Consider the following 57,671-nt stretch of genomic DNA (forward strand, 5'->3'; position numbering starts at 1 on the left):
GTGAAACGACTCCACGCCGATGATAGTGCGGATTGCCCGTGTGAAAGTAGGTAATCGTCAGGCTCCTCATGCTGTAACACGGACCCCGGCTTCTCACTCTGAGTGCCGGGGTCCGGCCGTTTACGGCCCGATTCCTCTCTAATGCCAGCATGGATTCGCTGGCCGCACGGGAGCGTCGGGCAGAACTGTCAAAAACCGGGCCACTCTATTCGCTGATCTACAGCAAGGCACGGCAACACTCACCCACTACGCCTCACTTCCCCTGCGCGAGAAACTTCTGCGCCAGCCGAACCCAATAAGTCGACCCGACCGGCAGTAATTCATCGTTGAAGTCATAGCTTGCGTTATGCAGCATGCAAGGGCCCGCGCCGTGTCCAGCTTCCCGATGCCCGCCTTCTCCGTTGCCCAGAAAGGCGTAGCAACCCGGTTTCGCCAGCAACATGAAGGAAAAATCCTCAGCGCCCATTGTCGGCTCGACGGCATCGTCGACATTTTTCGTACCGACAATCTCCTTCATCACCGTCGCCGCAAAACGCGCTTCCTCGCCACTGTTGACCGTCGGCGGGTAGTTTCGATGGAAGCGGACCTGGACTGAGCAATCGTATGCTTCAGCGGTACTCTCCGCGATCTTGCGCATGCGCGTTTCGATCAGATCGAGCGTCTCCGTTGTGAAAGTCCGCACCGTTCCCGCGATCCACGCATCGTTCGGGACAACGTTGACCGCATCGCCGGCATGAATCTGGGTAATCGACAGCACCGCCGTATCTAGCGGCTTCTTGTTGCGCGTGATGATACTTTGCAGTCCATTCGCGATCTGCACCGCCGTAAAAACCGGATCGCGCCCATTGTGCGGCAGCGCGGCATGCGCGCCCACGCCCTTGATTTCGATGCGGAATTCGTTGCTCGACGCCATGATCGGACCTTCCGTCACCCCGAAGTGACCCGCCGGTATGCCCGGCCAGTTGTGGATGCCGAACACCGCATCCACTGGGAATTTCACGAACAGGCCATCGTCGATCATTGCTCGCGCACCAGCGCCGCCTTCTTCGGCCGGTTGGAAAATGAACACGATCGTGCCGTCGAAATCACCGTGCCTCGCCAGATATTGCGCTGCACCGAGCAGCATCGCGGTATGTCCATCATGACCGCACGCGTGCATCTTGCCGTCGTTTTTCGAGCGGTGCTCGAAGCTGTTGAGTTCCTGAATCGGTAGCGCATCCATGTCGGCACGCAAGCCAATCGCGCGCGTGCCGTTGCCACGTTTCAATACGCCGACCACACCTGTTTTACCCAATCCACGATGAGTTTCGATGCCCCATGACTCGAGCGTCCGGGCGACGAGATCGGCCGTCATTGCCTCCTCATAGCGCAGTTCCGGGTGGGCGTGGATGGTTCGTCGGAGAGTCTGGATTTCGCCGCGAGCGGCCTGGATTTCGGGGATCAGTTTCATGATGGCGTGATGGTGTGCTGGGCTTGCGTGGGATCGCTCGGGGCCGCTTGGCCCGGGCACGGAGATAATCGATTCTACGCCGAAGGTATTTTTGGCGGCACCACCCAGGTCGGCGGCCTGATGGCGTAATAAAATTCCACATTGCTCGTGCTCACCGTCTGCCTGGAAACATTTCGATGAATGCCCCGACCGAATTCGCACGTGCCGTGTGTCCGCACGATTGCCCCGACACCTGTGCGATGCGTGTGACCGTCGAGAATGGGCGGGCGATCAAGGTCGCGGGCGACCCGGAGCATCCGCCGACACAAGGCGTGTTGTGTACCAAGGTTAGCCGCTATGCCGAGCGTGTGTACCATCCGAACCGGCTAACCACGCCGATGAAACGCATCGGTCGCAAGGGCGAAGGGCGCTTTGAGCCGATCAGTTGGGACGCCGTGCTGGAACTGGCCGCGACTCGTCTGGCGGAGATCGCGCGCCGCGCACCGGAAGCGATTCTGCCGTACAGCTACGCCGGCACGATGGGGCTCGTGCAGAGCGAGAGCATTTCGCAGCGGCTTTTTCACAAGCTCGGCGCGTCCCAGCTTGACCGCACGATTTGCGCCGCGGCCGGCGCCGCGGGGCTGAAATACACGTACGGTGCGAGCATCGGCATGCACATCGAGTTTTTTGCCGAGAGCGAAGTCGTTCTGATCTGGGGCGCCAATCCGATCGCGTCGAATCTGCATTTCTGGACGCGCGCGCAGGAAGCCAAGCGTCGCGGCGCGCGGCTGATCGCAATTGATCCGTATCGCTCGCTCACCGCCGAGAAATGCCACCAGCACATTGCATTGAAGCTCGGCACCGATGCCGCTTTGGCGCTCGGCATGATGCATGTGCTCATCGAAGAAGACCGGCTCGACCATGCGTACATCGCCGCGCATACGCTGGGTTTCGCCGGGTTGAAGGAGCGCGCGCTTGGCTATCCGCCGTCGCGAGTTAGCGAGATTTGCGGTATCGAAGAGCGGACAATCGTAGAACTTGCGCGGCTTTACGGCAGCACGCAGAAGGCCGCGATTCGCCTGAATTACGGTCTGCAACGCGTGCGCGGCGGTGGCAATGCGGTACGCGCCATCGCGTGTCTGCCGGCGTTGACGGGGGCTTGGCGCGAACGTTCGGGTGGCGCGCTGCTGTCATCGAGTGGCTGGGCGCCGGTCGATTCGCATGCTCTGCAGCGTCCGGACCTGATGCCCGGCTGGCCGGCCAAGCCGAGCCGCGTCGTCAATATGAATGCGATTGGCGACGCGTTGCGGCATCCCGGCGACGCCGCGTTCGGTCCGAAAATCGAGGCGCTTGTCGTCTACAACTCGAATCCCGTGGCGGTCGCGCCGGACTCCGAGCGCGTTGCAGCCGGTTTTGCGCGCGAGGATCTGTTCACTATCGTGCTCGAACATTTCCAGACCGATACCGCCGACTACGCCGACCTGCTCCTGGCCGCCACCACGCAGCTCGAACACCTCGACGTGCACAAGTCGTACGGCCACACGCACGTGATGGCTAACCTGCCTGCGATCGCCCCAATCGGCGAAGCCCGCCCGAACACCGAAATCTTTCGCGGCATCGCGCGCCGCATGGGACTCGACGACACCGCGCTATTCGAGAGCGATGAAGCGATCGCGCAGGCCGCGTTCCGCTGGCAGGACAAAACGCTCGAAGGCATCGACTGGGCGACGCTGAAACAGAACGGCTGGGCCAAACTCAACCTGCCCGATGCACCTTTTGCCGACGGCGGTTTCCACACGCCATCCGGCAAGTGCGAGTTCTATAGTGAACGTCTCGCGCAGCAGGGGCTCGATCCGCTGCCCGACTATCTGCCGCCCCACGAATCCGCCGACGGCGCGCCCGAACTCGCCTCCCGTTATCCGCTCGCGATGATTTCGCCGCCCTCGCGCAACTTCCTGAACAGCACCTTCGTGAATATCGAGAGTTTGCGTGCGACGGAAGGTGAGCCGCATCTCGACATCCATCCAGCCGACGCTCACGCGCGAAACATCGCCGACGGCGAGCAGGTGCGTATTTTCAACGACCGAGGTTCGATGCAGGCGCGCGCCCGCGTGACCGACAGGGCGCGCGAAGGGCTCGTGGTCGGATTGTCGATCTGGTGGAAAAAGCTCGCGCCGGACGGTCGCAACGCCAATCAGCTGACGAGCCAGGCACTCACCGATCTCGGCGGTTCCGCCACGTTTTATGACTGTCTCGTCGAAGTCGAGCGAGCCTGAAATGCCCTCGGAAGGCCGGCTGCACGGCCACTCGGCATCCGAGACCCCACAGGTTCGAGTCAGCAGTCTAACCTCATCGCTTTCGTCGATAGCAATAATGTGTCCATGCTACGATGCGATTTTTAGCACGACCATTCGAAAATAATTCAGGAGACGCTGCATGGAGAAAATCTGGCTGAAATCTTATCCGCCCGGCGTTCCCGCAGAAATCAACCCTTCCCTTTATTCGTCGGTAGCCGAACTGCTCGAGGATGCGTTTCGCGAACACCGGGCCAAGCCGGCGTTCGTCTGCATGGGCAAGGAAATCAGATACGGCGAGCTCGACGAACTCTCGCGCAAGCTTGCCGCGTGGCTTCAGTCGAAGGGACTCGCGCGCGGCGCGCGAGTCGCGATCATGATGCCGAACGTGCTGCAATATCCGGCGGCGATCGCCGGCATCTTGCGCGCGGGCTACGTCGTCGTGAACGTGAACCCGCTCTACACGCCGCGCGAACTCGAGCATCAGTTGAAGGACAGCGGCGCTGAAGCGATTATCCTGCTCGAGAATTTCGCGGCAACGCTGCAGGCGATCGTGCGCAATACGGCGGTCAAGCATATCGTCGTTGCGACGATGGGCGACCTGATGGGCATCAAGGGCCCGCTCGTGAACTTCGTCGTGCGCAAGGTCAGGAAGATGGTGCCGGCGTGGAGCCTGCCGGGCCACATCAAGTTCAACGCCGCGATCGCGCAGGGCGCGGGTCTCGGTTTCAAACCCGTCCAGCAGGGACCGGACGACGTGGCGTTCCTGCAATACACGGGCGGCACGACCGGCGTGGCCAAGGGCGCGACGCTGCTGAACCGGAATCTGATCGCGAACGTGCTGCAATCGGAAGTGTGGCTCAATCCGGTGCGCGCGAATCGTACCGATATCGATCAGTTCATCACGGTCGTCGCGCTGCCGCTTTATCACGTGTTTGCGCTGACCGTGTGCGGCTTGCTGACGATCCGCACCGGCGGTCTCGGCGTGCTGATTCCGAATCCGCGCGATATTCCCGGCACGATCAAATCGCTGGAAGGCTATGCGATCACGACGATCCCTGCCGTCAACACGCTCTACAACGCGTTATTGAACAGCCCCGACTTCCACAAGCTCGACTTCTCGAAGTTGCTCACCGCGAACGCCGGCGGCATGGCCGTGCAGGAGGCGGTCGCGAAGCGCTGGTTCGAGGCAACGCGCACGCCGATCGTCGAAGGGTACGGGTTGTCGGAAACGTCGCCGTGTGCGACCTGCAACCCGGTCACGGTGACCGAATACAGCGGCACGATCGGTTTGCCGCTGCCGTCCACCGAAATCTCGATCCGCGATGACGACGGCAACGAAGTGCCGCTCGGCCAGGCCGGCGAAATCTGCATCCGCGGACCGCAGGTGATGGCGGGCTACTGGAACCGTCCGGACGAAACCGCGAAGGTCATGACCCCGGACGGCTTCTTCAAATCGGGCGATGTCGGCATGATGAACGCGGATGGCTTCGTGAAGATCGTCGACCGCAAGAAGGACATGATTCTCGTGTCGGGCTTCAACGTGTATCCGAACGAGATCGAGGACGTCGTGGCGAAGCTGCCGGGCGTGTTCGAAGTCGCTGCGGTCGGCGTGCCGGACCCGCATTCGGGCGAGGCGGTGAAGCTGTTCGTCGTGAAGAAGGACCCGGCGCTGACCGACGAGGACATCTTCGCGTACTGCAAGACGCAACTGACCGGCTATAAACGGCCAAAGGTCGTCGAATTCCGCACGGAACTGCCGAAGAGCAACGTCGGCAAGATTCTGCGCCGCGAGCTGCGCGACGGAAGGGCGTGAGCGCATCGGAGCGTGCCAGGTCGGCACGCTAACCGGCGAGTCAGATAGCAAACAGGAAAACCCGGAAGAAAAACCCGGCGGACGAAAGCCAGCCGGGTTTTTCTTTGTCGAGATTGCCGCCCGAGAGAACCGCGCACGGCAAACACCCGGCACCGCGAATCCACCGGTTCCCCGGCTAGCCACAAATGGCGAGCACAAAAAAAGGCGCCCGAAGGCGCCTTTGAGACAAACTGCGTTTTTACGACTTATTAGAACTTGTGACGGATACCGACGCGAGCCGTGAACTGGTTGGCGCTCGTCGAGCCGGTCAGGCCGTTGATGCCAGCCGTTGCAGCGACCACGCCATTGCCGGCTGCGTTCAGCACATCGCCCAGAGCATGCTGGTACACGCCGATCACGTACACGTCCGTACGCTTGGACAGGAAGTAGTCCACGCCCACAGCGCCTTGGTGGTACTGAGCCGTCGACGCACCTGCGATGCTCGCGCCACGCGTGTAGTCGTATGCAGCGCCGACCAGCAATGCCGGGGTCAGCTGATACTTGAAGTTGACTTCGCCGTTGTTGAACGTAGCCGACTGACCGCGGACGCTCGGTTGCGCGAACGTCGTGCCGAGGTTGGCGAAACGGATGTTCGAATACGTCAGGCCGATGGTAGCCGCGCCGAACGTGTATGCACCACCCGCACCGATCACCTGGTACGTGTTAGCCGACGTGTAAGCGCCGTAGACCGGCGAGGTCACTGCCGCGTTCGGTGCCGTGATCGTGCCGCCGTTGTTGAAGATACCGCCCGAAGCTGCCGGCGTACGTGCGTTCAAATAGCCGACGCCCAATTGCAGCGGACCGTTGTTGTAGCCAGCGCCCAACGACCAGATCTGGTTGCCGGAGAAGTTGCCTGCCTGGCCGCCGAGGCTATACGTGCCGCCGAACGTCAGGCCGCCGTAGTTCGCGCTCGTGAACTTGACCGTGTTGTTGGTGCGATACGCGTTGTTGAAGTTGTCGATATCGCCCGGGTGAGCAGCGATGTAGCCGCCCCACTGATCGCCCGCTTCGAACGGACCGACGTAGTCGACGACGGAGTCGTACTGACGACCCAGCGTGACCGTGCCGAAGTTGCTCGACAGGCCGACGTATGCCTGACGGCCGAACATCAGGCCGCCTTGGCCGAGCTTGCCGTTGGTCACGTCAAAGCCGTTTTCCAACACGAACAGGGCCTTCAGACCGCCGCCCAGGTCTTCCGTGCCGCGCAGGCCGAAACGCGAGCCTTGCAGAACGCCGCTGGACATGTCGTACTTGTGGTAGCCACCCGAGTTGGTGTTCATGTTGATACCAACGTCGACGATACCGTACAGGGTCACGCTGCTCTGCGCATGTGCGACGCCTGCGAATGCGCCCAGTGCTGCGAGAGCGAGAAGCGACTTTTTCATCGAATGATCTCCAAGGATTACGAATCTTTTGTACAAGGCGAAATATTTATCTAGGGCTCAAAGGCCTTGCTTGTCCAACTTCGCGAGAAGTTGCCACGTAATGTAACAAAAGGCATACATGCCACAAAGAAAAAGCGGAGGGCCTGGACGGCTCCTGTTTCGTTTACGCAACATGGTCTAGAATCGGAAATGGGTCGCCCATTTCATGCGGATTCGAGCTTTCCGCGCAGCCGGTTTTGCGTCGCAAAGCCTTGTCGCGCGGACCTTCCGCTGCGATGAGGCGCAGCTTGAATCGGGGAGCGTTTTATGTGGCTGGACGAGTTGATTGGCGAGTTTGATCGGGGTTTACGCTCACTGACGGGCGTGTCGCGGATGGGTCGTCCGCTACCGGTTCCACACGAGTCGGTGGCGACGGCCGAGGCACCCGAACTCTCGCCAGCGGAGCGCACGCACGCGGCCGGTTTGATGCGCGTGAACCATGTCGGCGAGGTCTGCGCACAGGCGCTTTATCAGGCGCAGAAACTCACCACGCGTTCGCCCGTATTGCGCGCCATGTTCGAGCACGCCGCCGCCGAGGAAGAAGACCATCTTGCGTGGACCGCGAAGCGTCTCGAGGCGCTCGACTCGCGTCCGAGTCTGCTGAATCCTCTTTGGTACGCGGGCGCGCTGGCGGTCGGTCTCGCGGCCGGGCGCATGGGCGATCGCGTAAGCCTTGGCTTCATGGCCGAAACCGAGCGTCAGGTGGAGTTGCATCTCGATAGCCATCTCGAGAAACTGCCGGCAGCCGATCACGAATCGCGCGCGATCGTCGAGCAGATGCGTATCGACGAAGCGCAGCACGGCCGGGCCGCGATGGATGCGGGCGGCGTCGAACTGCCGTTTCCCGCGCGCGCGCTGATGCGCGCGATGTCGAAGGTCATGACGCGCACGGCCTATTACCTATAAAACTGTCAAGCCGAACCGCCGCTGAAACCCGTTTTCCGAAACCGGGGCGGCGTTGCGCCCGCCGCTTCCTGTAAGCCCTCCGCAAGGCCTGTTTATCCCTCCCGATCCGTCTTAACGATCTCTTTCAATCCGCGTTGTTTCCCCGCACTTTTCACGTATCACCTTCACAAGTTTCACTAGCTCATTCATTTATAACGGTTTTCCGTTTTATATCTGACGTGAGGGAGTCGCGCTAAGTCCTTGTTCTAGCAAACAAAATTCGCTCGAAAAGCGGGCCGCTCCCTTGACCCGTGTTTAGCGTTCCTCTAAAGTGGGAGACAGTGTGAGAAAGTGTATTTTTGTGTGATCTCAACACCACTTTCGGGTAGATTTTTACGAATCGGGAAGCCGGCGCAATAGCGCTGCAAGAGGGGAGAGCGAAGTGTTCCAAGGGGCGTCGGCGCTGACGCTCGATGCGAAGGGGCGGATGTCGATTCCCTCTCGTTATCGGGATGCGCTGCAAACACAGGCAGAGGGACGGGTGACGATCACCAAGCACCCGGACGGCTGCCTGTTGCTCTTTCCGCGCCCCGAATGGGAAATCTTCCGCGACAAGGTCGACAAGCTGCCCATGAACGCAGCCTGGTGGAAGCGCATTTTTCTCGGCAATGCAATGGATGTGGATATGGACGGCGCAGGCCGTGTGCTCGTGTCGCCGGAGTTGCGCACGGCCGGCTCGCTGGAGAAGGAAGTGACCCTGCTCGGCATGGGCCGTCACTTCGAGTTGTGGGACGCACAGATTTACGCCGCGAAGGAACAGGCGGCGATCGCCGAGGGCATGCCCGACGCGTTGAAAGATTTCACGTTCTGATCGCAGCTTATTTATATGGCATCTGCGATGAGAAACGAGTTGCAGCATCGCACGGTGCTGCTGAACGAAGCGGTCGACGCGCTGGTGACGCGCGCGGACGGCACGTATGTGGACGGCACGTTCGGCCGCGGCGGGCATAGCCGTCTCGTGCTGGAGCGCCTGGGCGACGCGGGGCGGCTGATCGCGTTCGACAAGGACCCGCTCGCCATTGCGACGGCGCAACAGATCGGCGATCCGCGCTTTGGCATCGTGCATGAGAGTTTTGCTTCACTGCGCTCCGCGATGGCGGAGCGTGGCGTAGGACGGGTGTCGGGGGTGTTGCTGGATCTGGGCATTTCGTCGCCGCAAATCGACGATCCGGAGCGGGGCTTCAGCTTTCGCGCCGACGGCCCGCTCGACATGCGGATGGACCCGACGCGCGGCGAGTCCGCGGCTGACTGGCTCGCGCGGGCCACGGTGCAGGAATTGACGGAGGTGATACGAGATTATGGGGAAGAACGGTTTGCTTTTCAGATTGCAAAGGCGCTTGTTGCTCGCCGGGCAGAGTCCGACCGTCTTGGGCCTCTCGTCAGCACGGGCGAGCTTGCCCAAATCGTGGCTAACGTCGTCAAAACCCGTGAGAAGGGTAAGGACCCGGCAACCCGCACCTTTCAGGCTATACGGATTCACGTCAATCAAGAGCTTGCGGAGTTGCAAGTCGTTCTAGAAGCAGCACTGTCGTTGCTGGAGCAAGGGGGGCGGCTGGTGGTCATCAGCTTTCATTCGCTCGAGGATCGGATCGTCAAGCGATTCATGCAGGCGCACGCGAGCACGCCGGCGGTCGACCGCCGCCTGCCGATCCGCGCGGTCGACCTGCCGAGCCCCCCGCTCAAGATCATCGGCCGCGTATTCCCGGGCGACGCCGAGCTCGCCGACAACCCGCGCGCCCGTTCTGCCGTGATGCGCGTGGCGGAGCGGATCGCGCCATGAACCGTCTCAACATTTTCCTGCTGATCATCGTGATGGGCTGTGCCTTGTCGGTCGTCAACGCGACCAATCAGCAGCGTCAGATTTTCATCCAGCTGCAGCGCGCCCAATCGCAGGAGCGCCAGCTGCAGCAGGACTATTCGCAGCTTCAATATCAGCAGAGCGCGCTGTCGAAAACCTCGCGCATCGAGCAGATCGCCACCGCCTCGCTGAAGATGCAGTCGGTCACGACGGGCCGCACCCAGTACCTGACGCTCGACCCGGGCGCCGCGAAGGCCGTCGACGCGCCGATCCCCACTTCGGCACCGGCCTCGGCACCGGCGGCAACCCGGCGCGGAGGCGTGCGATGAAAAAATCGTCGGCTCGCAAGAGCGTTGCGTTTTCCGCCAATCCGATCCTGTCGGTGCGCCTGCCGATGTGGCGCTCGAAGCTCGTCGTGTTCATGCTGTTCATGGCGTTCGTCGCGCTCGCCGGGCGCGCGTTCTGGATTCAGGGACCGGGCAACGCGTTCTATCTGAAGCAGGGCGAAATCCGCTATCAACGCCGCATCGAATTGCCGGCCACGCGCGGCAAGATTCTCGACCGCAACGGTCTCGTGCTTGCCACGAGTCTGCCCGTGCGCGCGATCTGGGCGATTCCCGACGCGGTGCCGGACGATCTCGGCGCCGACAAGCTCGACTCGCTCGGGCGTCTGCTCGGCATGACGACGAAGGAGCTGCGCACGAAACTGTCGGAAGACAAGAATTTCGTCTACGTGAAGCGCCAGGTGCCGCTCGACGTCGCCACGAAAGTCGCCGCGCTCGACATCCCCGGCATCTACTCGCGCGAGGAATACAAGCGCTTCTATCCGGAAGGCGAGATCACCGCCCACCTGATCGGCTTCACGAACGTCGAGGACGAGGGCCAGGAAGGCGTCGAACTCGGCGACCAGAAGCTGCTCGCCGGCATGTCGGGCAGCCGCCGCGTCATCAAGGACCGCATGGGTCACGTGATCGAGGACGTGGACGAGCAGGTCGTGCCGCACAACGGGCAGGACGTCGATCTGTCGATCGACAGCAAGATCCAGTACATCGCGTATACGAACCTGAAAGCGGCCGTCGAGAAATTCAAGGCGAAGGCCGGCGCGGCGATGGTGATCGACGTGCGCACGGGCGAAGTGCTTGCGCTCGTCAATTACCCGACCTACAACCCGAACGACCGCTCGCACCTGACCGGCGACCAGCTGCGCAACCGCATCCTGACCGACACGTTCGAGCCGGGCTCGATCATGAAGCCGTTCACGATTTCGCTCGCGCTCGATCTGCACCGCGTGACGCCGACTACACTGGTTGATACGGGCAACGGCCACTTCGTACTCGATGGCGCGCCGATTACCGACGACGCCGGCTTCGGCGTGCTGACGGTCGGCGGCGTGATCCAGAAGTCGAGCAACATCGGCGCGACCAAGATCGCGATGCAGCTGCGGCCCGAAGAGATGTGGAACATGTACACCAGCATCGGTCTCGGCCAGGCGCCGAAGGTCGGTTTCCCCGGCGCGGCGGCGGGCCGTCTGCGTCCGTGGAAGAGCTGGCGCCGCATCGAGCAGGCGACTATGTCGTACGGCTACGGCCTGTCGGTGTCGCTGTTCCAGCTCGGCCGCGCATACACCGCGATCGCGCACGACGGCCAGCTCATGCCGGTGACGATTTTCCACACGCCGGGTGACCAGCCGGCCACCGGTCCGCAGATCTTCTCGCCGACCACCTCGCGCGAAGTGCGCACGATGCTCGAATCCGTCGTGTCGGCGCAGGGTACGTCGCCGGATGCGGCGGTGCCCGGCTATCGCGTCGGCGGCAAGAGCGGTACCGCGTACAAGCACGGTCCGCACGGCTACGACCACTCCAAATACCGCGCGTCGTTCGTCGGCATGGCGCCGATGCCGAATCCGCGCATCGTCGTCGCCGTGTCGGTCGACGAACCGACCGCGGGCAGCCACTTCGGCGGCCAGGTGTCGGGGCCGGTGTTCTCGGGCATCGTCGGCGACACGCTGCGCGCGCTCAACGTGCCGCCCGACATGCCCGTCAAGCAGATGGTCGTGACCGACGACTCGGCTCCGCCCGCGCCCGGTGCGCCGGCGACGCAAGCCACGGTGAAGAAGCTGTCCACGAGTCCCGGCGTGAAAAAGATGACCATTTCCGCCAACGCGAAAAATCGTCCCGGAGTCGAGCGATGAGCGTGCTGCGCGAGCAACATCCAGCGCACCGGCAGATCGCCGACGCCCTCGCCTGGCTGCACGAGCACGTGCGGCCAGGCGCGCAATTGCATGCCGACACGCGCTCGCTCGCGGCCGGCGACGCGTTCTTCGCCTACGCGGTCGACGGCGCGGACAACCGCCCGTTCATCGGCGCCGCGCTCGACCGTGGCGCGACGGCTGTGCTTGTGCAACCCGAAGGTTTCGCCGGCGCGCTCGACGCGTCGGTCGCGCACGCGGTGCCGGCGCTGAACGAACTGGCCGGCTCGATCGCGAGCGCATGGTACGGCGAGCCGAGCGATGCGATGCTCGCGGTCGGCATTACGGGCACGAACGGCAAGACTTCGTGCAGCCAGTGGATCGCCACGGCGCTCAGTGCACTTGGCACGCGCTGCGCGATCGTCGGCACGCTCGGTACCGGTTTCCCCGGCCAGCTCGTGCACACCGGCTTCACGACGCCCGACGCGCCGCAACTGCAACGCAGTCTCGCGCAACTGCGCGACGCGGGCGCGCAGGCGATCGCGATGGAAGTGTCGTCGCATGCGCTGCATCAGGGGCGCGTGAACGGCACTGCATTCGACATCGCCGTATTCACGAATCTCACGCAGGATCATCTCGACTATCACGGTACGTTCGACGCCTACGAGGCGGCGAAGGCACGCCTGTTTGCCTGGCCCGAACTGCAGGCAGCCGTGATCAATCGCGACGATGCCGCCGGCCGCCGTTTGCTCGCGGCCACGCGCGGCCATGCGCGCACCATCGCGTACGGCATCGAAGCCGGGCAAGGCAGCGTCGACGCCAAGGATGCGCCGCAAGCCGACGCGTGGCTCGTCGCCTCGAACGTGCGTGCCACGACCACCGGCACGGCGTTTCATCTGACTACCTCGGACTGGGGCAGCGCCGAAGTCGACGTGCAAACGCTCGGCGCGTTCAACGTGAGCAATCTGCTTGCGGTGCTCGGCACGCTGCTCGCCGCGGACGTGCCGTTCGACGCGGCGCTTGCCGAACTCGCGAAGCTCGAATCGGTGAACGGCCGCATGCAGCGCCTTGGCGGCCGTCTGCAAAACGATGAGCCGCTCGTCGTGGTCGATTACGCGCATACGCCTGACGCACTCGAAAAGACGCTCGACGCACTGCGCCCGATCGCCGCCGCGCGCGGCGGCGAACTCGTCTGCATGTTCGGCTGCGGCGGCGACCGCGATGCAACCAAGCGTCCGCTGATGGGCGCGATCGCCGAAAAGCTCGCCGACAGCGTTGTCGTTACGAGCGACAACCCGCGCAGCGAAGATCCGCAGTCGATCATCGAGCAGATCGTCGCGGGCATGCGGGACGCGTCGCGGACGCGCCGCATCGAAGACCGCGCGAGCGCGATCCTGCAGGCGATCCGCGGCGCCGCGCGCGAAGACGTCGTCGTGCTGGCCGGCAAGGGACACGAAGCCACCCAGGAAATCATGGGCAAGAAACGCGCATTCTCCGATCAGGACCACGCCCGCCTCGCGCTTGCCGCGCGCGCGACGCACGCACGCGGAGGTGGCGAATGAGCATGTTCTCGCTGCACGAAGCCGCCGCGCTGATTCCGGGCGCCACCGTGTCGGGCGACGCCGGCGCGCGTTTCGAGCGCGTCTCGACCGACAGCCGCAGTGCCGGCCCCGGCGACCTGTTCGTCGCGATCAAGGGCGACCGTTTCGACGCGCACGACTTCCTGCCGCAAGTCGCCGAGCGCAACGTCGCGGCCGTGCTCGTCACGCGCACGCCGGAGAACTGGAGCGTGCCCGCGATCCGCGTCGCCGAGACGCGCGCCGCGCTCGGCGCGCTCGCGCGCGGCTGGCGCCGCCAGTTCGGCATGCCGCTCGTCGCGGTCACAGGCAGCAACGGCAAGACCACGGTCAAGGAAATGATCGCGTCGATTTTCGCGGCCGCGGTCGGCGCGGATGCGCGTCTTGCCACCGCCGGCAATTTCAACAACGACATCGGTCTGCCGCTCACGCTGTTCCGTCTGCACGCCGCGCATCAGCTCGCGGTGGTCGAGCTCGGCATGAATCATCCGGGCGAAACCGAACTGCTCGCGAAGATCGCCGAGCCGACGGTTGCCGTCGTCAACAACGCGCAGCGCGAGCATCAGGAATTCATGGCGACCGTCGAAGCGGTCGCGCTCGAACACGCGAGCGTGATTCACGCGCTGGCGCCCGACGGCACGGCCGTGTTCCCCGCCGACGATGCCTACGCGAGCATCTGGCGCGTGGCCGCGACCGGCAACCGCATGCTCGATTTCGCGCTGAACAGCGCGGAGCGCACGACCGAAGCCGCGGTGACGGGCCGCTTCGACGGCCAGCGCCTGAGCATCGACACGCCGCAAGGCCACCTCGACGTCACGCTGCAGGTGCTCGGCGATCACAACGCGCACAACGCGCTCGCGGCGACTTCGGCGGCGCTCGCCGCGGGCGTGTCGCTCGACGCGATCCGGCGCGGTCTCGAATCGTTCGGCGCGGTGAAGGGGCGTCTGCAAGTGAAGCAGGCCGCGCTCGGCACGCTCGCGGGCGCCACCGTGATCGACGACACCTACAACGCGAATCCCGATTCGATGCGCGCCGCGATCGACGTGCTCGCGTCGCGCGCCGCGCCGCGCGTGCTCGTGATGGGCGACATGGGCGAAGTCGGCGACAACGGCCCGGCGTTTCATCGCGAAATCGGCGCGTATGCGAAAGAGCGCGGTATCGACGCGCTGTATGCAATGGGCGACGCCTCGCGCGACGCCTGCATCGCATACGGCGCGGGCGCGCACCACCTCGCCGATGTCGGCGCGCTGGTCGCGCAATTGCAGCAGGCCGGCTTCGGCGCGGCCGCAACGCTTCTCGTGAAAGGCTCGCGCTTCATGCAGATGGAGCGCGTGGTGGACGCCGTGACGAGTCCACAACCCAACGCCGCGGGCACGACGCCCGCGGCACATTGAAATAGAAGGAACCCGGCATGCTACTGGCGCTGGCGCAATGGCTGCAGAATGACGCAAGCTTCTTGCGCGTGTTCAGTTATCTGACGTTTCGCGCGGTGATGGCGACCATCACCGCGCTGTCGATCGGGCTCGTCTGCGGCCCGGCGGTAATTCGCAAGCTGACCGCGATGAAGGTCGGCCAGGCCGTGCGCAAGGACGGTCCGCAAACGCACCTCGTCAAATCCGGCACGCCGACGATGGGCGGCGTGCTGATCCTGCTCGGCATCGCCGTGGCCACGCTGCTGTGGGCCGACCTGACCAACCGCTTCATCTGGATCGTGATGCTCGTCACGTTCGGCTTCGGCGTGATCGGCTGGGTCGACGATTACCGCAAGGTCGTCTACAAGGACCCGCGCGGCATGTCCTCGCGCGAGAAGTATTTCTGGCAGTCGGTGATCGGTCTGTTCGCGGCGGTCTATCTCGCGTTCAGCGTGTCCGAGGCGAGCAACGTGCGCGTGTTCGACCTGTTCATGGCGTGGGTGCGCAGCGGCCTGTCGATGGGCTTGCCCGCGCGCGCCGACCTGATGCTGCCGTTCTTCAAGTCGATCAGCTATCCGCTCGGCGTGTGGGGCTTCATCGTGCTGACGTATCTCGTGATCGTCGGCGCGAGCAATGCCGTGAATCTGACCGACGGCCTCGACGGCCTCGTCATCATGCCGGTCGTGCTGGTGGGCGCGTCGCTCGGCGTGTTCGCGTACGTGATGGGCAGCTCGGTCTATTCGAAGTACCTGCTGTTCCCGCACATTGCCGGCGCGGGCGAATTGCTGATCTTCTGCTCGGCGATGGGCGGCGCGGGCCTCGCGTTCCTGTGGTTCAACACGCACCCGGCGCAGATGTTCATGGGCGACGTCGGCGCGCTCGCGCTCGGCGGCGCGCTCGGCACGGTCGCGGTGATCGTGCGTCAGGAAATCGTGCTGTTCATCATGGGCGGCATCTTCGTCGCGGAAACGCTGTCGGTGATGTTGCAGGTCACGTGGTTCAAATACACCAAGCGCCGCTACGGCGAAGGGCGGCGCCTCTTCAGGATGGCGCCGCTGCATCACCATTTCGAATTGTCGGGCTGGAAGGAAACGCAGGTGGTCGTGCGTTTCTGGATCATCACGTTGATGTTGTGCCTGTTCGGTTTGTCCACTCTCAAATTGCGTTAAGCAGCGGTATTTAAGGAAGCAGGCGATGTTCGGCGAGAAGTTTCGGGATCGGCAAAAGCCGAGGGTGCTCGTGCTGGGACTGGGTGAATCCGGTCTCGCGATGGCGCGCTGGTGCGCCAGGCACGGTTGTCGGCTGCGGGTGGCCGATACGCGCGAGGTGCCGCCGAACCTGTCCGCGCTCGAAGCGGATGGCGTCGATGCCGATTTCGTCGGCGGTCCGTTTGCGCCAGTGCTGCTCGACGGCGTCGAACTGGTCGCGATCAGCCCGGGGCTGTCGCCGCTCGCCGCCGATCTGCTGCCGCTGATCGCGGCGGCGCGCGAGCAGGGCATTCCGGTGTGGGGCGAGCTCGAACTGTTCTCGCAGGCCTTGCGCACGCTCGGCGAATCGGGCTACGCGCCGAAGGTGATCGCGATTACCGGCACGAACGGCAAGACCACGACGACGAGCCTGACCGGCCTGCTGTGCGAACGCGCGGGCAGGAAGGTCGCGGTGGCCGGCAACATCAGCCCGTCGCTGCTCGACAAGCTCTCCGAAGCGATCGACCAGACCGCGCTGCCCGACGTGTGGGTGCTCGAACTGTCGAGCTTCCAGCTGGAAACCTCGCATACGTTTGCGCCCGATGCGGCGGCCGTGCTCAACATCACGCAGGATCACCTCGACTGGCACGGCGGGCTCGATGCGTACGCGGCGGCGAAGGGGCGCATCTTCGGTACACAGACCGTGCGCGTGCTGAATCGCGACGACGCGCGCGTGATGTCGCTCGCGTCCGCGAGCGATGAAGCCGAGGTGATCACGTTCGGCGTGACCGAACCGCAGAACGACGGCGATTATGGTCTGCTGCGCGATAACGGCATGGTGTGGCTCGTCGAGGCGCACGATCGCGACGCGAGCGACGAACCGACACCGAAGCGCCGCCGCAAGAACGAAGCGGCCGCCACGCCGGACATCGCGCTGAAGCGCCTGATGCCCGCCGACGCATTGCGCATCCGCGGCTTGCACAACGCCGCGAACGCGTTGGCCGCGTATGCGCTCGCGCGCGCGATCGGCCTGCCCGGCGCGCCGTTGCTGCATGGCTTGCGCGAATATCGCGGCGAGCCGCATCGGGTGGAACTGATCGCGTCGATCGACGGCATCGACTACGTGGACGACAGCAAGGGCACCAACGTCGGCGCGACGGTCGCCGCGCTCGACGGTCTCGCGCAGCGCATCGTGCTGATCGCCGGCGGCGACGGCAAGGGCCAGGCGTTCGAACCGCTCGCCGCGCCGGTCATGCGCTGGTGTCGCGCGGTGATGCTGATCGGCCGCGACGCGCCGCAGATTCGCGCGGCGCTTGAGCACAGCGGCGTCGCAATGACGGATCACGCGACGCTCGAAGAAGCGACGCGCGCTGCCGCCGCGCTCGCTCAGCCTGGCGACGCGGTGCTGCTCTCGCCCGCCTGCGCGAGCCTGGACATGTTCAGGAGTTACGCACATCGGGCCGAGGTATTCCGCGGCACGGTGGAAGACATCGCGGCCGAACGGGGGACGATGATATGAGCTGGTCGGAACGTTTCGGCTCGCGCGAAGCAGCCGGCAGTAGCGCCGGCCCGGCGCGCGCCGCTGGCCGCACGGGCGGCAGCGGTCTCGCGAGCGCGGTCAACGGCGTGCGTCCGCTGCGCTCGCGCATGCTCGACTACGACCACTCGCTGCTGTGGGTCGTGGTCGCATTGCTCGGGCTCGGCATCGTGATGGTGTATTCGGCGTCGATCGCAATGCCCGACTCGCCGAAGTACGCCTCGTATCACGACTATGCGTTCCTCGTGCGCCAGGTCATCTTCGTCGTGATGGGCGCCGTGGTCGGCGTCGTGTCGTTCCGCATTCCGATTTCGACGTGGGACAAGTACGCGCCGAAGCTCTTCCTGATCTCGCTCGCTGCGCTCGTGATCGTGCTGATTCCGCACATCGGCAAGGGCGTGAACGGCGCGCGCCGCTGGATTCCGCTCGGCATCACGAACATGCAGCCGTCGGAAATCATGAAGCTCGCGGTGACGATCTACGCAGCGAACTACACGGTGCGCAAGCAGGAGTACATGCACAGCTTCGCCAAGGGCTTTCTGCCGATGGCGGTCGCGGTCGGTCTTGTCGGCGCGCTGCTGCTGCTCGAACCGGACATGGGCGCGTTCATGGTGATCGCGGCGATCGCGATGGGCGTGCTGTTCCTCGGCGGTGTGAACGGCAAGCTGTTCGGCGGCCTCGTCGCGACCGCGGTGGGCACCTTCAGTCTGCTCGTGTGGGCGTCGCCGTGGCGTCGCGAGCGGATCTTCGCGTACCTCGATCCGTGGGACGACCGCTACGCGCAGGGCAAGGCCTATCAGCTGACGCACTCGCTGATCGCGTTCGGCCGCGGCGAGTGGTTCGGCGTGGGCCTCGGCGGCAGCGTCGAGAAGCTCAACTACCTGCCGGAAGCGCATACCGACTTCATTCTCGCGGTGATCGGCGAGGAACTCGGTTTCGTCGGCGTGCTGGTCGTGATCCTGATGTTCTACTGGATCGTGCGCCGCTCGTTCGAGATCGGCCGTCAGGCGCTCGCGCTCGACCGCACGTTCGCGGGTCTCGTCGCCAAGGGCATCGGCCTCTGGTTCGGCGCGCAGACCTTCATCAACATGGGCGTGAACCTCGGGCTTCTGCCGACCAAGGGGCTCACGTTGCCGCTCGTCAGTTACGGCGGTTCGGGCATTCTGCTGAACTGCGTCGCTATCGCTGTCCTGATGCGGGTGGATTACGAGAACCGGGTGCTGATGCGCGGGGGCAAAGTATGACGGCTCTGCCACAACGCACGCTGATGGTGATGGCCGGCGGCACCGGGGGACACGTGTTCCCGGGGCTCGCGGTCGCGCACCGGATGCAGGCGTGGGGCTGGAAAGTCGTGTGGCTCGGCAACCCGGCGGGCATGGAAGCGACGCTCGTGCCGAAGCACGGCATTCCGATGGAGTACGTGCGTTTCGGCGGCGTGCGAGGCAAGGGTCTGAAGACCAAGCTGATGCTGCCGGTGAACCTGCTGAGCGCCTGCACGCAGAGCTTCTCCGTGCTGCGTCGCGTGAAGCCCGATGTCGTGCTCGGCATGGGTGGCTACATCACGTTTCCGGCCGGTCTCATGACCGCGCTGAGTGGCCGGCCGCTCGTGCTGCACGAACAGAATTCGATTGCGGGTCTCGCGAACAAGGTGCTCGCGAAGCTCGCGAAACGCGTGCTCGTTGCGTTCCCGAATGCGCTGCCGCACGGCGAATGGACCGGCAATCCGATCCGTGAGGAACTTGCGCGCGCGAATGCACCCAAAGCTCGCTACGCGCAACGCAGCGGTCCGCTGAACGTGCTGGTGGTGGGCGGCAGTCTCGGCGCGGCGGCGTTGAACGAAGTGGTGCCGCGCGCGGTTGCGCTGCTGGGCACCAACGAACGTCCGCGCATCGTGCATCAGGCGGGGGCCAAGCATATCGACGCGCTGCGCGAGAACTACGCGGCAGCCGGCTTGCAGGCGGGTGCCGACGTCTCGCTCGTGCCGTTCATCGACGACATGACGAGCGCCTACGAAGCGGCCGATCTGGTGATCTGTCGCTCGGGCGCGATGACGGTGTCGGAGATTGCGGCGGTCGGCGTCGCGGCGTTCTTCGTGCCGTTCCCGTATGCGGTGGACGATCACCAGACCACCAACGCAGCGTTTCTCGCCGACAACGGCGCGGCGCTGGTCGTGCAACAACGCGATCTGTCGGCGCAAAAGCTCGCCGACTGGTTGCGCAGCCGGACACGCGAAAGTCTCGCGGAGATGGCGGAGCGTTCGCGCTCGCTCGCGAAACCGGATGCCACCGAACAGGTCGCGCAGATCTGCGCGACGGTGGCGGGTGCGGGTTCGACGGCGGGCATGAGCCCTGAAGGAAAGCAATGAAACACATCGTCAAACATATTCATTTCGTCGGCATCGGCGGTGTCGGCATGAGCGGCATCGCCGAGGTGCTCGTCAATCTCGGCTATCAGGTGAGCGGCTCGGACCTGTCGGGCAACGCGGTCACCGAACGTCTCGCCGCGCTCGGCGCGCGCATTTCGATCGGCCACGCGGCGGAAAACATCGAGGGGGCGAACGCGGTGGTCGTGTCGACCGCGGTGCGCAGCGACAACCCCGAAGTACTCGAAGCGCGTCATCGCCGCATTCCGATCGTGCCGCGCGCGGTGATGCTCGCGGAGCTGATGCGCCTGAAGCAAGGCATCGCGATTGCCGGCACGCACGGCAAGACCACGACCACCTCGCTCGTCGCGAGCGTGCTCGCGGCGGGCGGGCTCGATCCGACCTTCGTGATCGGCGGGCGGCTGATCAGCGCGGGCGCGAATGCGCGCTTGGGCACCGGCGACTTCATCGTTGCCGAGGCCGACGAATCGGACGCGTCGTTCCTGAACCTGTTCCCGGTGATCGAAGTCATTACGAACATCGACGCCGATCATATGGATACCTATGGTCACGACTTCGCGCGTCTGAAGCAGGCGTTCATCGAATTCACGCACCGTCTGCCGTTCTACGGCATCGCGGTGCTGTGCGTCGACGATCCGAATGTGAAGGAGATTCTGCCGTTCGTGTCGAAGCCGATCATCCGCTACGGCTTCGCGGCCGATGCGCAGGTGCGCGCGGTCAACGTCGAGGCGCGCGAAGGCCGCATGCATTTCACCGCGATGCGCGAAGACGCGGCGCCGCTCGACATCACGTTGAATCTGCCGGGCGAGCACAACGTGCAGAACGCGCTGGCCGCGATCGCGATTGCGACTGAACTTGAAGTGAAAGATGCCGATATCCAGCGAGCGCTTGCGGATTTCAACGGCGTCGGCCGGCGCTTCCAGCGCTACGGCGAAGTGCCGGTTATGAGCAACGGCGAGGCCGCCGGCGCCTACACGCTGGTGGACGACTACGGTCATCACCCGGTCGAAATGGCGGCCACGGTGGCAGCGGCGCGCGGCGCGTTTCCGGGCCGGCGTCTCGTGCTGGCATTCCAGCCGCACCGCTTCACGCGCACGCGCGACTGCTTCGAGGATTTCGTGAAGGTGCTGTCGACTGTCGACGCGCTCGTGCTGACCGAGGTCTACGCGGCCGGCGAAGCGCCGATCGTCGCCGCGGACGGCCGCGCGCTCGCGCGCGCGCTGCGCGTCGCGGGCAAGGTCGAGCCGGTGTTCGTCGATACGGTCGATGAAGTGCCGGACGCGCTCTCCACCGTGGTGCGCGACGGCGATGTGGTGATTACGATGGGCGCGGGTTCGATCGGCGGTGTGCCGGGTCGCCTCGCTCAGGAACAGAAGGTGTGAGATGAGCAGCATCAAATCCGATCAACTCGCTAAACAATTCGGCAAGGTGGCCGTGCTGCTCGGTGGAGATTCCGCCGAGCGCGAGGTGTCGCTCAATTCCGGGCGGCTGGTGTTGCAAGGCCTGCGCGACGCGGGCATCGACGCGCATCCGTTCGACCCGGCCGAGCGTCCGCTGTCCGCGTTGAAGGAAGAGGGTTTCGTGCGCGCGTTCAACGCGCTGCATGGCGGTTACGGCGAGAACGGCCAGATTCAGGGCGCGCTCGATTTCTACGGCATCAAGTACACCGGTAGCGGCGTGCTCGGCTCGGCGCTCGGTCTCGACAAGTTCCGCACCAAGCTCGTGTGGCAGCAGCTCGGTATTCCGACGCCGCCGTTCGAAGCGGTGCTGCGCGGCGACGACTACGCAGCGCGCTCCAAAGAGATCGTCGCGAAGCTCGGTCTGCCGCTGTTCGTGAAGCCGGCCAGCGAAGGGTCGAGCGTCGCCGTCATCAAGGTGAAGAGCGCGGACGCGCTGCCGGCCGCGCTGCTCGAAGCCGTCAAGCACGACCGTATCGTGGTGGTCGAGAAGAGCATCGAGGGCGGCGGCGAATACACCGCGTGCATCGCCGGCAATCTGGACCTGCCGGTGATCCGCATCGTGCCGGCCGGCGAGTTCTACGACTACCACGCGAAGTACATCGCCAACGACACGCAGTACCTGATTCCGTGCGGCCTGCCCGCCGACGAGGAAACGCGCCTGAAGCAGCTCGCGCGCCGCGCGTTCGACGTGCTCGGCTGTACCGACTGGGGCCGCGCCGACTTCATGCTCGATGGCGAGGGCCAGCCGTATTTCCTCGAAGTGAACACGGCGCCCGGCATGACCGATCACTCGCTGCCGCCGAAAGCGGCGCGCGCGGTCGGCATCAGTTATCAGGACCTGGTGGTCGGCGTATTGGCGCTGACATTGAACGACTAATCAAGGCAATCGCAAGCAACACCATGTGGAACAACGTTCGCCAGCTCAATCTCGCCAGCAATGCCTTGCATGCGTTGCTGGTGCTCCTGCTGCTGGCGGCGGGCGGTTACTGGCTGATCCAGCGCCCGAATTTCGCGTTGCGCGAAATCCAGATCGACGGCGACACCGAGCATATCAATTCGCCGACGGTGCGCGCCGGCGTGGTCGGCAAGTTGAAGGGCAACTTCTTCACCGTCGATCTCGACGTCGCGCGGCAGGCCTTCGAGCAGATGCCGTGGGTGCGCCACGCGAGCGTGCGGCGCGTCTGGCCGAATGCACTGGCTGTCACGCTGGAGGAGTACAAGCCGCTTGGGACGTGGGGCAGCGATCAGCTCGTGAGCGTCGACGGCGAGCTGTTCACGGCGAACCAGGGCGAGCTCGACGAGGATCTGCCCGCGTTCGACGGCCCGGACGGTACGGCAAAGGAAGTCGTCGCGCGTTATCACGACTTCCAGAAGTGGTTCGCGCCGCTCAATGCGACGCCCGAGGAAGTAACGCTGTCGCCGCGCTACGCGTGGACGGTGAAGCTCTCGAACGGCACGCAGGTGGAGCTGGGGCGCGAACGCAATCAGGACACGCTCGCCGATCGCAGCAGGCGTCTGACCGCGGCATGGAACGCGGTCACGCAACGTTGGGGAAAGGATATCGAGTATGCGGACTTGCGCTATCCGAACGGTTTCGCGATTCGTGCCGCTGGCATGCGCTTCATCAGCGAACCCGACAAGGGCAAGAAGTAAACGGACATCACACGCAATGAGCACGCTATGAGTAAAGACTATAAGGATCTGCTGGTCGCCCTCGACATCGGGACGTCGAAGGTCGTGGCCATCGTCGCCGAGTTGAAGGGCGAGGGCCACTACGAGGTGATCGGTCTCGGCCAGAGCGAATCGAAGGGGCTCAAGAAAGGCGTGGTGGTGAACATCGAAGCCACCGTGCAGTCGATCCAGCGCGCGCTCGAGGAAGCCGAGCTGATGGCCGACTGCAAGATCACGAACGTGTTCACCGGCATCGCCGGCAGCCATATCCGCAGCTTCAATTCGAGCGGCATGGTCGCGATCAAGGAGAAGGAAGTCACGCAGGCCGACGTCGCGCGCGTGATCGAAACCGCCAAGGCGATCAACATTCCGACCGACCAGCAGGTGCTGCATATCCTCACGCAGGAATTCATCATCGACGGTCAGGAAGACGTGCGCGAGCCGATCGGCATGAGCGGCATCCGCCTCGAAGTGAAGGTGCATATCGTTACCGGCGCCGTGAGCGCGGCGCAGAACATCGTCAAATGTGTGCGCCGCTGCGGCCTCGAAGTGAACGACCTGATCCTGCAGCCGCTCGCGTCGTCGCTCGCGGTGCTGACGGAAGACGAAAAGGAACTGGGCGTGGTGCTCGTCGACATCGGCGGCGGCACGACCGACATCGCGATCTTCAGCGAAGGCGCGATTCGCCACACGGCCGTGATTCCGATCGCCGGCGACCAGATCACGAGCGACATCGCGATGGCGCTGCGCACGCCGACGCCGGACGCCGAAGACATCAAGGTCGACTACGGCATCGCCAAGCAGGCGCTCGCCGATCCGGACGAGATGATCGAAGTGCCGGGTCTCGGCGAGCGCGGTCCGCGCACGCTGTCGCGCCAGGCGCTCGCGGCCGTGGTCGAGCCGCGCGTCGAAGAACTGTTTTCGCTCGTGCAGCAGGTCGTGCGCGAGTCGGGTTACGAAGAACTGCTGAGCTCCGGCGTGGTGCTGACGGGCGGCGCGTCGATGATGATCGGCATGGTCGAGCTCGGCGAGGACATTTTCCTGAAGCCGGTGCGCATCGGCGTGCCGGAATACGCGGGCGGTCTCGCCGACGTGGTGCGCAATCCGCGCTACTCGACGGCGATGGGCCTGCTCGTCGAAGGCCGCTCGCAGCGCATGCGCGGGCGCAAGGTTGCGGTGCAGTCGGGGTCGATGGGGCAGGTGTTCTCGCGCATGAAGGACTGGTTCCTCGGCAACTTCTGATTACAGGTTTCGAGAAATTCGCGCTGGTGCCGGCGGCTGGCGCGCGACAGGGGGTTGCCCGATCTCCTGCCGGATAACGCCGAGTGGCGGTACTTTTTTATCTTGACGGAGGCAACATGGAATTCCAGATGCTGGAAACCGAAACGAACGGCACCATCATCAAGGTCGTCGGAGTCGGTGGCGCTGGCGGCAATGCCGTTCAGCACATGATCAACAAAGGCGTGCAAGGCGTCGACTTCATCGTGATGAACACGGACGCGCAGGCACTGTCGCGTTCGCGTGCCACCGCGGTGATCCAGCTCGGCAACACGGGTCTGGGCGCGGGCGCGAAGCCGGAAATGGGCCGCGCCGCCGCTGAAGAAGCCCGCGAGCGCATCGCCGACGCACTGCGCGGCGCGCACATGGTGTTCATCACCGCCGGCATGGGCGGCGGCACCGGCACGGGCGCGGCACCGGTCGTGGCGCAGATCGCGAAGGAGATGGGCATTCTGACCGTCGGTGTGGTCAGCAAGCCGTTCGAATTCGAAGGCGGCAAGCGCATGCGCGTCGCGGAAGCCGGTTCGCAGCAACTGGAGGATCACGTCGACTCGCTGATCGTCGTGCTGAACGACAAGCTGTTCGAGGTGATGGGCGATGACGCCGAGATGGACAAGTGCTTCCAGTGCGCTGACGACGTTCTGAACAACGCGGTGGCGGGCATTGCGGAAATCATCAACGTCGACGGTCTCGTGAACGTCGACTTCGAAGACGTGAAGACCGTGATGGGCGAGCAGGGCAAGGCGATGATGGGCACGGCGACGGTTGCCGGTGTCGATCGCGCGCGCCTCGCGGCCGAACAGGCCGTCGCGAGCCCGCTGCTGGAAGGCGTCGATCTGTCGGGCGCGCGCGGCGTGCTGGTCAACATCACGTCGAGCCGTTCGCTGCGTCTGTCGGAAACGCGCGAAGTGATGAACACGATCAAGAGCTATGCCGCGGAAGATGCCACGGTGATCTTCGGCGCGGTGTACGACGATGCGATGGGCGACGCGCTGCGCGTGACGGTCGTCGCAACGGGCCTCGGCCGCGCGGCGAAGAAGCAGCAATCGGCACCGATGACGCTGCTGCGCACCGGCACCGACAACCAGCCGGTCGGCGCGATGCAGCATGCTGCCTACGCACCGGCGGCGGGTCACGCGAGCACGGCCGACTACGGCGCGCTGGATACGCCGGCAGTGTGGCGCACCTCGCGCGACACCGCGGCCTCGCACGTGCAGGCGCTGCAGGAAAAGGGCGTCGACACGTACGACATTCCGGCGTTCCTGCGCAAGCAGGCGGACTGAGCGCGCGGGCAGGCTTTCGTTGCCGCGCTGCGGGTTGTATTGCGGTGCAGCGCTGGCGGACGAATGCACGAGCGTGGCGGGTGAACGGCAAAGAGGTCGCGTATCGTCTGATTCGCGGCAGGGGCGACTGCCCTCTGTGGATTCGCGAAACGGACCGGGCGACTGCCGCCGGGCGGCGCAGCCTGTAGTTGTGTAGTTGGGCTGACGCTGGATTTCACTGCGACACGACGACGTGCGAGCGTGCTTCGCATCGATGCAAAGGACTGAGCATGATCAAGGCAGGTGACAAGCTACCCGACGCGACGCTCTTCGAGTTTGTCGAAGACGAGCGGGCGGGCTGCACGATCGGACCGAACAGTTTCGACGTGCGCGGGCAGACGGCGGGCAAGCGCGTGGTGATCTTCGGATTGCCCGGCGCGTTCACGCCGACCTGTTCGGCCAAACATGTACCGGGTTATGTCGAGCACGCCGAGCAGTTGCGCGCTGCCGGCATCGACGAGATCTGGTGCGTGTCCGTCAACGACGCGTTCGTGATGGGCGCGTGGGGACGCGATCAGCACACCTCGGGCAAGGTGCGCATGATGGCGGACGGCAGTGCGGCTTTCACGCGGGCGCTCGGTCTGGAGCAGGATCTGTCGGCGCGTGGCATGGGAATCCGTTCCCTGCGCTACGCGATGGTGGTCGACGACGGCGTGGTCAAGACGCTGAACGTCGAAGCTGCCGGCAAATTCGAAGTCAGCGATGCGGCGAGTATTCTCGCTACGTTGAGCTAGTTGCTGGCGTCGCACCTTCGCCGCGGGCCTGCGCGCTGATGTCGCGTGAGGTTTCGGCAACGGTGATTGCGACGCTTTTGTGACAGGCCGTTACGCGGGCCGATGACCGGAAACGCCTCCGTTCCGGGGCATCGGCCCGTCCTGCTTCCCCTCGCGGTGCCTAAGGGGTAATGCAGCGAAACAGATTGATACGTTCCCTGCAAAGACGCTTGTCTGGGGATTGGAGTATACTTCGCGCTATGAAATAAAAAGTCCCGATTGGGATTTTCAATCGAGTAGAAGATCACCATGTTGAAGCAGCGCACAATCAAATCGATCGTCAAGACTGTCGGCATCGGCCTGCACTCCGGCCGCAAAGTCGACCTGACGCTCCGTCCGGCGGCGCCGGACACTGGCATCGTGTTTTCGCGCGTGGATTTGCCCACGCCGGTGGACATTCCTGCGTCGGCGATGGCGATTGGCGATACGCGTCTCGCCTCCGTGTTGCAGAAAGACGGCGCGCGCGTGTCGACGGTCGAGCATCTGATGTCCGCCTGCGCCGGTCTCGGCATCGACAACCTTTACGTCGACGTCACCGCCGAGGAAATCCCGATCATGGACGGCAGCGCGGGTTCGTTCGTGTTCCTGATCCAGTCGGCCGGTATCGAAGAGCAGAACGCGGCGAAGAAATTCATCAAGGTCACGAAGCCGGTCGAAATTCGCGACGGCGACAAGTTCGCGCGTCTCGACCCGTACTTCGGCTTCAAGCTCAAGTTCACGATCGACTTCCGCCACCCGGCCGTGGACAAAACCGGCCAGGCGCTCGAAGTCGATTTCGCCAACACGTCGTATGTGCGCGAAATCGCGCGTGCCCGCACGTTCGGCTTCGCGCATGAAGTGGAAATGATGCGCGAACTGGGCCTCGCTCGCGGCGGCAGCATGGACAACGCGATCGTGCTCGACGAGTACCGCATCCTGAACAACGACGGGCTGCGTTACGACGACGAGTTCGTCAAGCACAAGATGCTCGACGCGATCGGCGACCTGTATGTGGTCGGCCACCCGCTGCTGGCGTCGTACACCGCGTACAAGTCGGGCCACGGCCTGAACAACGCGCTGCTGCGCGAACTGCTCGCGCACGAAGACGCGTACGAAGTCGTCACCTTTGAAGACACGCAGAAAGCGCCGCGCGGCTTCGCGTACGAAACGCAAACGGCTTTCGCCTGACGCCCGAGTTGTAGCGCACAGGCAAGCCAGATGGAACAACGGCCCTTCGGGGCCGTTTTTTTCGTCTATTGCTTAGCGATTGCGTTATTCAGCGATTGCGCCGATGCCGGGCCGCCATGCGCGCGAGCGCTTCCTGCAGGGGAGAAGGCGCGAGCGATTCGCTGAGCGCTTGCAGCGCGTCGGCGCCGGCCGGCGTCATGCGCGCCTGTTTGACGGGCGGCGGCTCCTTGAGCGGCTGCGGCCGCACGCGAATCTTCAGCGCATGGACCGGCCAGCCGCGCTGCTGCAAATCCGCCAGCAGCCGCGGCTCCAGGTGTCGCAGCCGTGCCGCGAGGGCGTTGTGCGCGGCAAAGAGGGCCAGCACGCCGTCCTTGATGAAGCCCGGCTCGACACTGCTCGCCAGATAATCGGGCAGCAACTCGCGCAGATCCTTCTCGAGCGCGGCAATCTGCTCGACGCCCGCGCGCAGCGCGGCGAACGCGTCCGTGCGGCCCAGCACCTCGGAAAGCGGCTGGGGACGGCGCAGATCGAACTGCTTCGGCGGCCTTGAAAAGGACGAAAAAAGGCTCATGTTTGGGATTAACGAGGTGGGCGCGCACCTTGCACGCCCATGCCGCGATTGTACCGCGCGGGCAGCTTGCGAACCCCGCTTGCGACGCGTCGCCGGAGTTTGCCGGACGGCCCCCGGGGCACCCCCCGAACGCCCGCGCCGTCGCACCTCTGACACAAGCGCTGCCAAAGGCGCGTGCTAGAATGCCCGATTCGAATTCACTCCTGGACTAAGCGGCCAAAGCCTTTCCGACTCTAGGCTCGCGCGTGCCCGAACCGCACACCGCGAGCCAGCCGAAGCCGCGACGCAGACACCGATCCGATGACCACCGGTTTTCTACAGAAGATTTTTGGCAGCCGTAATCAGCGGCTAGTCAAGCAATATCAAAAGACCGTCGCGGCGATCAATGCGCTCGAACCGCAGATCGAGCAATTGACGGACGATCAGCTGCGCGCCAAAACGGGTGAATTCCGCCAACGCGTCGCGAGCGGCGAATCGCTCGACAAGATCCTGCCCGAGGCGTTCGCGGTTTGCCGCGAGGCCAGCAAGCGCGTGCTGAAAATGCGCCACTTCGACGTGCAGTTGATCGGCGGCATGGCGCTGCACTACGGCAAGATCGGCGAAATGCGCACCGGCGAAGGCAAGACGCTCGTCGCGACGCTGCCGGTGTACCTGAATGCGCTGTCGGGGCGCGGCGTGCACGTGGTCACGGTCAACGACTACCTCGCGCAGCGCGACGCCGAATGGATGGCGCGGCTCTACAACTTCCTCGGTCTGTCGGTCGGCATCAACCTGTCGCAGATGGACCACGAGTCCAAGCAGAAAGCCTACGCCTCGGACATCACCTACGGCACCAACAACGAATTCGGCTTCGACTACCTGCGCGACAACATGGTCTACGAGACCGACGCGCGCGTGCAGCGCGGCCTGAATTTCGCGGTCGTCGACGAAGTGGACTCGATCCTGATCGACGAAGCGCGTACGCCGCTCATCATCTCCGGCCAGGCCGAAGATCACACCGAACTCTACGTGCGCATGAACGCGCTGCCGCCGCTGCTCGAACGCCAGATCGGCGAAGAGAAGGCGGACGGCACCGGCGTCGAGAAGCCGGGCGACTACACGCTCGACGAAAAGGGCCGTCAGGTGTTCCTGACCGAATCTGGCCACGAAAAAGCCGAGCGCCTGCTCGCCGAGTGGGGCCTGATCGGCGAGGGCGAAAGCCTCTACGCGCCGCAGAACATCACGCTGATGCACCACGTGTACGCGGCGCTGCGCGCGCACACGCTGTTCTTCAAGGACCAGCACTACGTCGTGCAGAACGGCGAAGTCATCATCGTCGACGAATTCACCGGCCGTCTGATGGCCGGCCGCCGCTGGTCGGACGGTCTGCACCAGGCGGTCGAGGCGAAGGAGCACGTGAAGATCCAGAGCGAGAACCAGACGCTCGCTTCGATCACGTTCCAGAACTACTTCCGCATGTACGCGAAGCTGGCCGGCATGACCGGCACGGCCGACACCGAAGCGTACGAATTCAACGAGATCTACGGTCTCGAAACGGTCGTGATCCCGACCAACCGTCCGCCCAAGCGGATCGACAAGCAGGATCAGATCTACAAGACCGCGAAGGAACGCTACGACGCGGTGATCCGCGACATTCGCGAGTGCTACGAGCGCGGTCAGCCGGTGCTGGTCGGCACGACGTCGATCGAGAACTCGGAACTGCTGTCGCATCTGCTCAAGCAGGCCGGTTTGCCGCACGAAGTGCTGAACGCGAAGCAGCACGCGCGCGAAGCGGCGATCGTCGCCGAAGCGGGCCGGCCGCAGCGCATCACGATCGCGACCAACATGGCCGGCCGCGGCACCGACATCGTGCTCGGCGGCAACGCGGAGAAACAGGCGTCGTTCATCGAGCAGGATGAAACACTTTCTGACGATGAAAAGCAGCGCCGCATCCAGAAGCTGCACGACGAATGGCAGACGCTGCACGATCAGGTGAAGGCCGCGGGCGGTCTGCACATCATCGGCACCGAGCGTCACGAGTCGCGCCGGATCGACAACCAGCTGCGCGGCCGCGCCGGCCGTCAGGGCGACCCGGGTTCGTCACGCTTCTATCTGTCGCTCGAAGACCCGCTGCTGCGCATTTTCGCGGGCGACCGCGTGCGCGCGATCATGGACCGCCTGAAGATGCCGGAAGGCGAGGCGATCGAGGCGGGCATCGTGTCGCGCTCGATCGAATCGGCGCAGCGCAAGGTCGAAGCGCGCAACTTCGATATTCGTAAGCAATTGCTCGAATACGACGATGTCTCGAACGATCAGCGCAAGGTGATCTATCAGCAGCGCAACGAATTGCTCGAAGCGAACGACATCACCGAGACGATCGGCGCGATGCGTCACGGCGTGATCGCCGACATCGTGCATCAGTTCGTGCCGGCGGGCAGCATCGAAGAGCAGTGGGACGTGCCCGAACTCGAGGAAGTGCTGCGCAACGAATGGCAGCTCGATCTCGCGATTCAGGAAATGATCAACGAGTCGAACTCGATCAACGCGGACGAAATTCTCGAAGCGGTCGAGGCCGCCGCCGACGAAGCGTACGAGTCGAAGGTCCAGCTCGTGGGCCGCGAATCGTTCAGCGCGTTCGAGCGCTCGATCATGCTGCAGACGCTCGACCGCGCGTGGCGCGAACACCTGGCGGCGCTCGACCATCTGCGCCAGGGCATCCATCTGCGCGGCTATGCGCAGAAGAACCCGAAGCAGGAATACAAGCGCGAGGCGTTCGAACTGTTCGCCGCGATGCTCGACGCGGTGAAGCTCGAAGTCACGCGCATCGTGATGAACGTGCAGATCCAGTCGCCGGAGCAGCTCGAGGCGGCTGCGGAGCAGATGGAAGAGCAGGGCGGTCATCTCGAGAACGTCGAGTTCCGTCATGCCGAATTCGCGGAAGCCGGCGCCGCCGCGCCCGTCGCAGCCGAAGCGGCCACCGCCGCGATGATCGGCGACGCGATGAGCCACGGCCACGGTCACGGCGTGGCCCCGCAAGCGGTGCATGTGAATACCGACAACGTGCCGAAGGTCGGACGTAACGACCCGTGCCCGTGCGGCAGCGGCAAGAAGTACAAGCAGTGCCACGGCAAGATCGCGTAACGCCGGTGCGGCGCGCTTCTGGGCGCGCCGCGTTGTTTCGGTGTCGTCGTTAGCGCGGCTTTGCCGTTGATTTCGCCGGTGGCCCGGCAGCACGCCCGGGTCACCTGTTCCGTTTCCCCAATGCCGGCACCCGCCGGCATTTTCTTCGACAGGTCGCGACCATGGCTGTCAACTTTCCCTCGATCGATCCCGCTCAACTCCATCCCGTTGCCGGCGTCACGCTCGGCTGGGCAGAGGCGAATATCCGCAAGCCGAACCGCAAGGACGTGCTCGTCATTTCCGTCGACGAAGGTGCGACGGTCGGCGGCGCGTTTACGCAGAACCGCTTCTGCGCGGCGCCCGTCACCGTGTGCCGCGAGAACCTGCAGCGCGTGCGCGCGGGCGGCAAGCCGATTCGCGCGCTGGTCATCAACACCGGCAACGCGAACGCGGGCACCGGCGAGCCGGGCCTCGCGGCGACGCGCGAAACCTGCGCGGAACTCGCGCGTCTCGCCGACATCGCGCCCGAGCAGGTGCTGCCGTTCTCGACGGGGGTGATTCTCGAACCGCTGCCGGTCGACCGTCTGAAGGCCGGTTTGCCGGCCGCGCTCGCGAACCGCAAGGAAGCGAACTGGTACGACGCGGCGCAGGCGATCATGACGACCGACACGCTGCCGAAGGCGACTTCGCGCCGGGTCACGATCGACGGCCACACGGTCACGCTGACCGGCATCAGCAAGGGCGCCGGCATGATCAAGCCGAACATGGCGACCATGCTCGGCTTCCTCGCGTTCGACGCGGCCGTCGCGCAACCGGTGCTCGACGAACTCGTCAGGCACGTCGCGGACCGCTCGTTCAACTGCATCACGATCGATGGCGATACGTCGACCAACGATTCGTTCATCCTGATCGCGTCGGGCAAATCGAGCCTGCCCGCGATCACGTCCACCGATTCGCCCGCTTATGCAGCGCTGCGCGACGCGGTGACGGAAGTCGCCCAGACGCTCGCGCAGCTGATCGTACGCGACGGCGAAGGCGCGACCAAATTCATGACCGTGCATGTCGAAGGCGGCTCGAGCGTCGAGGAGTGCCGCAAGATCGCCTACGCGATCGGCCACTCGCCGCTCGTGAAGACGGCCTTCTATGCCTCGGACCCGAACCTCGGCCGCATTCTGGCGGCCATCGGCTATGCCGGCGTGGACGATCTCGACGTCGGCAAGATCGATCTGTATCTCGACGACGTGCTGGTCGCCACCGCCGGCGGCCGCAACCCGGCCTACCGCGAAGAAGACGGCCAGCGCGTCATGAAAAAGAGCGAAATCGGCATTCGCGTCGTGCTCGGACGCGGCAATGCGCAAGCCACGATCTGGACCTGCGATCTGTCGCACGACTACGTGAGCATCAACGCCGACTACCGCTCGTAATCAGGCTCAATGCGCGGCCGCTGGCCGCCTACTTAACATGGACAAACTCGAACAGTTTCTGACCCGGGCCGAAGCCGTGCTCGGTCGCCTGGAAGCCATGCTTCCCCCCGCCGCGCCGGAAATCGACTGGTCGGCCGCCGTCGCGTTCCGCTGGCGCAAGCGCCAGGGGCGCGGCTACCTGCAACCGGTGCCCGCGATTTCGTCGATCACGCTCGACGACCTGCAGAACATCGATCGCCAGAAAGGGCTGATCGAACAGAACACGCGCCAGTTCGTGCGCCAGCAGCCGGCCAACAACGTGCTGCTGACGGGCGCGCGCGGCACCGGCAAGTCGTCGCTGATCAAGGCCTGCCTGAACGCGTACGCAAAAGACGGCCTGCGTCTGATCGAAGTGGACAAGGACGATCTGCACGATCTCGGCGACATCGTCGATCTGATCGCGAAGCGCCCGGAGCGCTTCATCGTGTTCTGCGACGACCTGTCGTTCGAAGAGGGCGAATCGGGCTACAAGGCGCTGAAGGTTGCGCTCGACGGCTCGGTCGCCGCACAGTCGGACAACGTGCTGATCTACGCGACCTCGAACCGCCGCCATCTGCTGCCCGAGTACATGAGCGACAACGAGACGTACAAGCACACGTCGGATGGCGAGATTCATCCGGGCGAACTGGTCGAAGAGAAGATTTCGCTGTCCGAGCGTTTCGGGCTGTGGGTCAGCTTCTATCCGTTCAAGCAGGACGACTATCTGACGATCATCGCGCACTGGCTGCGGCATTTCGGTTGCGACGACGCCGAAATCGAGGCGGCGCGCGGCGATGCGCTCGTGTGGGCACTCGAACGCGGATCGCGCTCGGGACGTGTCGCGTGGCAGTTCGCGCGCGACTGGTCCGGCCGTAAGACGCCGGCATGAGCGAGGCAAGCGGCAACACGGGCAAGAACGGCGCCGCCCGCCCGGTCACCGAAGTCGCGGTCGGCGTGCTGGTGCAGCCGGACGGGCGCTATCTGCTCGCGCAGCGTCCGGCGGGCAAGCCGTACGAGGGCTACTGGGAGTTTCCGGGCGGCAAGCTCGAACCGGGCGAATCGGTCGAGGCCGCGCTCGCGCGCGAACTGCACGAGGAGCTTGGGATCGAGGTCGAGGCGAGCCATCTGTGGCATACGCTCGAACACGATTATCCGCATGCCTATGTGCGGCTGTTCTTCTGCAAGGTGACGCAGTGGTCGGGCGAGCCGCATGGGCGCGAAGGCCAGGCGTTCGTGTGGCAGAGCTTGCCTGCCGAGGTCTCGCCGCTGCTGCCGGCGACGATTCCGGTGCTGGAGTGGCTGGCGGCCGAGAAGACGTAGTCGGCGGGTAGCACATGTAGCAGATGAAACCACGCGGTGACGGGGGTTGTGCGAACAGCGCCGGGCCGCGTGGTTTTTTATCGTCTGTTTATCGCCTTTTATTGCCGGTCTTTCGATGGCCTTTTAGTCTCGCGGCCGGACTCAATGCGGGTTGTAATCGTCACGAGACGTTTCATCGGATGACGAGGCTTCCTGGTCGTTGCCGCCGATCTTGTATTTCTCGGCGGCCCATGCGCCGAGATCGATCTGCTTGCAGCGTTCGGAACAAAAAGGACGGAAGCGGTTTTCAGGGGTCCAGCGGACATCTTTGCCGCAAGTAGGACATTTGACGACGGTAGGCATACGGTCGGACAGTCAATCGCAAACGGAACAAGTAACGAATATAAGGCTATTTCGCGCCGTTTCAAAGGCGCGTTCCCTGAATCCGGATTGGGCTGTTTGGGTCTGTTAAGGACGGCGACGAGCGCTTACAGGCTGCAAAGCGTGAGCTGGAACGGTACGTCGACGTCGACCGCGCGCGGCCGCAGATCGCCGTCCTGCACCGTGAAGCGCACCCACAGCATGTACTTGTTGGCGCTCGCTTCGGGAATCACGCGCAATTCAGGTGCCACGCGCACCTGCATCAATTGATACGAGCGGCCCGACAGCATCTGCTGATAGCTGCCCTGCATCGCCATCACCTTCGACGCCTGGCCCGATTCGCGCGCGAGCCGCAGCACGATGGTGGCCGCGTCGCGCAGCGGCAGCAGCGGCGTGACCCATTTGGCGATGTCCTGGCGACGCTGATCGGGATGCAGCTGTTGCCACGCATAGTAGGACGGCAGATCGAATTTGCAGGTGCCGCCAGGAATGATGGCGCGGCTGCGAATGCTCGCGAGCCATTCGTTGTCTGCAAGATGCTGGCCGGTTTTGCCCTGCATCTGCGCGAGCCCTGCGAGCGTTTGCTCGATTTCGCCGAGCACCGCTTCCAGCGCGTTCTGTTCGATGCCGGGATTGCCGCGAAACGGCGCGAGCGTTTGCCGTTGCCGCTCGAGCTCCTTCATCAGATCGGACTTCAGATCTGCGCGACCCGCGACTTCGGAGATTTCGAACAACGTTGTCAGTGCGACGTGATGTTCCCTGGCGTCTTCCTGAGTCAGAAAGAACGTGAAGCGCTCGAACAGATCTTCGAGGCGCAACAGCGTTCTGATTCGCTCGTTGAAGGGGTACTCGTAAAGGATCAAGCGGGCTCGCCTCGGGCGTGGTCGGTGACAGGAATGCAAAACATTCTAATGCCGTGGGACTACCCAAGCAATCACGCACTTTTTCAGCGCGCTTTCGCAACTTTTTTCGTGACTTCACGATGGTTCAGTGCGTTTCGGCTGCTGGGGGCGCGCAAAGTTCAATGCGCGGGTGGCGGTTCGTGTGGGAACCTGGGCTGATGGTGCCTCGTGCCGCGGTTGAGTCATGCCGGTGGCGGGTTTTTGCCTCGGGCGTGCTCGTGCATGAGGCGTGCCGCGGACACGCTTGTGTCATGTTGCGCTCGCGTTGCGCTTCGAGATTCGCGTGGCGCTTCATCGGGACGCATGCATGCGATCGATCCGCGTACGGATCGATCGCGGCCAGGTGCGGCACACGCCTATGCAACGCATGTGTGCGATCCGGGTGCGTCACGTATCGCGGTATTGCGCGTGTGCGCAGGTCAGCGCACGCGGCGGCTTCGGTTTGGCCGGCCCTCTCGCTCGTTCACCCGTTACTCACCCATTCGCGAGCAACAGGTACGCGCGATGCCGTACATCCACCTGAGCTTCGAGCGCTTCGAGCGGCGCATTGTCGTTGTCGATGACGTCGTCGGCGGCGGCTAAGCGCGCTTCGCGCGTGGCCTGGCGCGCGATGATCGCGAGGATCTGTTCGCGGCTGAAGCCGTTGCGCTTCATCACGCGCGCGATCTGCGTCTCGACGCTGCAATCGACGGTCAGCACCCGATTCGCCCGGTTCTTCCACGTACCGGATTCGACCAGCAACGGCACCACGACGATCACGTACGGCCCTTGCGCCTCGCGTTGCTCGCGCTCGGTTTCCGCGCGAATCAGCGGATGCGTGATGCTTTCGAGACGCTTGCGCGCCGCTTCGTCGCTGAACACGAGCGAGCGCATGCGCGCGCGATCGAGCGAGCCGTCCGGCTCGACGAACTCCGTGCCGAATTCGGCGGCAATGAGCGGCATCGCGACGCCATGCGGCGCGGTGATGCGATGCGCGATCACGTCGGTGTCGACGAGCGGCACGCCGCGCGCGGCAAACAGATTAGCCACCGTCGATTTGCCGCTGCCAATGCCGCCAGTCAGTCCCACAACGAACATGCTTCAGCCTCCCAGAGCCAGATAGAGCGGCGTGCCGACAAATAGCGTGAGCGCACCGCCCGCGGCGAGAAACGGCCCAAACGGCAGCGGCTCCTCGAAGCGCATGCGGCCGCGCCACGTGGCCGCGAGTCCGACCACCGCACCGGCGATCGCCGCGATCAGCACGATTTGCGGCAGGGCAGCCCAGCCGAGCCAGGCGCCGAGGGCGGCTAGCAGCTTGAAATCGCCGTAGCCCATGCCTTCGACGCCACGTACGAGACGGAACACCCAATGCACGGCCCATAGCGCGAGATACCCGAAGATCGCGCCGAGCACCGCGTCGTGCAGGTTCGTGAACATACCGTTGAAATTGACGATGATGCCGGCCCACAGCAGCGGCAGCGTCATCGAGTCGGGCAACAGGTGCGTGTCGATGTCGATCGCGCTCATCGCCAGCAGCATCGCGCACAGGCCGAACGCGGCGAGCGCCATCATGGTCGGGCCGAACACCGCGAGCACGCTCGCGGCGCAGGCGGCGCTCGCAATTTCGAGCAGTGGATAGCGCAGGCTCACATGCGTGCCGCACGCGGAGCAACGCCCGCGCAACATGAGATAGCTCAGGACCGGCAGGTTTTCCCACGCGCTCAGAACGTGACCGCAATGCGGGCATGCGCTGCGCGGCACCCACAGGTTATAGCGCGCGGGCAGGCCGTCGTCGGCTTGCGGCGTCTCGGTGGCCTCGTTGATTTCCTCGCGCCAGGCGCGTTCGAGCATGATGGGCAGCCGATGCACGACCACGTTCAGAAAGCTGCCGATCACGAGGCCGAACACGATCGCGAACGCGATCTGCACGCCCGCGGGCAGACTGGCGATCGCGAGCCCGACATCGCTCGCGAAGCGGCCTGGCAGTAAGCCCGCGAGCAGGCTGGAAGAGGTTTCTTGCACGAGCGGAAGAGGAGCCTGCATGGAGTTTGGAATGGATTCGGCTGCGATGCTACACCACGTTGCCGAGTTGAATAATGGGAAGATACATCGCAATCACGAGGCCCCCGACCAGCGCGCCGAGCACGACGATCACGAGCGGTTCGCACAGGCTCGACAGCGTGCCGATCTTTTCGTCCACCTGGCGATCGGCGAGCGAGGCGACGTCGAGCAGCATCGTGTCGAGCGCCCCCGATTCCTCGGCGACCGCAACGGGCTGCACGACCTCGGACGGGAAGCATTGCGCGGCGCGCATCGCCGCGGCGAGCCGTTCGCCGCGCCGCAATCTCACCGCGATGCCCGCCGTGGCGCGATCGAAAAAGGCATTGCCGGTTGCGTGCGTGAGCGAGTCGAAGGCATCGGCGAGCGGTGTGCCGGCGGACAGCAGCGTGCCGAGCGCGCGGCTCCAGCGCGCCGCGCACAGCGTGCGCAGCAGCGGGCCGGCTACCGGCAGGTTGAGCGAGGCGCGCGCAAAACGGATGCGGGCGCTGGCCGACCGCCGCAACACGAACGTCATGGCCGAGCTCAGCGCGGCCAGCAGCGCAAACGCCGGCACGCTCCAGCGCGCCGCACCGGCTGACAGCGCTAGCACGAACTGTGTCGGCGCGGGCAACTGCGCGCCGAAACCGTCGAAAATCTGCTTGAAGGTCGGCACGACCCACACCAGCAACGCAGCCGTAATCGCCATGGCGAGCAGCAGGATCGCGACCGGGTAGGTCAGCGCCGCGCGTACTTTCGCGCGTTGCGCGGCGGCGCGTTCGCGGTCGTCGGCGAGACGGGCGAGCACCGTGGCGAGCGCACCCGCGGCTTCGCCGACTTCGACGAGCTGGCAGTACAGCGCGTTGAACTGCGCGGGGTGCCGCTGCAATGCCGCCGAAAAGCGCAGGCCGGCGGTGATGTCGCGCGCGACGGCGGCGATGATGCGCGGCATGCCTTGCCGGCGCGACGCGGGTGCTTGCGCGAGCAGTTCGAGCGCGGGTGCGAGCGGCAGACCGGCGCGCAACAGGCTCGCGAGTTGCCGCGTGAACAGCGTGACGTCGGCGGCGCGGGTTTGGGGGCGTGGCGCCGGCCCTTGCATCGCGAGTTCCACGATGAACAGGTTGTCGCGTTTGAGCATGGCCCGTGCGGCGCTCGCGTCCGGCGCGATCAGCGAGCCGCTTTGACGCGCGCCGTCGGCGTCGAGGCCGCGCCATTTGAAGCGCTGGTCGGCAGCGGGGCGAAAGAGCGGAACGGTGCTCATGCGACTTCGGTGGCGGCGAGCGCTTCGGCGAGACTCGTGGTGCCGTCGCGTACGCGCGCGAGCGCGGCGTCGCGCAACGTCGCGACCTGTTCGGTCTGCGCGAGCCGGGCCAGCTCGTGGACGCCCGCGCTGGCGACGATCAGTTCGCGCATAGCGTCGGAGACCGGCATCACCTGGTGAATGCCGACGCGTCCCCGGTAGCCGATGCCGTGGCAGGCCGCGCAGCCGACTGCCGCATAAGGCTGCCAGCCATCGAGCCGGTGGGCGGCGAACCCGGCTGCCTCGAGCGCCGCCGCCGAATGCGGCGCTGGCTTGCGGCACGCGGCGCACAGGCGCCGCACGAGCCGTTGCGCCGTCACCATCCGCAGCGCGGCCGCGAGGTTGTAGGGCTCGACACCGATGTCGATGAGCCGCGCGATCGCCGCGGGGGCATCGTTCGTATGCAAGGTGGACAGCACGAGGTGGCCGGTTTGCGCGGCCTTGACCGCGACGTCGGCGGTCTCGTTGTCGCGGATTTCGCCGACCATGATGACGTCCGGGTCCTGACGCAGAAACGCGCGCAGTGCGACTGCGAAAGTCAGCCCGGCTTTCTCGCGCACACTGACCTGATTGATGCCGGCGAGCTGGATCTCCGCCGGGTCCTCGACCGAGCAGAGATTGCGCGCCTCGCCGTTCAGCAGATTCAGAAAGCAGTACAGCGACAGGGTTTTGCCGCTGCCGGTCGGTCCGGTGACGAGCACAAGACCGTGCGGCGCGCGAATCGCAGCGTCGACGGTTTGCCGCTGTTGCGGATCGAGGCCGAGCGAATCGAGCGAAAGATCGGCGGGCAGTGCGTCGAGCCGGCGCAGCACGAGCTTTTCGCCGAACAGAGTGGGCAGCGAGTTGACGCGATAGTCCTCGATGCGCTGCGGCGTGCTGGCGATGCGCAGGCGACCGTCCTGCGGCACGCGCCGTTCGGCGATGTCGAGCCGCGCGAGTACTTTCACGCGCGTGACGAATGCATCGCGCAGATGAGCGGGCGGCCGCGGGATTTCATGCAGCACGCCGTCGATCCGCAAGCGTATGCGCCAGCCGTGCTCGGCCGGCTCGATGTGAATATCCGACGCATTGCGCCGCGTCGCTTCCCGCAGCGTGTCGGTCAGGAGACGCACGGCCGGGGCGTTGTCGGGATCGGCGAGACCGGCCGCGCCAGTTTCGCCGTTAAAGGGCAGGGCGCGCGGCGTGGCCGTCGCGGCTGCAAAGGAGTTGGACATGAGAGACCGGCGATGAGCCGCCTGTAGAACGTGACGGCTTCATCTTCCGGCAGTGAGGGCGGCAGCGCCATTCAGCCATTCGGCTAATGGCGCGCTGAACTGCCGTGTGCGATGCTGATCGCGAATCGGCGATTGCCAGCCAGGGCGTTAGTTGGGGCGCGCTTTGGCGGCTTTGCGCGACGGCGGTTTGAACAGCTTGACGGTGCGAATCGCCTGATCGTCGCTGCGCATGACTTCGAGCTTGATCTCGCCGATCTGCACGCAGACGTCGCCATCGGGAATGTCTTCGAGAATTTCGAGAATCAGGCCGTTGAGCGTTTTCGGGCCGTCGGTGGGCAGCGTGAGGTGCAGCCAGCGGTTCAGTTCGCGCAGCGGCATGCTGCCCGCGACGATGCATTCGCCATCCTCGTTCCAGCCGCCGCGCGAACTGGCGCCGCGCGGAATCGAGGTGGTGAATTCGCCGATCAGCTCCTCGATGATGTCTTCTGGCGTGACGAGCCCTTGCAGTTCGCCGTATTCGTCGACGACGAGCGCGGTGCGCTGGCGGCTCTCCTGGAAATATTGGAGCTGCTGGAACACCGGCGTGCCGCTCGGCACGAAATACGGCTCGGTCAGCAGTTCGCGCAGGGTGTCGCGCCCGAGTTCCTGGTTGTGCAGGGCCGCGAGCGTTTTGCGTACGTGCAGCACGCCGAGCACACGGTCGATGTCGCCCTGGTAGACGATCAGCTTGTTGTGATAGCAGGTTTCGAGTTGATGCAGGATCTGCTCGAACGGCGCGTCGAAGTCGAGCGCCTCGATGCGGCGGCGCGGGATCATTACGTCGTCCACGGAGATGTTTTCGAGGTCGAACAGATTCAGCAGGATGCTGCGGTGCTTGGTCGGCATGAAGCTGCCGGACTCGAGCACGATGGTGCGCAATTCTTCGGTGGAGAGCCGCTGGTCGCGCGCGCTTTTCGTGTTGATGTGCAGCACGCGCAGGATGCCGTTCGCGAACAGGTTGACGAACCAGATGAGCGGTTTCGCGGCGCGCATCAGCGGCGCGATGAGCAGGCTCGCGGGTAGCGCGATCTTCTCGGGAAAGGTTGCGCCGACGATTTTCGGCGTGATCTCCGCGAACACGATGATCAGAAACGCGACGAGCCCGGTCGCGATCGACAGGATGAGGTTGTTGCGGCCGAACGTGTGCAGCGCGAGCGAGGTCGTGAGCACCGGGATGATCGTATTGAACAGGTTGTTGCCGATCAGGATGACGCTCAGCAGTTGATCGGTACGCGCGAGCAGGCCCTGGGTCGTTTTCGCGCCGAGCGTGTTCTGGTTGGCAAGGTGCTTCAGACGATGGCGGTTGAGCGCCATCATCGCTGTCTCGGAAATGGAAAAGAAGGCGGAGCAGACGAGCAGCAGAAGGACGGCGCCAATCTGCGCCCATAAGGGAAGTTGTTCCACGCGTCGTGAAAAATAAGGGAAAGGATGGAGAGAATATAGCAGAGGGGGCTATGCGGCCCGCCACTGGGGTTGGCGCCGATATGGACGATGTGGCGGCTGTGTGTCGCCCGGTGTAGCAACGGCTGCGGGTAAAAAACGACGTGCAAAACAAAAAACCGCCGAGCAATGCTGCGGCGGTTTTTGAACCTTGAACGAACAAGGAGAATCTGGTCGGGGTGAGAGGATTCGAACCTCCGGCCTCTACGTCCCGAACGTAGCGCTCTACCAGGCTAAGCTACACCCCGATTAGGTACTGCTGACTCGATTCAGACTAATCCGGCGTTTCAGTCTCGTTCAAGACTGCCTTGCCGTCGAGTAAGAACATAATTCTAGCAGGCTCTCTTTAAAAATGGAATGGGGGAATGAAGAAATTGCCGTCGCGGCTGCCTGGGCTTCCTGTTTCGCGCATTCGAGCGTGTGATCGAGCGCGCCGGAGCGCGTGATCGCCTCGAAAATCGTTTCGAAACGGTCGGTGCCGCCCTGCTCGATCGCTTCGCGCGCGAGTGCCGACTGCTCCGGCGTGCCGCGTTCGATCAGATAGATGAGCGGCAGCGTCGGTTTGCCTTCGCGCAGATCGTCGCCGGCGTTCTTGCCCATCGATTCGGCCGTGCCCGTGTAGTCGAGCCAGTCGTCCATGATCTGGAACGCCGTGCCGATGCGCCGGCCGAATTCCGCCGCGGCCGCTTCGATTTTCGCGTCCGCGCCGGCCAGCACCGCGCCCAGCTGCGCGGCCGCTTCGAACAGCTTGGCGGTCTTGTAGCGGATCACCTGCATGTAGCGGGCTTCGTCGACGTCCGCGTCGTGCATGTTCAGCAATTGCAGCACTTCGCCCTCGGAGATGATGTTGGTCGCCTCCGACAGAATCTCCATGACCCGCATCTTGCCGACGCCGACCATCATCTGGAACGAGCGCGAGTAGAGAAAATCGCCGACCAGCACGCTCGCGGCGTTGCCGAACAGCGCGTTGGCGGTCTGACGGCCGCGCCGCAGGTCCGATTCGTCGACCACGTCGTCGTGCAGCAAGGTGGCCGTGTGGATGAATTCGACGACCGCCGCCAGTTCGTGCCGGTGCCCCGTCGTGTCGCCGAGCGCGCCCGCCACGAGCAGCAGCAGCGCGGGCCGCAGCCGTTTGCCGCCGGCGCCGATGATGTACTCGGAAATCTGGTTGATCAGCATCACGTCGGACGCAAGACGTTGCCGGATGACGCGATTCACCTGCTGCATGTCTTCGGCGACCGGAGCAAGCAGGCTGGCGACGTTGGGGGAAGGGGTGGCAGTCGACGACATGATGGCTGAATTGGGTAGTGCCGCGAATTATAAGGCGATCGGGGCGCTTCCGGGTCGTCGGCTGCGGCGCGGGCGCTTTGCCGCGTCGGCAGCGCCGCATGCCGGGGCTGCGTGGGAGGTGCCGGGTGCCGCTCGCCCCGTCGCGAAAGTAAGGCCGGAAGGCGGCGGAAAGACTCTTAAACGGTTTTGGAAACAGGTTTTGACCGAGCAGCTAACTCCATGTATAATCGAGAATTTCCGCGCGCGGTGCGTGGGAAAAATGAACAAAGAGTGAGGTTCTCAATGTACGCGGTCATAAAAACCGGTGGCAAGCAGTACAAGGTTGCCGTCGGCGAAAAACTTAAAGTAGAACAGATACCGGCAGACATTGACGCTGAAATCACGCTCGACCAGGTTCTCGCAGTGGGCGAAGGCGAATCGATTAAGTTCGGTACGCCGCTGGTCAGTGGGGCTTCCGTCAAGGCTACCGTCGTGTCGCAAGGTCGTCACGCAAAAGTGACCATCTTCAAGATGCGTCGCCGGAAGCACTACCAGAAGCATGGCGGCCACCGCCAGAACTATACCGAACTGCGCATCGACGCGATCAACGCGTAAGCGCACCGGTTAAGGAGCAGATCAAATGGCACACAAAAAGGCAGGCGGATCGTCCCGGAACGGCCGCGACTCCGAATCGAAGCGCCTCGGCGTGAAGGTTTACGGCGGCCAGGCTATCAACGCTGGCGGCATCATCGTGCGTCAGCGCGGCACGCGCATGCACGCTGGTGAAAACGTCGGCATGGGCAAGGATCACACCCTGTTCGCGCTGAAGGACGGCCACGTTCAGTTCTCGACGAAGGGCGCGGCGAAGAAGCACACCGTTTCCGTCGTCCCGGCAGCCTGAGTTTAATCAGGCACGGGCTTCAGGACCGGAAAAAGGCCCCGCGAAGTTCGCGGGGCCTTTTTTATTGCGGCGCCTTCTGCGCGCGGCATCGATCGCTGGCTGGCTGTGCCTATGCCGTTCGGTCGATTGATCAACGCGCAACGCGCGCGGCAAAATAGCAGCATCCAATCAGGCAGTACACCCTGCATCTGGCAGCACATACGGGACGGAGTTACGCATGAAGTTCATTGACGAAGCGAGGATTGAAGTCATCGCCGGCGACGGAGGGGATGGCAGCGCGTCGATGCGCCGCGAGAAATTCGTTCCGTTCGGCGGTCCGGATGGCGGCGACGGCGGCCGGGGCGGCAGCGTGATCGCGGTCGCGGACCGCAACATCAACACGCTGATCGACTACCGCTACGCGAAAAAACATCTGGCTCGCAACGGCGAAAACGGTCGCGGTTCGGACTGCTACGGCAAGGGCGGCGACGACATCACGCTGCGCATGCCGGTCGGCACCACGATCACCGACATGGAAACCGGCGAGTTGATCGCTGATCTGACCGAGCACAATCAGAGCGTGCAAATTGCGCAGGGCGGTGCGGGCGGTCTCGGCAATCTGCATTTCAAATCCAGCACGAACCGCGCGCCGCGTCAGAAGACCGACGGCAAGCCGGGCGAGCGCCGCATGGTGCGCCTCGAACTGAAAGTGCTGGCCGACGTTGGCCTGCTTGGCATGCCGAACGCCGGCAAGTCGACGTTTATCTCGTCGGTGTCGAACGCGAAGCCGAAAATCGCCGATTACCCGTTCACGACGCTCGCGCCGAATCTCGGCGTGGTGCGCGTCGGGCCGAGCCGCAGCTTCGTGATCGCCGACATTCCCGGTTTGATCGAAGGCGCGGCCGAAGGCGCGGGTCTCGGCCACCAGTTCCTGCGCCACCTGCAGCGCACTGGCCTGCTGCTGCACATCGTCGACATTGCACCGTTCGACGAGTCGATCGATCCGGTCGTGGAAGCGAAGGCGATCGTCAACGAACTGCGCAAGTACGACGATCAGCTCTATCAGAAGCCGCGTTGGCTCGTTCTGAACAAGCTCGACATGGTGCCCGAAGACGAGCGCGAAGCGCGCGTGTCGGCGTTCCTCGAAGGTTTTGGCTGGGATGGTCCGGTGTTCGAGATTTCGGCGCTGACCGGCCAGGGCTGTGAGAATCTCTGCTACGCGGTGTTCGACTACCTCGCCGAACATTCCGATGCGCAGCGCGCGGCCGAAGCCGAAGACCTTGCTTCCGACGTGCGTTTCCGCGAAGGATCGGGAGTCCAGGCCGCGGTTGGCGAGTCCGGCAGCCACCCGCAGGAATAAAAACTCCAGCGCCGGCGCCAGCAGGCGGGCTGCCGGCATGTATCACGCGTCATCTTGGGAGACAGCGCACGATGCGTTCGGTCATCGCGGATTCACGGCGATTGGTAGTGAAGGTCGGTTCGAGCCTCGTCACGAACGACGGGCGCGGCCTCGATCATACGGCGATCGGCCGCTGGGCCGCGCAGATTGCGGCGCTGCGCGCGCAAGGCAAGGAGGTGGTGCTGGTCAGCTCGGGCGCCATCGCCGAGGGCATGCAGCGGCTCGGCTGGACCAAACGGCCGCGTGAAATCGACGAGTTGCAGGCGGCCGCGGCCGTCGGGCAGATGGGGCTTGCGCAGGTGTACGAAAGCCGCTTCGCCGAGCACTCGATCCAGACCGCGCAGATTCTGCTGACGCACGCCGACCTCGCCGACCGCGAGCGTTACCTGAATGCGCGCTCCACGTTGCTCACGCTGCTGCGCCTCGGCGTCGTGCCGATCATCAACGAAAACGACACGGTCGTAACCGACGAAATCAAGTTCGGCGACAACGACACGCTCGGCGCGCTGGTCGCCAATCTGATCGAAGGCGACGCGCTCGTCATTCTCACGGATCAGCAAGGCCTTTTCACGGCCGATCCGCGCAAGGAGCCGAGTGCCACGCTCGTTCAGCAGGCCGACGCCGGCGCGCCGGAGCTCGAAGCGATGGCGGGCGGCGCAGGTTCGAGCCTCGGCCGCGGCGGCATGCTGACCAAGATTCTTGCTGCCAAGCGCGCGGCGCATAGCGGCGCCAATACGGTGATCGCGAGCGGACGCGAGGTGGACGTGCTGTCGCGGCTTGCGTCGGGCGAAGCGATCGGCACGCAGCTCATCGCCCGCACCGCGCGGATGGCGGCGCGCAAGCAGTGGATGGCCGATCACCTGCAGGTGCGCGGCCACGTCGTGATCGACGACGGCGCGGTGGAAAAGCTGACCGCAGGCGGCAAGAGCCTGTTGCCGATCGGCATCGTCGGTGTGCAGGGGGCGTTTGCGCGCGGCGAGGTGATTGCGTGCGTGAGCGCGTCGGGGCGCGAGGTGGCGCGCGGTTTGACGAACTACAGCAGCGCCGAAACCAGGCTGATCCAGCGGCGCCCCAGCGGCGAAATCGAGTCGGTGCTCGGCTATATGCTGGAGCCCGAGTTGATCCACCGCGACAACCTCGTGTTGCTCTGATTCGTCCCGCGACGCGAACCCGAACAAGGTTCGTAGAAAGCCAAAGCCCACAAAAAAGCCGCTCCAGCCTGAACTGGAACGGCTTTTTCCGTCTTTGGCGCAACGCACCGGGAGGAACCCGGAGCGCGCCCGCGAACGCAACTCAGTGAATCTGCGACGTTTGCGTGCGCTTGTAGCGAATGTTCTCGACGATGTGCTGCGCGCTGCCAGTCGGAATCTTGTTCGCGCACATGTAGTCCTGGTACAGCGCCGCCTGGTACGCGTTCAGCGCGCCATTCTCGATGCGCGAAAACTGGTTGGCGACATCCTTGTCCCAGCCGTCGTGATCGGCATTCAGGCCCGCATACTGGCGCCACTCGTACGTGTCGCAGCGGATGCCTTCGTAGTTCACGTTGCGCGCGCCGCTCGGGCTCGTGACGACCACCGTGTAACGCACGACGCCGTCGTCGCCGACGCTGACCGATTTCGCGTCGATTGCGAATTGCAGCGGCGTATTGCCGGACACCTCGAACGGCAGCAGATTCGCCTCCGTCGGCAGAGGTGGCAGCGTGTCTACCTTGTTTTCAACCCAGTTGCCCTTGCGGTCCAGCAGATAGACGAACGCGCTGTCGTCTTTATTGGTCGGTTTGCCGGCGCTCGAACAGCCTGCCAGCAGGGCGCCGGTGGCGACGCACGCCGCGGCGAGAGCAAATGCTTTCAATCTGATTCCCTCGAAAGACGGACGCGGCCCGAAAGCCGCGCCAGAGAGAGGCGGCATGGACAGCCGCCCGGAATTGTTAACCGCGCATGCCCGGCCGGACCAGCGGGCCGGCGCTTTCGTCGGCGGATTCCTCGTCGTGCCGCGCTTCGCTGTTCGCTTGTACGGCTTCGGCGTCATCTCCGCAATCCTGCATGACCACAACGTGAGTCGTGGTCGCGATGCTCACCGAACTCACGACAGTGACCGAAGTCACCGTACTGACCGTGGAATCCGGAGGACTCTGCATCGACGAGGTCACCCGGGGATAGCGCGACCCATGGTGCCCGCCAGGTTTTTCCGCACGCGGCACAGGCCGGCGCATGAAACGGGATAGCTCCGTCAGCGCCAACTGATACACATCCCGCTTGAACTCGATCACACAGTCGAGCGGCACCCAGTACTCGTTCCAACGCCAGGCATCGAACTCCGGGTGGTCGGTGGCGCGCAAGCAGATATCGCAGTCGCGTCCCACCATCCGGAGCAAGAACCAGATTTGCTTCTGGCCGCGGTAATGACCGCGTACTTCACGCTTGATGAACTTGTCAGGCACCTCATAACGCAACCAGTCGCGCGTGCGACCGATCACCTTGACGTGCTCAGGAAGCAGTCCGGTTTCTTCGTGTAACTCCCGATACATCGCTTGCACGGGGGTCTCACCATATTTGATGCCCCCTTGCGGAAACTGCCAGGAATGTTCACGGAGCCGTTTGCCCCAAAACACCTCGTTGTGCGCGTTCAAGAGGATGATGCCGACGTTCGGGCGAAAGCCTTCACGATCCAGCATACAACCACCTTCGAATCCTTTAAAATTGCTTTGATTATAAACAGATAACGGACCCTACGCACCGAATCGCATAAGAATGGAACGATTCGCCGCAATGGGCCCGTGTTTGCGGTAGCCTGTCGGTTTCCCGTGCCATGTCCCTTGTGCGAAGGCTGCGCGCGGCGGTTGCGGCGCCGTGCGGGGCTGGGTGCCGCCGGTCGGGCGAACGGTGCTCCCGGCGGCGGATCTGTATCGATTTCCCCAACGTTTTCACCTTTTCGGGCGGTCCCTCCGGAGCCGCCGCTTTTGGACAATCTGAATGAAAGCCTCCCGTTTCTTTATCGGCACGCTCAAGGAAGCTCCTGCCGACGCCGAGATCGTCAGCCACAAGCTCATGGTGCGCGCCGGCATGATCCGCCGCGTCGCCGGCGGTATCTATAACTACCTGCCGGTCGGGCTGCGTTCGATCCGCAAGGTGGAAGCCATCGTGCGCGAGGAAATGAACCGGGCGGGCGCCATCGAACTCCTGATGCCGGCGGTGCAGCCGGCCGAGCTGTGGCAGGAATCGGGCCGCTGGGAGAAGTACGGCCCCGAGCTGCTGCGCTTCAAGGACCGTAAGCAGGCCGACTTCGTGATGGGGCCGACGCACGAGGAAGTCGTGACCGACATCGCGCGCAACCAGATCAAGAGCTACCGTCAGTTGCCGGTCAACTTCTATCAGGTCCAGACGAAGTTCCGCGATGAAATCCGTCCGCGTTTCGGCGTGATGCGCGGCCGCGAGTTCATCATGAAAGACGCGTACTCGTTCGACAAGGACATCGAAGGTTTGCGCGAGTCGTATCGCAAGATGTACGACGCGTACGTGCGCATCTTTACGCGCCTCGGGCTCGAGTTCCGCGCGGTCGCGGCGGACAACGGCTCGATCGGCGGCAGCGGCTCGCACGAATTCCACGTGATCGCCGACACCGGCGAGGACGCCATCGCTTATTGCCCGACTTCCGACTTCGCCGCGAACGTCGAAGCGGCCGAAGCGCTGCCGCTCATCGCGCAGCGCGCGGCGCCCGCCGAGGACATGAGGAAGACCGCCACGCCGGGCAAGGCGAAGTGCGAGGCCGTCGCCGAACTGCTGAACATCCCGCTCGAGCGCACGATCAAGTCGATCATCCTCGCCACCGAAAACGAAGGCGCTGAGCCGACCATCTGGCTGCTGATGCTGCGCGGCGACCACGACCTGAACGAGATCAAGGCCGCCAAGCAGCCCGGCCTCGCCGACTTCCGCATGGCGACCGAAGCCGAGATCATCGAAACGTTCGGCACGCCGCCGGGTTATCTCGGTCCGATCAACACGAAGAAGCCGGTCAAGGTGATCGCGGACCGCACCGTCGCGAACATGAGCGACTTCGTGGTCGGCTCGAACGAGGTCGACTATCACACCACCGGCGTGAACTGGGGCCGCGATCTGCCGGAGCCGGTCGTCGCCGATATTCGCAACGTGAAGAAGGGCGATCCGTCGCCGGACGGCAAGGGCGTGCTCGACATCTGCCGCGGCATCGAAGTGGGCCACGTGTTCCAGCTCGGCACCAAGTATTCGGAAGCGATGGACGCGACCTGCCTCGACGAAACCGGCAAGCCGCGGCCGATGGAAATGGGCTGCTACGGCGTCGGCATCACGCGTATTCTCGGCGCGGCGATCGAACAGAATTTCGACGACAAGGGCATCATCTGGCCGGAGTCGATCGCGCCGTTCGAAGTCGTGCTGTGCCCGATGGGCTATGACCGCAGCGACGCGGTGCGCGAGCAGGCCGACAAGCTGTACGCGGAACTCGTCGCGGCCGGCATCGACGTGATCCTCGACGATCGCGGCGAGCGTCCGGGCGTCATGTTCGCCGACTGGGAGCTGATCGGCGTGCCGCATCGTCTCGTGATCGGCGACCGTGGCCTGAAGGACGGCAAGCTCGAATACCAGGGCCGCCGCGATGCCGAAGCGACGCTGCTGCCGGTCGAGAGCGCGGCGCAGACCGTGATCGACAAAGTGCGCGCGGCACTCGCGCATTAAGCGAGTGAGCTGAGCGGGCGTACCAGGCGGAGCGAGCGGTGGAGTACACCTTTCTGTCGGCGACCGTGCTGCTGATCCTGATTACCGATCCGCTCGGCAACATCCCGATCTTCGTCAGCTGTCTGCAGGGCGTGGCGCCCGAGCGCCGCACGGTCGTGATCCTGCGCGAGGTCGCGATCGCGTTTGCAATCCTGCTGGTGTTCATGGTGCTCGGGCAGGGCTTTCTGCGCATGATGAGCCTCAGCGACCTGTCGTTGCGGATCGGCGGCGGGATCGTGCTGTTCCTGATCGCGCTGCGCATGGTGTTTCCGCATCCGGACGGCCCGTTCGGCGGGGACGCGCGCGGCGGCGAGCCGCTCATCGTGCCGCTCGCGATTCCGGCGCTGGCCGGTCCGTCGGCACTGGCGACGGTGATGCTGCTGACCTCGCAGGCGCCGGGCAAGACGTTCGAGTGGATCGGCGCGCTGACCGTTACGATGATCGTCTGCGCGATCGTGCTGATGCTCGCCGAGCGCATCCAGGCCTGGCTCGGCGAACGCGTGATGGCGGCGTTCGAGCGACTGATGGGGCTCGTGCTCGTGGCGATCTCGGTCGAGATGATGCTCGGCGGGATTCGCTCTTTCGTGCACCAGCTATGACGCGGGAGTCGGTAGGCCACCTGTCGCCGATGCAGCCATAAAAAAAGCAGCCAACACAGGCTGCTTTTTTTACGCCGGAGCGCCGAGGCGCCAGTGCGCGACTTACGCCCCCTCGGTCAACGCCCGGATGGTCGGCAGGTTGCGCCAGTACCCCTTCGCATCCATCCCGCAGCCGAACACGTAGCGGTCCGGCACCTCGAAGCCGCAGTAGTCGGGGCGCAGCGGCTTCGCCTTCGGAATGATCTTCTCGCACAGCACCGCCGACAGGAAGCGCTTCGCGCCCATCGCGAGGATGCGGTCGCGGATCGCGGCCATCGTCTCGCCTTCGTCGAGGATGTCGTCGAGCACGAGCACGACGCGATCCTTGACCGACTCGGCCGGCGCGACGCGCCACTGCATTTCGTCGCTGCCTTTCGTCGTATTGCGGTAGCGCGTGAGGTGGATGTAGTCGAACTCGAGCGGGAAATCGAGATGCGGCAGCAGCATGCCGGTGAACACCGCGGCACCGCCCATCACCGACAGCACGAGCGGGAAGTCCTCGCTCATCTCGTTGCGGATGGCGGTTGCCATGCCGGCGATCGATGCGTTGACGTCCGAGGCCGAAACGATCTCTTCGGAGTGTTGAAAAATATGGAGGGCTTCTTCGCGGTTCATGACGTCTAACGGGCGGTAACTGTATACATAGAGTGAGTGGGAACATCCCGTGGGACGTTCCGGTCGGGGACGGCGCCGTGCGCTAGAGAATATAAACCCGCGCGAACCCGGCGTCAGCCGCACGATGCCACGGCGTTTGCGCGCGTGGCGTGCGCGACCGTCCCCATCAAGCTTAGCGCATGCCGGGCAGCATGCCTTTCATGCCGCGCATCATCTTCTGCAGATTGCCGCCCTTGAGCTTCTTCATCATCGTGCGCATCTGCTCGTACTGGTTCAGCATGCGGTTGACTTCCTGCACCTGCACGCCCGCGCCCGCGGCGATGCGGCGCTTGCGCGTCGCCTTAATCAGCTCGGGCTTGGCGCGCTCGGCCGGCGTCATCGAGTTGATGATGCCTTCCATGCGGCGCATCTGCTTCTCGGCCTGGCTCATGTCGGCGCCGGCCGCGGCCTGCTGGAACTGCGCGGGCAGCTTGTCCATCAGCGACGACAGGCCGCCCATGCCTTTCATTTGCGTGAGCTGCGCGCGGAAGTCGTTGAGGTCGAAGTCGCCGCCTTTCTTGACCTTGTCGGCGAGCTTCTGCGCGGCCTGCACGTCGACGCCGCGCTGCGCTTCCTCGACGAGCGCGAGGATGTCGCCCATGCCGAGAATCCGGCTTGCCATGCGGTCCGGGTGGAACACTTCGAGGCCGTCGAGCTTTTCGGCCACGCCGACGAACTTGACCGGCTTGCCCGTCACGTGACGCACCGACAGCGCCGCGCCCCCGCGCGAATCGCCGTCAAGCTTGGTGAGCACGACGCCGGTGAGCGGCAGCGCGTCGCTGAACGCCTTCGCGGTATTGACCGCGTCCTGGCCGAGCATCGCGTCGACGACGAACAGCGTTTCGGCCGGCTTCAGTTCGGCGTGCAGCGCGGCGATTTCGTTCATCATCGCTTCGTCGATACCGAGACGGCCGGCCGTGTCGACGAGCAGCACGTCGTGGTAATGGCGCCTGGCCCAGTCCACCGCGGCGCGCGCGATATCGACCGGCTTCTGGTCGGGCTCGGACGGGAAGAAGTCCGCGCCGACCTGCTCGGTCACCGTTTTCAGCTGGGCGATAGCGGCGGGCCGATAGACGTCGCACGAAACCGTCAGCACCTTCTTCTTGTACTTCTCGCGCAAGAGCTTGGCGAGCTTGCCGACCGTGGTCGTCTTGCCGGCACCTTGCAGACCCGCCATCAGGATGATCGCGGGCGGCGTGACGGCGAGGTTGAGCTCGGCGGCCTTGCCTTCGTAGTCGCCGCCGATCACCGCGGTCAGCTCGCGCTGCACGACGCCGACGAGCGCCTGGCCCGGCGACAGGCTGGCGATCACTTCCTCGCCAAGCGCCTTCTCCTTGACCTTGGCGATGAACTCGCGCACGACGGGTAGCGCCACGTCGGCCTCGAGCAGTGCGAGACGCACTTCGCGCAGCATTTCCTGGGTGTTCGCCTCGGTGAGCCGGGCTTCGCCGCGCAGCGTCTTGACGACGCGCGCCATCCGTTGAGTCAGATTGTCGAGCATGGGGAGCGATGAACGGTGGGGCCCGCGCAGCGCGCGAAGCGCAAGACGTCGCGGAGCAGGGCCCTAGTGTAAACTTCGAATATGGATATTGTACTGTATGCCCTCACCGCGCTTCTCTACGGCGGCCTCGCCGTGGCCGGCTGGCGCTCGCACCGGCACGCGGCCGCGCGCCCGCTGCTCGAGAGCGTGCCGCCGTTGTCCCCGCCGTTGCCTGTCAATGCCGCCGGCACGGGCGCTTCGGTCGCCACCGGTATGAGCGTGCCCGGGCGCGCGCTCCTGTGCGTCGCGCTGCTCGCTCACGGCGTGCTGCTGCATACCACGATCTTCCCGCAGAACGCGATGGTGTTCGGCTTCGCGTTCGCGCTGTCGGCGATGTTCTGGCTCGGCGCCGGCATCTACTGGATCGAGAGTTTCTTCTTCCCGCTCGACGGCTTGCGGCTGCTCGTGTTGCCGCTCGCCTGCGTCGCGTCGCTGCTGCCGCTCGCGTTCGGCGGGGTGCGCGTGCTGCCGTATGCGGCCGCGCCGATGTTCAAGCTGCACTTCCTGATCGCGAACATCGCCTACGGTCTGTTCGCGATCGCGGCACTGCACGCGATCCTGATGCTCGCGGTCGAGCGGCGTCTGCATGCGATGCGCGGCGGTCTCGCGCAACGGCACGCGGCGGCCGGCAACGGCTGGTGGTCGAGCTGGCTCGACACGCTGCCGCCGCTGCTTACGCTCGAAAAGCTGCTGTTCCGTCTGATCGGCGCCGGCTTCGTGCTGCTCACGCTGACGCTCGTCTCGGGCATCCTGTTCAGCGAGCAACTGATCGACCGCGCGTTGCGGCTCGATCACAAGACCGTGTTCGCGATTCTCTCGTGGGTGATGTTCGGCGCGCTGCTGACCGCGCGCAAGGTATCCGGCTGGCGCGGCCGTGCGGCATTGCGCTGGGTGCTGGCCTCGTTCGTCGCGCTGTTGCTCGCGTACGTCGGCAGCCGTTTTGTTTTCGAGGTGCTGTTGCACCGGCCTGTAGTGTGAGCGTGTCACCATGCGACAAATCTTTTTGCTGATCCTGCTGTTCATCGTCGGTCAATGGCTCGTGAAGGCGCTGCGCCGTCACGACGCGCAAACCGCGCAACGCACGGGCGCCGGCGCGAATGGTGCGAACAGCGGTGCCAACGCCGCGAATAACGGCGCAGGTTCGTCCAACGGGCAGCCGCAGCTTGCCGAGCCGATGATCCGCTGCGTCGAGTGCGGCGTGCATGCGCCGCAGAGCGACTCGGTGAGCGTGGCGGGGCAGACCTTCTGCTGCGCCGCGCACGCGCAGCGTCACGGCGCGCGTCCGAGCGGCCGCGACGCCCGATGAGCGTCGCGTTCGCCGTCGATGCCGACGGTTGGGTTTCCGCCGCGCGCAAGCTGCCCTCGCCGAATTTCGAAGCGCGGCCGCAAGGTGCCGTGCCGACGCTGATCGTCGTCCACAACATCAGCCTGCCGCCGAACGAGTTCGGCGGCACCGCGATCGCCGAGCTGTTCCAGAACACGCTCGACTGCGATGCGCATCCGTACTACGACACGCATCTGCGCGGCGTGCGCGTGTCCGCGCATTTCGTGATTCATCGCGACGGCGCGCTCGAACAGTTCGTGTCGTGCAACGAGCGCGCGTGGCACGCGGGGCCGTCGAATTTTTTCGACCGCGAGCGCTGCAATGATTTCTCGATCGGCATCGAGCTCGAAGGCAGCGACACCACCGCCTTCGAAGCGGCGCAATACCGCACGCTCGCCGCGCTCGTGAGCGCTTTGAAGGCACGCTATCCGATCGACGCGCTCGCCGGTCACTCCGACATCGCGCCCGGCCGCAAGACCGATCCCGGTCCGCATTTCGAGTGGCCGCGACTGCAGCGCGACACCTCGCTCGACGCTCGGTATTTCCCCTATCTCAAGTTTTCCGCGGGCCGGTAAACGGCCTTCCGCGATCCTTCGCGCAATCTCGTGTAAAGCGCGCGGAACAAGGCGCCGCCTCGTTCCGCACGCGATGCCTTTTGCGCGCGCGAGCAGAAAAGTCAAGACTTCGAAAGCAAATAAAACGGTTTGACCTGTCTCGAATCTCCACTATACTTGGTGCCACAAACCCGGTTTCGCACTATATCTTGTGTTGGCTGTGCATAACCATGTGAATAACCGGGTGTATAAGTCTGCGGCGCCCCGCTCTTCGAGCATGGCGCCGCAAGCATTCCAGGCAGCGAAAAATTCCTGGGGCGCGGCGGGTAAGGGGATCTCCGGCCGCATCCAGACGCATTCAGGAAAGGACCAGCCAGTGATCGCGACATGCTCGATGACGACCGACATCAAATCGAACCAGGCCTCATCGCAGTCGCATCCCGCCAACCGGCGTAGCCGGCCTTCCTGTATCTCATCGCACGCGCTCGCGGCGGCGCGGCGTTCGATTTAATCCGCGGCACTCGCCGCAATTTCCAGGACCAGGAGCTTTGCACATGCAAACCACCGACAACGCGACGACCCGCTACGAGGGCTCACCGGCTGGCCAGGCCTTCGGCCAGGCACAGAGCGCGCAGGCGCTCGCGCCGCACACCAGCTACGCCGACTACAAGGTGATCCGCCGCAACGGCAGCGTGGTGGCGTTCGAGCCGTCGAAAATCGCGATCGCCGTGACGAAGGCGTTCCTCGCCGTCAACGGCGGTCAGGGCGCGGCGTCGGCGCGGGTGCGCGAACTGGTCGAGCAATTGACGCAGAGCGTGGTGCGCGCGCTCGTGCGCAGCCGCCCGAACGGCGGCACGTTCCATATCGAAGACATTCAGGATCAGGTCGAACTCGCGCTGATGCGCGGCGGCGAACACAACGTCGCGCGTGCCTACGTGCTGTACCGCGAGAAGCGCAACCAGGCGCGCGTGCACGACGAGCAGGCCGGCGCGGGCAGCACGCCGGGCCTGAACGTGACCGACAACGGCGTCACGCGTCCGCTCGACATGGCGGCGCTGCGCGGCATCATCGAGTCGGCGTGCGCGAATCTCGGCGAGGCGGTGAGCGCCGAGCCGATCGTCGCGGAAACGGTGAAGAACCTGTACGACGGCGTGCCGATGAGCCAGGTGTACGACTCGGCCATCCTCGCCGCGCGCACGATGATCGAAAAGGACCCGGCCTACAGCCAGGTCACCGCGCGCATCCTGCTGCACACGATCCGCCGCGAGATCCTCGAAGAAGAAGTGACGCAAGCCGAAATGGGCGAGCGCTACGCCGAGTACTTCCCGCAGTTCATCAAGCGCGGCGTGCAGGCGGAACTGCTCGACGACAAGCTGCTGCAGTTCGACCTGAAGCGTCTCGGCGCCGCGCTCGACGCGAATCGCGACCTGCAGTTCGGCTACCTCGGTCTGCAGACGCTGTATGACCGCTACTTCCTGCATCACGACAACGTGCGCATCGAGATGCCGCAGGCATTCTTTATGCGTGTGTCGATGGGCCTCGCGCTCAACGAGATCGACCGCGAAGCGCGCGCGATCGAGTTCTACAACGTGCTGTCGAGCTTCGACTTCATGAGCTCGACGCCGACGCTGTTCAACTCGGGCACGCGCCGCTCGCAACTGTCGTCGTGCTACCTGACCACGGTCGACGACGACCTCGACGGCATCTACGAAGCGCTCAAGGAAAACGCGCTGCTCTCGAAGTTCGCGGGCGGCCTCGGCAACGACTGGACGCGCGTGCGCGCGCTCGGCTCGCACATCAAGGGCACCAACGGCAAGTCGCAAGGTGTCGTGCCGTTCCTGAAGGTCGTCAACGACACGGCGGTCGCCGTGAACCAGGGCGGCAAGCGCAAGGGCGCGGTGTGCGCGTACCTCGAATCGTGGCATCTCGACATCGAGGAATTCCTCGAGCTGCGCAAGAACACCGGCGACGACCGTCGCCGCACGCACGACATGAACACCGCGAACTGGATTCCCGACCTGTTCATGAAGCGCGTGATGGAAGGCGGCGACTGGACGCTGTTCTCGCCGTCCACCTGCCCGGACCTGCACGACAAGTTCGGCGCCGAGTTCGAAGCGGCTTACACGGCTTACGAAGACAAGGTCGTGCGCGGCGAGATCAAGCTGTTCAAGAAGATTCCGGCGGCGCAGCTGTGGCGCAAGATGCTCGGCATGCTGTTCGAAACCGGCCATCCGTGGATCACGTTCAAGGACCCGTGCAACGTGCGCTCGCCGCAGCAGCACGTCGGCGTCGTCCACTCGTCGAACCTGTGCACGGAAATCACGCTGAACACGAGCGATGCCGAAATCGCCGTCTGCAACCTCGGCTCGGTGAACCTCGTCGCGCACCTGAAGGAGCAGGCCGACGGCACGCTCGCGCTCGACCACGACAAGCTGAAGCGCACGGTCAGCGTCGCGATGCGCATGCTCGACAACGTGATCGACATCAACTACTACGCGGTCGCCAAGGCGCGTAACTCGAACCTCAAGCATCGTCCGGTCGGCATGGGCATCATGGGCTTCCAGGACTGCCTGCACGTGCTGCGCACGCCGTACGCGTCGCAGGAAGCGGTCGAGTTCGCCGATCGCTCGATGGAAGCGGTCTGCTACTACGCGTACTACGCGTCGACCGAGCTCGCCGAAGAGCGCGGCCGCTATTCGAGCTACCGCGGTTCGCTGTGGGATCGCGGCATCCTTCCGCAAGACTCGGTGAAGCTGCTCGAGCAGGCGCGCGGCGGCTACGTCGAAGTCGATGCGAGCGAGTCGATGGACTGGGCGGCGCTGCGCTCGCGCATCGCGACCTACGGCATGCGCAACTCGAACTGCGTGGCGATCGCGCCGACCGCGACGATCTCGAACATCATCGGCGTGTCGGCATGTATCGAGCCGACGTACCAGAACCTCTACGTGAAGTCGAATCTGTCTGGCGAATTCACCGTGGTCAACGACTACCTCGTGCGTGACCTGAAGGCGCGCGGCCTGTGGGACGAAGTGATGGTCGCCGACCTCAAGTACTTCGACGGCACGCTCTCGCGCATCGACCGCATCCCGGCCGACCTGCGCGCGATCTACGCGACCGCGTTCGAAGTCGATCCGGTGTGGCTCGTCGAGGCGGCGTCGCGTCGTCAGAAGTGGATCGACCAGGCGCAGTCGCTGAACATCTACATGGCGGGCGCATCGGGCAAGAAGCTCGACGAGATCTACAAGCTCGCCTGGGTGCGCGG

The 57,671-nt window shown here is 64.4% G+C and carries 49 protein-coding genes and 1 tRNA gene (1 of these 50 running past the window's edge); 34 read left to right on the forward strand and 16 right to left on the reverse strand.

The genetic code is table 11. From position 1 onward, the window contains the following. Positions 1-253 precede the first annotated feature (253 nt). Complete coding sequence (locus F3J19_RS27195) at positions 254-1,450, reverse strand: M20 aminoacylase family protein (RefSeq protein ID WP_167048659.1); 1,197 nt, start codon at positions 1,448-1,450, stop codon at positions 254-256. Between the two features lie 176 nt (positions 1,451-1,626). On the opposite strand from F3J19_RS27195, the gene F3J19_RS27200 reads away from it, so the two are divergent. Then, positions 1,627-3,705 carry a molybdopterin oxidoreductase family protein gene (locus tag F3J19_RS27200; protein WP_167048661.1) on the forward strand — a complete coding sequence of 693 codons (2,079 nt, stop codon included), beginning with the start codon at positions 1,627-1,629 and terminating at the stop codon, positions 3,703-3,705. A gap of 160 nt (positions 3,706-3,865) precedes the next feature. Next, positions 3,866-5,539: a long-chain fatty acid--CoA ligase gene (locus F3J19_RS27205; protein ID WP_167048663.1), complete on the forward strand. Its 1,674-nt coding sequence runs from the start codon at positions 3,866-3,868 to the stop codon at positions 5,537-5,539. Between the two features lie 248 nt (positions 5,540-5,787). Here the strand turns inward: F3J19_RS27205 and F3J19_RS27210 are convergent, their stop codons facing one another. Further along, positions 5,788-6,963, reverse strand: a complete 1,176-nt coding sequence (locus F3J19_RS27210) for a porin (protein WP_167048665.1) — start codon at positions 6,961-6,963, stop codon at positions 5,788-5,790. Between the two features lie 306 nt (positions 6,964-7,269). Here F3J19_RS27210 and coq7 point away from each other — a divergent pair, with 306 nt between their 5' ends. From coq7 to lpxC, 18 genes are all read left to right on the forward strand, one after another. Beyond that, positions 7,270-7,908: a 2-polyprenyl-3-methyl-6-methoxy-1,4-benzoquinone monooxygenase gene (gene coq7 / locus F3J19_RS27215; RefSeq protein ID WP_167048667.1), complete on the forward strand. Its 639-nt coding sequence runs from the start codon at positions 7,270-7,272 to the stop codon at positions 7,906-7,908. Positions 7,909-8,329: 421 nt separating this feature from the next. Beyond that, positions 8,330-8,758 carry a division/cell wall cluster transcriptional repressor MraZ gene (mraZ, locus tag F3J19_RS27220; RefSeq protein ID WP_167048669.1) on the forward strand — a complete coding sequence of 143 codons (429 nt, stop codon included), beginning with the start codon at positions 8,330-8,332 and terminating at the stop codon, positions 8,756-8,758. Between the two features lie 15 nt (positions 8,759-8,773). Next, positions 8,774-9,727, forward strand: coding sequence for a 16S rRNA (cytosine(1402)-N(4))-methyltransferase RsmH (rsmH, locus tag F3J19_RS27225; RefSeq protein WP_167048671.1), 954 nt, complete (start codon positions 8,774-8,776; stop codon positions 9,725-9,727). Further along, the gene (ftsL, locus tag F3J19_RS27230; protein ID WP_167048673.1) at positions 9,724-10,074 is read left to right on the forward strand and encodes a cell division protein FtsL; all 351 of its coding nucleotides are present in this window, start codon (positions 9,724-9,726) and stop codon (positions 10,072-10,074) included. Before rsmH ends, ftsL begins: the two co-directional genes overlap by 4 nt. Further along, on the forward strand, positions 10,071-11,936 hold the full coding sequence (locus F3J19_RS27235) for a penicillin-binding protein 2 (RefSeq protein WP_167048675.1): 1,866 nt from the start codon (positions 10,071-10,073) through the stop codon (positions 11,934-11,936). The genes ftsL and F3J19_RS27235 overlap by 4 nt, the downstream gene beginning before the upstream one ends. Next, the gene (locus tag F3J19_RS27240; RefSeq protein WP_167048677.1) at positions 11,933-13,495 is read left to right on the forward strand and encodes a UDP-N-acetylmuramoyl-L-alanyl-D-glutamate--2,6-diaminopimelate ligase; all 1,563 of its coding nucleotides are present in this window, start codon (positions 11,933-11,935) and stop codon (positions 13,493-13,495) included. Before F3J19_RS27235 ends, F3J19_RS27240 begins: the two co-directional genes overlap by 4 nt. Then, on the forward strand, positions 13,492-14,904 hold the full coding sequence (gene murF, locus F3J19_RS27245) for a UDP-N-acetylmuramoyl-tripeptide--D-alanyl-D-alanine ligase (RefSeq protein ID WP_167048679.1): 1,413 nt from the start codon (positions 13,492-13,494) through the stop codon (positions 14,902-14,904). The genes F3J19_RS27240 and murF overlap by 4 nt, the downstream gene beginning before the upstream one ends. A gap of 17 nt (positions 14,905-14,921) precedes the next feature. After that, on the forward strand, positions 14,922-16,091 hold the full coding sequence (mraY, locus tag F3J19_RS27250) for a phospho-N-acetylmuramoyl-pentapeptide-transferase (protein ID WP_167048681.1): 1,170 nt from the start codon (positions 14,922-14,924) through the stop codon (positions 16,089-16,091). A 25-nt stretch (positions 16,092-16,116) separates the two neighbouring features. Further along, positions 16,117-17,628, forward strand: coding sequence for a UDP-N-acetylmuramoyl-L-alanine--D-glutamate ligase (gene murD / locus F3J19_RS27255; protein WP_167048683.1), 1,512 nt, complete (start codon positions 16,117-16,119; stop codon positions 17,626-17,628). Then, positions 17,625-18,890, forward strand: coding sequence for a putative lipid II flippase FtsW (gene ftsW / locus F3J19_RS27260; protein ID WP_167048685.1), 1,266 nt, complete (start codon positions 17,625-17,627; stop codon positions 18,888-18,890). The genes murD and ftsW overlap by 4 nt, the downstream gene beginning before the upstream one ends. Next, on the forward strand, positions 18,887-20,011 hold the full coding sequence (gene murG, locus F3J19_RS27265) for an undecaprenyldiphospho-muramoylpentapeptide beta-N-acetylglucosaminyltransferase (protein ID WP_167048687.1): 1,125 nt from the start codon (positions 18,887-18,889) through the stop codon (positions 20,009-20,011). Before ftsW ends, murG begins: the two co-directional genes overlap by 4 nt. After that, positions 20,008-21,411 carry a UDP-N-acetylmuramate--L-alanine ligase gene (gene murC, locus F3J19_RS27270; RefSeq protein ID WP_167048689.1) on the forward strand — a complete coding sequence of 468 codons (1,404 nt, stop codon included), beginning with the start codon at positions 20,008-20,010 and terminating at the stop codon, positions 21,409-21,411. The genes murG and murC overlap by 4 nt, the downstream gene beginning before the upstream one ends. Before the next feature lies 1 nt (position 21,412). Further along, complete coding sequence (locus F3J19_RS27275; RefSeq protein ID WP_167048691.1) at positions 21,413-22,366, forward strand: D-alanine--D-alanine ligase; 954 nt, start codon at positions 21,413-21,415, stop codon at positions 22,364-22,366. 23 nt (positions 22,367-22,389) lie between these two features. Continuing rightward, on the forward strand, positions 22,390-23,142 hold the full coding sequence (locus F3J19_RS27280) for a cell division protein FtsQ/DivIB (RefSeq protein ID WP_167048693.1): 753 nt from the start codon (positions 22,390-22,392) through the stop codon (positions 23,140-23,142). 27 nt (positions 23,143-23,169) lie between these two features. Then, positions 23,170-24,402, forward strand: coding sequence for a cell division protein FtsA (gene ftsA, locus F3J19_RS27285; protein WP_167048695.1), 1,233 nt, complete (start codon positions 23,170-23,172; stop codon positions 24,400-24,402). A 116-nt stretch (positions 24,403-24,518) separates the two neighbouring features. Then, a complete protein-coding gene (gene ftsZ, locus F3J19_RS27290) occupies positions 24,519-25,721 on the forward strand; it encodes a cell division protein FtsZ (RefSeq protein WP_167048697.1) in 1,203 nt (400 codons plus the stop codon). 269 nt (positions 25,722-25,990) lie between these two features. Beyond that, the gene (locus F3J19_RS27295) at positions 25,991-26,494 is read left to right on the forward strand and encodes a peroxiredoxin (RefSeq protein ID WP_167048699.1); all 504 of its coding nucleotides are present in this window, start codon (positions 25,991-25,993) and stop codon (positions 26,492-26,494) included. Between the two features lie 288 nt (positions 26,495-26,782). Then, entirely contained in the window at positions 26,783-27,700 is a 918-nt protein-coding gene (gene lpxC / locus F3J19_RS27300; protein WP_167048701.1) for a UDP-3-O-acyl-N-acetylglucosamine deacetylase, read from the forward strand. Positions 27,701-27,788: 88 nt separating this feature from the next. Here the strand turns inward: lpxC and F3J19_RS27305 are convergent, their stop codons facing one another. After that, positions 27,789-28,271 carry a DUF721 domain-containing protein gene (locus F3J19_RS27305; RefSeq protein WP_167048703.1) on the reverse strand — a complete coding sequence of 161 codons (483 nt, stop codon included), beginning with the start codon at positions 28,269-28,271 and terminating at the stop codon, positions 27,789-27,791. 300 nt (positions 28,272-28,571) lie between these two features. Here F3J19_RS27305 and secA point away from each other — a divergent pair, with 300 nt between their 5' ends. From secA to F3J19_RS27325, 4 genes are all read left to right on the forward strand, one after another. Beyond that, complete coding sequence (gene secA / locus F3J19_RS27310) at positions 28,572-31,391, forward strand: preprotein translocase subunit SecA (protein WP_167048705.1); 2,820 nt, start codon at positions 28,572-28,574, stop codon at positions 31,389-31,391. A 161-nt stretch (positions 31,392-31,552) separates the two neighbouring features. Next, positions 31,553-32,794, forward strand: coding sequence for a bifunctional glutamate N-acetyltransferase/amino-acid acetyltransferase ArgJ (gene argJ, locus F3J19_RS27315; RefSeq protein WP_167048707.1), 1,242 nt, complete (start codon positions 31,553-31,555; stop codon positions 32,792-32,794). A 37-nt stretch (positions 32,795-32,831) separates the two neighbouring features. Further along, the gene (locus F3J19_RS27320; RefSeq protein WP_167048709.1) at positions 32,832-33,701 is read left to right on the forward strand and encodes an ATP-binding protein; all 870 of its coding nucleotides are present in this window, start codon (positions 32,832-32,834) and stop codon (positions 33,699-33,701) included. Continuing rightward, positions 33,698-34,132, forward strand: coding sequence for an NUDIX domain-containing protein (locus F3J19_RS27325; protein ID WP_167048711.1), 435 nt, complete (start codon positions 33,698-33,700; stop codon positions 34,130-34,132). Before F3J19_RS27320 ends, F3J19_RS27325 begins: the two co-directional genes overlap by 4 nt. Before the next feature lie 141 nt (positions 34,133-34,273). Here the strand turns inward: F3J19_RS27325 and yacG are convergent, their stop codons facing one another. The 9 genes from yacG to F3J19_RS27370 all read right to left on the reverse strand — a co-directional run bounded on the left by yacG (position 34,274) and on the right by F3J19_RS27370 (position 42,693). After that, entirely contained in the window at positions 34,274-34,474 is a 201-nt protein-coding gene (gene yacG / locus F3J19_RS27330) for a DNA gyrase inhibitor YacG (protein WP_167048713.1), read from the reverse strand. A gap of 125 nt (positions 34,475-34,599) precedes the next feature. Further along, a complete protein-coding gene (zapD, locus tag F3J19_RS27335) occupies positions 34,600-35,355 on the reverse strand; it encodes a cell division protein ZapD (RefSeq protein ID WP_167048715.1) in 756 nt (251 codons plus the stop codon). A gap of 513 nt (positions 35,356-35,868) precedes the next feature. Further along, positions 35,869-36,471, reverse strand: coding sequence for a dephospho-CoA kinase (gene coaE / locus F3J19_RS27340; protein ID WP_167048717.1), 603 nt, complete (start codon positions 36,469-36,471; stop codon positions 35,869-35,871). A gap of 3 nt (positions 36,472-36,474) precedes the next feature. Then, complete coding sequence (locus F3J19_RS27345; RefSeq protein ID WP_167048719.1) at positions 36,475-37,416, reverse strand: A24 family peptidase; 942 nt, start codon at positions 37,414-37,416, stop codon at positions 36,475-36,477. Between the two features lie 28 nt (positions 37,417-37,444). Continuing rightward, positions 37,445-38,671, reverse strand: coding sequence for a type II secretion system F family protein (locus F3J19_RS27350; protein WP_167048721.1), 1,227 nt, complete (start codon positions 38,669-38,671; stop codon positions 37,445-37,447). Further along, positions 38,668-39,924 (reverse strand): ATPase, T2SS/T4P/T4SS family, encoded by a 1,257-nt coding sequence (locus F3J19_RS27355; RefSeq protein WP_167048723.1) that lies wholly within the window; start codon positions 39,922-39,924, stop codon positions 38,668-38,670. Before F3J19_RS27355 ends, F3J19_RS27350 begins: the two co-directional genes overlap by 4 nt. A 147-nt stretch (positions 39,925-40,071) precedes the next feature. Beyond that, on the reverse strand, positions 40,072-41,367 hold the full coding sequence (locus F3J19_RS27360; protein WP_167048725.1) for an HlyC/CorC family transporter: 1,296 nt from the start codon (positions 41,365-41,367) through the stop codon (positions 40,072-40,074). Between the two features lie 207 nt (positions 41,368-41,574). Further along, positions 41,575-41,651, reverse strand: a tRNA-Pro gene (locus tag F3J19_RS27365). A gap of 49 nt (positions 41,652-41,700) precedes the next feature. Next, positions 41,701-42,693: a polyprenyl synthetase family protein gene (locus F3J19_RS27370; protein WP_167048727.1), complete on the reverse strand. Its 993-nt coding sequence runs from the start codon at positions 42,691-42,693 to the stop codon at positions 41,701-41,703. Between the two features lie 282 nt (positions 42,694-42,975). On the opposite strand from F3J19_RS27370, the gene rplU reads away from it, so the two are divergent. The 4 genes from rplU (at position 42,976) to proB (ending at position 46,102) form a co-directional block, all read left to right on the forward strand. After that, on the forward strand, positions 42,976-43,287 hold the full coding sequence (gene rplU, locus F3J19_RS27375; RefSeq protein WP_007180329.1) for a 50S ribosomal protein L21: 312 nt from the start codon (positions 42,976-42,978) through the stop codon (positions 43,285-43,287). A 25-nt stretch (positions 43,288-43,312) separates the two neighbouring features. Continuing rightward, positions 43,313-43,573, forward strand: a complete 261-nt coding sequence (rpmA, locus tag F3J19_RS27380; protein WP_008923994.1) for a 50S ribosomal protein L27 — start codon at positions 43,313-43,315, stop codon at positions 43,571-43,573. 217 nt (positions 43,574-43,790) lie between these two features. Further along, entirely contained in the window at positions 43,791-44,912 is a 1,122-nt protein-coding gene (gene cgtA, locus F3J19_RS27385; RefSeq protein ID WP_167048729.1) for an Obg family GTPase CgtA, read from the forward strand. A 71-nt stretch (positions 44,913-44,983) separates the two neighbouring features. Then, a complete protein-coding gene (gene proB, locus F3J19_RS27390) occupies positions 44,984-46,102 on the forward strand; it encodes a glutamate 5-kinase (protein WP_167048731.1) in 1,119 nt (372 codons plus the stop codon). Positions 46,103-46,244: 142 nt separating this feature from the next. Here the strand turns inward: proB and F3J19_RS27395 are convergent, their stop codons facing one another. Together F3J19_RS27395 and F3J19_RS27400 are read right to left on the reverse strand one after the other, a co-directional pair. Then, positions 46,245-46,802 (reverse strand): CNP1-like family protein, encoded by a 558-nt coding sequence (locus F3J19_RS27395; protein ID WP_167048733.1) that lies wholly within the window; start codon positions 46,800-46,802, stop codon positions 46,245-46,247. 76 nt (positions 46,803-46,878) lie between these two features. After that, on the reverse strand, positions 46,879-47,625 hold the full coding sequence (locus F3J19_RS27400; RefSeq protein ID WP_167048735.1) for an RNA pyrophosphohydrolase: 747 nt from the start codon (positions 47,623-47,625) through the stop codon (positions 46,879-46,881). 298 nt (positions 47,626-47,923) lie between these two features. Here F3J19_RS27400 and F3J19_RS27405 point away from each other — a divergent pair, with 298 nt between their 5' ends. Beyond that, on the forward strand, positions 47,924-49,660 hold the full coding sequence (locus tag F3J19_RS27405) for a proline--tRNA ligase (RefSeq protein ID WP_167048737.1): 1,737 nt from the start codon (positions 47,924-47,926) through the stop codon (positions 49,658-49,660). 38 nt (positions 49,661-49,698) lie between these two features. Next, on the forward strand, positions 49,699-50,298 hold the full coding sequence (locus F3J19_RS27410) for a MarC family protein (RefSeq protein WP_167048739.1): 600 nt from the start codon (positions 49,699-49,701) through the stop codon (positions 50,296-50,298). 102 nt (positions 50,299-50,400) lie between these two features. Here F3J19_RS27410 and F3J19_RS27415 read toward each other — a convergent pair whose 3' ends face one another. Beyond that, the gene (locus F3J19_RS27415; protein ID WP_167048741.1) at positions 50,401-50,952 is read right to left on the reverse strand and encodes a hypoxanthine-guanine phosphoribosyltransferase; all 552 of its coding nucleotides are present in this window, start codon (positions 50,950-50,952) and stop codon (positions 50,401-50,403) included. A gap of 172 nt (positions 50,953-51,124) precedes the next feature. Next, entirely contained in the window at positions 51,125-52,492 is a 1,368-nt protein-coding gene (gene ffh, locus F3J19_RS27420; RefSeq protein ID WP_167048743.1) for a signal recognition particle protein, read from the reverse strand. 81 nt (positions 52,493-52,573) lie between these two features. Between ffh and ccsA the strand changes: the two genes are divergently transcribed. From ccsA to F3J19_RS27440, 4 genes are all read left to right on the forward strand, one after another. Continuing rightward, a complete protein-coding gene (ccsA, locus tag F3J19_RS27425) occupies positions 52,574-53,509 on the forward strand; it encodes a cytochrome c biogenesis protein CcsA (protein WP_167048754.1) in 936 nt (311 codons plus the stop codon). A gap of 10 nt (positions 53,510-53,519) precedes the next feature. Continuing rightward, a complete protein-coding gene (locus F3J19_RS27430) occupies positions 53,520-53,837 on the forward strand; it encodes a PP0621 family protein (protein ID WP_167048756.1) in 318 nt (105 codons plus the stop codon). After that, the gene (gene ampD / locus F3J19_RS27435; protein WP_167048758.1) at positions 53,834-54,430 is read left to right on the forward strand and encodes a 1,6-anhydro-N-acetylmuramyl-L-alanine amidase AmpD; all 597 of its coding nucleotides are present in this window, start codon (positions 53,834-53,836) and stop codon (positions 54,428-54,430) included. Before F3J19_RS27430 ends, ampD begins: the two co-directional genes overlap by 4 nt. A gap of 533 nt (positions 54,431-54,963) precedes the next feature. Continuing rightward, positions 54,964-57,671 carry the 5' portion of a ribonucleoside-diphosphate reductase subunit alpha gene (locus F3J19_RS27440; protein ID WP_167048760.1) on the forward strand. It continues 331 nt past the right edge of the window, so only the first 2,708 of its 3,039 coding nucleotides appear in the window; the start codon lies at positions 54,964-54,966; its stop codon lies off the right edge, out of view.

It is taken from the genome of Burkholderia sp. Ax-1724, assembly GCF_011752995.1.
Classification (GTDB): Bacteria; Pseudomonadota; Gammaproteobacteria; order Burkholderiales; family Burkholderiaceae; genus Paraburkholderia.

What these genes read in the sequence shown, in the direction of transcription:
- F3J19_RS27195 (WP_167048659.1), bottom strand. Translation starts at nt 1,450, where the DNA reads ATGAAACTGATCCCCGAAATCCAGGCCGCTCGCGGCGAAATCCAGACT.
- F3J19_RS27200 (WP_167048661.1), top strand. Translation starts at nt 1,627, where the DNA reads ATGAATGCCCCGACCGAATTCGCACGTGCCGTGTGTCCGCACGATTGC.
- F3J19_RS27205 (WP_167048663.1), top strand. Translation starts at nt 3,866, where the DNA reads ATGGAGAAAATCTGGCTGAAATCTTATCCGCCCGGCGTTCCCGCAGAA.
- F3J19_RS27210 (WP_167048665.1), bottom strand. Translation starts at nt 6,963, where the DNA reads ATGAAAAAGTCGCTTCTCGCTCTCGCAGCACTGGGCGCATTCGCAGGC.
- coq7 (WP_167048667.1), top strand. Translation starts at nt 7,270, where the DNA reads ATGTGGCTGGACGAGTTGATTGGCGAGTTTGATCGGGGTTTACGCTCA.
- rsmH (WP_167048671.1), top strand. Translation starts at nt 8,774, where the DNA reads ATGGCATCTGCGATGAGAAACGAGTTGCAGCATCGCACGGTGCTGCTG.
- ftsL (WP_167048673.1), top strand. Translation starts at nt 9,724, where the DNA reads ATGAACCGTCTCAACATTTTCCTGCTGATCATCGTGATGGGCTGTGCC.
- F3J19_RS27235 (WP_167048675.1), top strand. Translation starts at nt 10,071, where the DNA reads ATGAAAAAATCGTCGGCTCGCAAGAGCGTTGCGTTTTCCGCCAATCCG.
- F3J19_RS27240 (WP_167048677.1), top strand. Translation starts at nt 11,933, where the DNA reads ATGAGCGTGCTGCGCGAGCAACATCCAGCGCACCGGCAGATCGCCGAC.
- murF (WP_167048679.1), top strand. Translation starts at nt 13,492, where the DNA reads ATGAGCATGTTCTCGCTGCACGAAGCCGCCGCGCTGATTCCGGGCGCC.
- mraY (WP_167048681.1), top strand. Translation starts at nt 14,922, where the DNA reads ATGCTACTGGCGCTGGCGCAATGGCTGCAGAATGACGCAAGCTTCTTG.
- murD (WP_167048683.1), top strand. Translation starts at nt 16,117, where the DNA reads ATGTTCGGCGAGAAGTTTCGGGATCGGCAAAAGCCGAGGGTGCTCGTG.
- ftsW (WP_167048685.1), top strand. Translation starts at nt 17,625, where the DNA reads ATGAGCTGGTCGGAACGTTTCGGCTCGCGCGAAGCAGCCGGCAGTAGC.
- murG (WP_167048687.1), top strand. Translation starts at nt 18,887, where the DNA reads ATGACGGCTCTGCCACAACGCACGCTGATGGTGATGGCCGGCGGCACC.
- murC (WP_167048689.1), top strand. Translation starts at nt 20,008, where the DNA reads ATGAAACACATCGTCAAACATATTCATTTCGTCGGCATCGGCGGTGTC.
- F3J19_RS27275 (WP_167048691.1), top strand. Translation starts at nt 21,413, where the DNA reads ATGAGCAGCATCAAATCCGATCAACTCGCTAAACAATTCGGCAAGGTG.
- F3J19_RS27280 (WP_167048693.1), top strand. Translation starts at nt 22,390, where the DNA reads ATGTGGAACAACGTTCGCCAGCTCAATCTCGCCAGCAATGCCTTGCAT.
- ftsA (WP_167048695.1), top strand. Translation starts at nt 23,170, where the DNA reads ATGAGTAAAGACTATAAGGATCTGCTGGTCGCCCTCGACATCGGGACG.
- ftsZ (WP_167048697.1), top strand. Translation starts at nt 24,519, where the DNA reads ATGGAATTCCAGATGCTGGAAACCGAAACGAACGGCACCATCATCAAG.
- F3J19_RS27295 (WP_167048699.1), top strand. Translation starts at nt 25,991, where the DNA reads ATGATCAAGGCAGGTGACAAGCTACCCGACGCGACGCTCTTCGAGTTT.
- lpxC (WP_167048701.1), top strand. Translation starts at nt 26,783, where the DNA reads ATGTTGAAGCAGCGCACAATCAAATCGATCGTCAAGACTGTCGGCATC.
- F3J19_RS27305 (WP_167048703.1), bottom strand. Translation starts at nt 28,271, where the DNA reads ATGAGCCTTTTTTCGTCCTTTTCAAGGCCGCCGAAGCAGTTCGATCTG.
- secA (WP_167048705.1), top strand. Translation starts at nt 28,572, where the DNA reads ATGACCACCGGTTTTCTACAGAAGATTTTTGGCAGCCGTAATCAGCGG.
- argJ (WP_167048707.1), top strand. Translation starts at nt 31,553, where the DNA reads ATGGCTGTCAACTTTCCCTCGATCGATCCCGCTCAACTCCATCCCGTT.
- F3J19_RS27320 (WP_167048709.1), top strand. Translation starts at nt 32,832, where the DNA reads ATGGACAAACTCGAACAGTTTCTGACCCGGGCCGAAGCCGTGCTCGGT.
- F3J19_RS27325 (WP_167048711.1), top strand. Translation starts at nt 33,698, where the DNA reads ATGAGCGAGGCAAGCGGCAACACGGGCAAGAACGGCGCCGCCCGCCCG.
- yacG (WP_167048713.1), bottom strand. Translation starts at nt 34,474, where the DNA reads ATGCCTACCGTCGTCAAATGTCCTACTTGCGGCAAAGATGTCCGCTGG.
- coaE (WP_167048717.1), bottom strand. Translation starts at nt 36,471, where the DNA reads ATGTTCGTTGTGGGACTGACTGGCGGCATTGGCAGCGGCAAATCGACG.
- F3J19_RS27345 (WP_167048719.1), bottom strand. Translation starts at nt 37,416, where the DNA reads ATGCAGGCTCCTCTTCCGCTCGTGCAAGAAACCTCTTCCAGCCTGCTC.
- F3J19_RS27350 (WP_167048721.1), bottom strand. Translation starts at nt 38,671, where the DNA reads ATGAGCACCGTTCCGCTCTTTCGCCCCGCTGCCGACCAGCGCTTCAAA.
- F3J19_RS27355 (WP_167048723.1), bottom strand. Translation starts at nt 39,924, where the DNA reads ATGTCCAACTCCTTTGCAGCCGCGACGGCCACGCCGCGCGCCCTGCCC.
- F3J19_RS27370 (WP_167048727.1), bottom strand. Translation starts at nt 42,693, where the DNA reads ATGTCGTCGACTGCCACCCCTTCCCCCAACGTCGCCAGCCTGCTTGCT.
- rplU (WP_007180329.1), top strand. Translation starts at nt 42,976, where the DNA reads ATGTACGCGGTCATAAAAACCGGTGGCAAGCAGTACAAGGTTGCCGTC.
- rpmA (WP_008923994.1), top strand. Translation starts at nt 43,313, where the DNA reads ATGGCACACAAAAAGGCAGGCGGATCGTCCCGGAACGGCCGCGACTCC.
- cgtA (WP_167048729.1), top strand. Translation starts at nt 43,791, where the DNA reads ATGAAGTTCATTGACGAAGCGAGGATTGAAGTCATCGCCGGCGACGGA.
- proB (WP_167048731.1), top strand. Translation starts at nt 44,984, where the DNA reads ATGCGTTCGGTCATCGCGGATTCACGGCGATTGGTAGTGAAGGTCGGT.
- F3J19_RS27400 (WP_167048735.1), bottom strand. Translation starts at nt 47,625, where the DNA reads ATGCTGGATCGTGAAGGCTTTCGCCCGAACGTCGGCATCATCCTCTTG.
- F3J19_RS27405 (WP_167048737.1), top strand. Translation starts at nt 47,924, where the DNA reads ATGAAAGCCTCCCGTTTCTTTATCGGCACGCTCAAGGAAGCTCCTGCC.
- F3J19_RS27415 (WP_167048741.1), bottom strand. Translation starts at nt 50,952, where the DNA reads ATGAACCGCGAAGAAGCCCTCCATATTTTTCAACACTCCGAAGAGATC.
- ffh (WP_167048743.1), bottom strand. Translation starts at nt 52,492, where the DNA reads ATGCTCGACAATCTGACTCAACGGATGGCGCGCGTCGTCAAGACGCTG.
- ccsA (WP_167048754.1), top strand. Translation starts at nt 52,574, where the DNA reads ATGGATATTGTACTGTATGCCCTCACCGCGCTTCTCTACGGCGGCCTC.
- F3J19_RS27430 (WP_167048756.1), top strand. Translation starts at nt 53,520, where the DNA reads ATGCGACAAATCTTTTTGCTGATCCTGCTGTTCATCGTCGGTCAATGG.
- ampD (WP_167048758.1), top strand. Translation starts at nt 53,834, where the DNA reads ATGAGCGTCGCGTTCGCCGTCGATGCCGACGGTTGGGTTTCCGCCGCG.